General features: G+C 68.6%; 51 protein-coding genes (2 of these 51 only partly in view). 26 read left to right on the top strand and 25 right to left on the bottom strand.

Annotated elements, in window-relative coordinates; all coding sequences use genetic code 11:
- From DMH03_RS11905 to DMH03_RS11895, 3 genes are all read left to right on the top strand, one after another.
- Positions 1–638, top strand: partial view of an IclR family transcriptional regulator gene (locus tag DMH03_RS11905; RefSeq protein WP_125792897.1) — the 3' portion only. Its footprint begins 142 nt before the window's first position; the window shows 638 of its 780 coding nt (coding positions 143–780); its start codon lies off the left edge, out of view; its stop codon occupies positions 636–638.
- Between the two features lie 42 nt (positions 639–680).
- Positions 681–1,175, top strand: coding sequence for a GNAT family N-acetyltransferase (locus DMH03_RS11900; RefSeq protein WP_125792057.1), 495 nt, complete (start codon positions 681–683; stop codon positions 1,173–1,175).
- Between the two features lie 110 nt (positions 1,176–1,285).
- Positions 1,286–1,480 carry a hypothetical protein gene (locus DMH03_RS11895; RefSeq protein WP_125788486.1) on the top strand — a complete coding sequence of 65 codons (195 nt, stop codon included), beginning with the start codon at positions 1,286–1,288 and terminating at the stop codon, positions 1,478–1,480.
- Positions 1,481–1,752: 272 nt separating this feature from the next.
- Here DMH03_RS11895 and DMH03_RS11890 read toward each other — a convergent pair whose 3' ends face one another.
- The 9 genes from DMH03_RS11890 to DMH03_RS11850 all read right to left on the bottom strand — a co-directional run bounded on the left by DMH03_RS11890 (position 1,753) and on the right by DMH03_RS11850 (position 13,021).
- Positions 1,753–3,024, bottom strand: coding sequence for an aspartate aminotransferase family protein (locus tag DMH03_RS11890; protein ID WP_125792056.1), 1,272 nt, complete (start codon positions 3,022–3,024; stop codon positions 1,753–1,755).
- Between the two features lie 223 nt (positions 3,025–3,247).
- On the bottom strand, positions 3,248–3,943 hold the full coding sequence (locus DMH03_RS11885; RefSeq protein ID WP_125792055.1) for a GntR family transcriptional regulator: 696 nt from the start codon (positions 3,941–3,943) through the stop codon (positions 3,248–3,250).
- Positions 3,944–3,947: 4 nt separating this feature from the next.
- Positions 3,948–4,733 carry an SDR family NAD(P)-dependent oxidoreductase gene (locus tag DMH03_RS11880; RefSeq protein WP_199748841.1) on the bottom strand — a complete coding sequence of 262 codons (786 nt, stop codon included), beginning with the start codon at positions 4,731–4,733 and terminating at the stop codon, positions 3,948–3,950.
- Positions 4,734–4,735: 2 nt separating this feature from the next.
- Complete coding sequence (locus DMH03_RS11875) at positions 4,736–6,445, bottom strand: hydantoinase B/oxoprolinase family protein (protein ID WP_125792053.1); 1,710 nt, start codon at positions 6,443–6,445, stop codon at positions 4,736–4,738.
- Positions 6,442–8,502, bottom strand: a complete 2,061-nt coding sequence (locus tag DMH03_RS11870) for a hydantoinase/oxoprolinase family protein (RefSeq protein WP_199748840.1) — start codon at positions 8,500–8,502, stop codon at positions 6,442–6,444. Before DMH03_RS11870 ends, DMH03_RS11875 begins: the two co-directional genes overlap by 4 nt.
- Positions 8,499–10,130: a thiamine pyrophosphate-binding protein gene (locus DMH03_RS11865; RefSeq protein ID WP_125792052.1), complete on the bottom strand. Its 1,632-nt coding sequence runs from the start codon at positions 10,128–10,130 to the stop codon at positions 8,499–8,501. Before DMH03_RS11865 ends, DMH03_RS11870 begins: the two co-directional genes overlap by 4 nt.
- Before the next feature lie 120 nt (positions 10,131–10,250).
- Positions 10,251–10,874, bottom strand: a complete 624-nt coding sequence (locus DMH03_RS11860) for an MSMEG_1061 family FMN-dependent PPOX-type flavoprotein (protein WP_125792051.1) — start codon at positions 10,872–10,874, stop codon at positions 10,251–10,253.
- Entirely contained in the window at positions 10,867–12,024 is a 1,158-nt protein-coding gene (locus DMH03_RS11855) for an FAD-binding oxidoreductase (RefSeq protein ID WP_125792050.1), read from the bottom strand. Before DMH03_RS11855 ends, DMH03_RS11860 begins: the two co-directional genes overlap by 8 nt.
- Positions 12,008–13,021 (bottom strand): glutathione S-transferase family protein, encoded by a 1,014-nt coding sequence (locus DMH03_RS11850; RefSeq protein WP_125792049.1) that lies wholly within the window; start codon positions 13,019–13,021, stop codon positions 12,008–12,010. The genes DMH03_RS11855 and DMH03_RS11850 overlap by 17 nt, the downstream gene beginning before the upstream one ends.
- A 95-nt stretch (positions 13,022–13,116) precedes the next feature.
- Here DMH03_RS11850 and DMH03_RS11845 point away from each other — a divergent pair, with 95 nt between their 5' ends.
- Positions 13,117–14,493 (top strand): wax ester/triacylglycerol synthase family O-acyltransferase, encoded by a 1,377-nt coding sequence (locus tag DMH03_RS11845; RefSeq protein ID WP_125792048.1) that lies wholly within the window; start codon positions 13,117–13,119, stop codon positions 14,491–14,493.
- Between the two features lie 62 nt (positions 14,494–14,555).
- Here DMH03_RS11845 and DMH03_RS11840 read toward each other — a convergent pair whose 3' ends face one another.
- On the bottom strand, positions 14,556–15,542 hold the full coding sequence (locus DMH03_RS11840; protein WP_125792047.1) for a sorbosone dehydrogenase family protein: 987 nt from the start codon (positions 15,540–15,542) through the stop codon (positions 14,556–14,558).
- A gap of 315 nt (positions 15,543–15,857) precedes the next feature.
- On the opposite strand from DMH03_RS11840, the gene pqqA reads away from it, so the two are divergent.
- The 5 genes from pqqA (at position 15,858) to pqqB (ending at position 18,927) form a co-directional block, all read left to right on the top strand.
- Complete coding sequence (pqqA, locus tag DMH03_RS11835) at positions 15,858–15,953, top strand: pyrroloquinoline quinone precursor peptide PqqA (protein ID WP_007033797.1); 96 nt, start codon at positions 15,858–15,860, stop codon at positions 15,951–15,953.
- Positions 15,954–16,029: 76 nt separating this feature from the next.
- Complete coding sequence (pqqC, locus tag DMH03_RS11830; RefSeq protein ID WP_125792046.1) at positions 16,030–16,719, top strand: pyrroloquinoline-quinone synthase PqqC; 690 nt, start codon at positions 16,030–16,032, stop codon at positions 16,717–16,719.
- Between the two features lie 2 nt (positions 16,720–16,721).
- Entirely contained in the window at positions 16,722–16,994 is a 273-nt protein-coding gene (gene pqqD / locus DMH03_RS11825; RefSeq protein WP_125792045.1) for a pyrroloquinoline quinone biosynthesis peptide chaperone PqqD, read from the top strand.
- Positions 16,985–18,067: a pyrroloquinoline quinone biosynthesis protein PqqE gene (gene pqqE, locus DMH03_RS11820; RefSeq protein WP_125792044.1), complete on the top strand. Its 1,083-nt coding sequence runs from the start codon at positions 16,985–16,987 to the stop codon at positions 18,065–18,067. The genes pqqD and pqqE overlap by 10 nt, the downstream gene beginning before the upstream one ends.
- The gene (gene pqqB / locus DMH03_RS11815) at positions 18,064–18,927 is read left to right on the top strand and encodes a pyrroloquinoline quinone biosynthesis protein PqqB (protein ID WP_125792043.1); all 864 of its coding nucleotides are present in this window, start codon (positions 18,064–18,066) and stop codon (positions 18,925–18,927) included. The genes pqqE and pqqB overlap by 4 nt, the downstream gene beginning before the upstream one ends.
- On the opposite strand, the gene DMH03_RS11810 is transcribed toward pqqB, so the two are convergent.
- On the bottom strand, positions 18,924–19,898 hold the full coding sequence (locus tag DMH03_RS11810) for an aldo/keto reductase (protein ID WP_125792042.1): 975 nt from the start codon (positions 19,896–19,898) through the stop codon (positions 18,924–18,926). The two genes, pqqB and DMH03_RS11810, sit on opposite strands and share 4 nt — an antisense overlap.
- Before the next feature lie 107 nt (positions 19,899–20,005).
- Here DMH03_RS11810 and DMH03_RS11805 point away from each other — a divergent pair, with 107 nt between their 5' ends.
- Complete coding sequence (locus DMH03_RS11805; RefSeq protein WP_125792041.1) at positions 20,006–20,524, top strand: helix-turn-helix domain-containing protein; 519 nt, start codon at positions 20,006–20,008, stop codon at positions 20,522–20,524.
- Positions 20,521–21,741: an MFS transporter gene (locus tag DMH03_RS11800; protein WP_125792040.1), complete on the top strand. Its 1,221-nt coding sequence runs from the start codon at positions 20,521–20,523 to the stop codon at positions 21,739–21,741. The genes DMH03_RS11805 and DMH03_RS11800 overlap by 4 nt, the downstream gene beginning before the upstream one ends.
- Positions 21,742–21,785: 44 nt before the next feature.
- Here the strand turns inward: DMH03_RS11800 and DMH03_RS11795 are convergent, their stop codons facing one another.
- Together DMH03_RS11795 and DMH03_RS11790 are read right to left on the bottom strand one after the other, a co-directional pair.
- Positions 21,786–23,162, bottom strand: coding sequence for an amidase (locus tag DMH03_RS11795; RefSeq protein WP_125792039.1), 1,377 nt, complete (start codon positions 23,160–23,162; stop codon positions 21,786–21,788).
- A gap of 7 nt (positions 23,163–23,169) precedes the next feature.
- The gene (locus tag DMH03_RS11790) at positions 23,170–24,159 is read right to left on the bottom strand and encodes a D-2-hydroxyacid dehydrogenase (RefSeq protein WP_125792038.1); all 990 of its coding nucleotides are present in this window, start codon (positions 24,157–24,159) and stop codon (positions 23,170–23,172) included.
- Between the two features lie 98 nt (positions 24,160–24,257).
- Between DMH03_RS11790 and DMH03_RS11785 the strand changes: the two genes are divergently transcribed.
- From DMH03_RS11785 to DMH03_RS11775, 3 genes are read left to right on the top strand one after another with little or no spacing between them, the layout of a single operon-like run.
- Complete coding sequence (locus DMH03_RS11785) at positions 24,258–24,998, top strand: Asp/Glu/hydantoin racemase (RefSeq protein ID WP_125792037.1); 741 nt, start codon at positions 24,258–24,260, stop codon at positions 24,996–24,998.
- A gap of 44 nt (positions 24,999–25,042) precedes the next feature.
- Entirely contained in the window at positions 25,043–25,813 is a 771-nt protein-coding gene (locus DMH03_RS11780) for a maleate cis-trans isomerase (protein WP_125792036.1), read from the top strand.
- Between the two features lie 3 nt (positions 25,814–25,816).
- Positions 25,817–26,509, top strand: coding sequence for a GntR family transcriptional regulator (locus DMH03_RS11775; RefSeq protein WP_125788462.1), 693 nt, complete (start codon positions 25,817–25,819; stop codon positions 26,507–26,509).
- Between the two features lie 4 nt (positions 26,510–26,513).
- On the opposite strand, the gene DMH03_RS11770 is transcribed toward DMH03_RS11775, so the two are convergent.
- The 3 genes from DMH03_RS11770 to DMH03_RS11760 all read right to left on the bottom strand — a co-directional run bounded on the left by DMH03_RS11770 (position 26,514) and on the right by DMH03_RS11760 (position 30,138).
- Positions 26,514–26,990, bottom strand: coding sequence for a DUF4262 domain-containing protein (locus DMH03_RS11770; protein WP_125792035.1), 477 nt, complete (start codon positions 26,988–26,990; stop codon positions 26,514–26,516).
- 626 nt (positions 26,991–27,616) lie between these two features.
- The gene (locus DMH03_RS11765) at positions 27,617–28,678 is read right to left on the bottom strand and encodes a tartrate dehydrogenase (protein WP_125792034.1); all 1,062 of its coding nucleotides are present in this window, start codon (positions 28,676–28,678) and stop codon (positions 27,617–27,619) included.
- A complete protein-coding gene (locus DMH03_RS11760) occupies positions 28,675–30,138 on the bottom strand; it encodes an NAD-dependent succinate-semialdehyde dehydrogenase (protein ID WP_125792033.1) in 1,464 nt (487 codons plus the stop codon). Before DMH03_RS11760 ends, DMH03_RS11765 begins: the two co-directional genes overlap by 4 nt.
- An 88-nt stretch (positions 30,139–30,226) precedes the next feature.
- On the opposite strand from DMH03_RS11760, the gene DMH03_RS11755 reads away from it, so the two are divergent.
- Complete coding sequence (locus DMH03_RS11755; RefSeq protein ID WP_125792032.1) at positions 30,227–31,477, top strand: aspartate aminotransferase family protein; 1,251 nt, start codon at positions 30,227–30,229, stop codon at positions 31,475–31,477.
- Positions 31,477–31,974 (top strand): DUF3830 family protein, encoded by a 498-nt coding sequence (locus DMH03_RS11750; protein ID WP_125792031.1) that lies wholly within the window; start codon positions 31,477–31,479, stop codon positions 31,972–31,974. The genes DMH03_RS11755 and DMH03_RS11750 overlap by 1 nt, the downstream gene beginning before the upstream one ends.
- 62 nt (positions 31,975–32,036) lie before the next feature.
- On the opposite strand, the gene DMH03_RS11745 is transcribed toward DMH03_RS11750, so the two are convergent.
- The gene (locus DMH03_RS11745) at positions 32,037–33,020 is read right to left on the bottom strand and encodes a hypothetical protein (protein WP_125792030.1); all 984 of its coding nucleotides are present in this window, start codon (positions 33,018–33,020) and stop codon (positions 32,037–32,039) included.
- A gap of 172 nt (positions 33,021–33,192) precedes the next feature.
- On the opposite strand from DMH03_RS11745, the gene DMH03_RS11740 reads away from it, so the two are divergent.
- Positions 33,193–36,156, top strand: coding sequence for a BTAD domain-containing putative transcriptional regulator (locus DMH03_RS11740; protein ID WP_125792895.1), 2,964 nt, complete (start codon positions 33,193–33,195; stop codon positions 36,154–36,156).
- Here the strand turns inward: DMH03_RS11740 and DMH03_RS11735 are convergent.
- A complete protein-coding gene (locus DMH03_RS11735) occupies positions 36,140–36,931 on the bottom strand; it encodes a Calx-beta domain-containing protein (RefSeq protein WP_125792029.1) in 792 nt (263 codons plus the stop codon). The two genes, DMH03_RS11740 and DMH03_RS11735, sit on opposite strands and share 17 nt — an antisense overlap.
- A gap of 189 nt (positions 36,932–37,120) precedes the next feature.
- On the opposite strand from DMH03_RS11735, the gene DMH03_RS11730 reads away from it, so the two are divergent.
- The gene (locus DMH03_RS11730; RefSeq protein WP_125792028.1) at positions 37,121–38,503 is read left to right on the top strand and encodes an FAD-binding oxidoreductase; all 1,383 of its coding nucleotides are present in this window, start codon (positions 37,121–37,123) and stop codon (positions 38,501–38,503) included.
- A 12-nt stretch (positions 38,504–38,515) separates the two neighbouring features.
- Positions 38,516–40,069: an acetolactate synthase large subunit gene (locus tag DMH03_RS11725; protein WP_199748839.1), complete on the top strand. Its 1,554-nt coding sequence runs from the start codon at positions 38,516–38,518 to the stop codon at positions 40,067–40,069.
- 46 nt (positions 40,070–40,115) lie between these two features.
- Here DMH03_RS11725 and DMH03_RS11720 read toward each other — a convergent pair whose 3' ends face one another.
- The 5 genes from DMH03_RS11720 to DMH03_RS11700 all read right to left on the bottom strand — a co-directional run bounded on the left by DMH03_RS11720 (position 40,116) and on the right by DMH03_RS11700 (position 44,355).
- Positions 40,116–41,543 (bottom strand): MFS transporter, encoded by a 1,428-nt coding sequence (locus tag DMH03_RS11720; protein WP_125792026.1) that lies wholly within the window; start codon positions 41,541–41,543, stop codon positions 40,116–40,118.
- Positions 41,544–41,600: 57 nt separating this feature from the next.
- Positions 41,601–42,056, bottom strand: a complete 456-nt coding sequence (locus tag DMH03_RS11715) for a DUF3761 domain-containing protein (RefSeq protein ID WP_125792894.1) — start codon at positions 42,054–42,056, stop codon at positions 41,601–41,603.
- A 99-nt stretch (positions 42,057–42,155) separates the two neighbouring features.
- Positions 42,156–42,908 (bottom strand): SDR family NAD(P)-dependent oxidoreductase, encoded by a 753-nt coding sequence (locus tag DMH03_RS11710; RefSeq protein ID WP_125792025.1) that lies wholly within the window; start codon positions 42,906–42,908, stop codon positions 42,156–42,158.
- A 9-nt stretch (positions 42,909–42,917) separates the two neighbouring features.
- A complete protein-coding gene (locus DMH03_RS11705) occupies positions 42,918–43,811 on the bottom strand; it encodes an SRPBCC domain-containing protein (protein ID WP_125792024.1) in 894 nt (297 codons plus the stop codon).
- Complete coding sequence (locus tag DMH03_RS11700) at positions 43,798–44,355, bottom strand: helix-turn-helix domain-containing protein (protein ID WP_125792023.1); 558 nt, start codon at positions 44,353–44,355, stop codon at positions 43,798–43,800. The genes DMH03_RS11705 and DMH03_RS11700 overlap by 14 nt, the downstream gene beginning before the upstream one ends.
- An 84-nt stretch (positions 44,356–44,439) precedes the next feature.
- Here DMH03_RS11700 and DMH03_RS11695 point away from each other — a divergent pair, with 84 nt between their 5' ends.
- From DMH03_RS11695 to DMH03_RS11685, 3 genes are all read left to right on the top strand, one after another.
- Complete coding sequence (locus tag DMH03_RS11695; protein ID WP_125792022.1) at positions 44,440–45,516, top strand: sensor histidine kinase; 1,077 nt, start codon at positions 44,440–44,442, stop codon at positions 45,514–45,516.
- Complete coding sequence (locus tag DMH03_RS11690; RefSeq protein ID WP_125792021.1) at positions 45,513–46,181, top strand: response regulator transcription factor; 669 nt, start codon at positions 45,513–45,515, stop codon at positions 46,179–46,181. Before DMH03_RS11695 ends, DMH03_RS11690 begins: the two co-directional genes overlap by 4 nt.
- Before the next feature lie 109 nt (positions 46,182–46,290).
- Entirely contained in the window at positions 46,291–48,393 is a 2,103-nt protein-coding gene (locus tag DMH03_RS11685; RefSeq protein WP_125792020.1) for an MMPL family transporter, read from the top strand.
- A 68-nt stretch (positions 48,394–48,461) separates the two neighbouring features.
- Here the strand turns inward: DMH03_RS11685 and DMH03_RS11680 are convergent, their stop codons facing one another.
- Together DMH03_RS11680 and DMH03_RS11675 are read right to left on the bottom strand one after the other, a co-directional pair.
- Positions 48,462–50,633, bottom strand: coding sequence for a 3-hydroxyacyl-CoA dehydrogenase NAD-binding domain-containing protein (locus DMH03_RS11680; RefSeq protein ID WP_125792019.1), 2,172 nt, complete (start codon positions 50,631–50,633; stop codon positions 48,462–48,464).
- Between the two features lie 10 nt (positions 50,634–50,643).
- Entirely contained in the window at positions 50,644–51,855 is a 1,212-nt protein-coding gene (locus DMH03_RS11675; protein WP_125673897.1) for an acetyl-CoA C-acetyltransferase, read from the bottom strand.
- A gap of 145 nt (positions 51,856–52,000) precedes the next feature.
- Between DMH03_RS11675 and DMH03_RS11670 the strand changes: the two genes are divergently transcribed.
- From DMH03_RS11670 to DMH03_RS11655, 4 genes are all read left to right on the top strand, one after another.
- On the top strand, positions 52,001–53,185 hold the full coding sequence (locus DMH03_RS11670; protein ID WP_125792018.1) for a TetR/AcrR family transcriptional regulator: 1,185 nt from the start codon (positions 52,001–52,003) through the stop codon (positions 53,183–53,185).
- A 52-nt stretch (positions 53,186–53,237) separates the two neighbouring features.
- Positions 53,238–54,461: a low temperature requirement protein A gene (locus DMH03_RS11665; protein WP_125792017.1), complete on the top strand. Its 1,224-nt coding sequence runs from the start codon at positions 53,238–53,240 to the stop codon at positions 54,459–54,461.
- Between the two features lie 110 nt (positions 54,462–54,571).
- Entirely contained in the window at positions 54,572–55,867 is a 1,296-nt protein-coding gene (locus DMH03_RS11660; RefSeq protein WP_125792893.1) for an acyl-CoA dehydrogenase family protein, read from the top strand.
- Positions 55,868–55,885: 18 nt separating this feature from the next.
- Positions 55,886–56,831, top strand: the 5' portion of a protein-coding gene (locus DMH03_RS11655; protein ID WP_125792016.1) for an acyl-CoA dehydrogenase family protein. The gene runs 263 nt beyond the window's last position; only the first 946 of its 1,209 coding nucleotides appear in the window; its start codon is at positions 55,886–55,888; its stop codon lies beyond the right edge, outside the window.

Below are 56,831 nucleotides of genomic sequence, written 5' to 3'. Positions count from 1 at the left end.
GGATCGGCACCCCGGTCGCGACGACGTATCGCTATGTCGCACTGCTGAAGGAACTCCAGCTCCTGGAGGAGGGAAGGACGGGGCGCTATCACGTGACGAGCCAGGTGATGCCGCTCGCGCGGGCGGCGCAGCTGGCCAACGACCTCGCCCGCCTGGCCCGTCCGGCGATGGAGGAAGCCGCACGCGCGCTCGGGGAGACAGTGCTGCTGTTCCAGCATTTCGGCGATTCCGCCGTCTGCGCGGACCGGGTCGAATGCGAACGCGCGATGCGGTTCACCTTCCAGCCCGGTCATTCCGTCCCGCTCGGCACCGGCGCGTCGGGCAAGATGCTGCTGGCCATGCTGCCGGAGGGCGAACGCGAAAGACGGCTTTCGTCGATCGTCCACCGCCGCGGCCCGAGCGTGCGGGAAGAGGTCAAACGCGCGGGGGCGAACCGGTATTCGGTCAGCTGGGGCGAACTGGACGACGGCGTCTGGTCCTGTTCGGTGCCGATCCCGAACACCGGGCACCGGCCCGCGGTGCTGACCCTCGCCGCCCCGGCGACCCGGATCGGCGACGACGAGAAACGGGCCGCCATCGTCGCGCTCCAGTCGTACGCGAACAGGATCCACCGGGCCGTTTCGTCGTTCTCCCTCTAATTCGCGCGCGACCGCTCCCCGCGGCGGGGTAGAACTCGATCCGTGATCCGATTCGCCGTCCCCGAAGACCTGCCCGTGCTCCAGGACATCGAACGCGCCGCGGGCGAACCGTTCCGCGCGCTCGGCATGGCCGCGATCGCCGACGACGACCCGCCGTCGATCGCGGACCTCACAGCCTTCCAGCGCGACGGCCGGGCCTGGGTGTGGGACGACGGCGACGGCCCGGTGGCGTACCTGCTCGCCGAGGTCGTCGATGGCCACGGTCACATCGAGCAGGTGTCCGTCCATCCGGATCACGCGCGGCGGGGCCTCGGGCGGCGGTTGATCGAGCACGCCGCCGGCTGGGCCTCGCGCGAAGGTCTCGCGGGGCTGACGCTGACGACGTACGCCGAGGTGCCGTGGAACGCGCCGTACTACGCCCGGCTCGGCTTCGTGACCCTCGACGAGGAGAGCCTCACCGAGGGCCTGCGCGCCGTCCGGGCCCACGAAATCGCCCTCGGGCTGGACGCGTGGCCTCGGGTGACCATGCGGCGATGACCCGCACGGGGGGTCGGATTGGCGAGGGTCGTCGAACATGTGTTCTACTGTCGGCGCCGGCCCCGGAGGGGGAAGCTCCGCGGGCCGGCACCGGACTTCAGGAGGCACGGATGGCGGTCAAGATCACCCATCTCACCAACGGCCAGCAGGTGCGCTTCGCCAACGCGGACGGCGCCCGGCGGTACGCCGAGATCATCGGCGGCGGGGTCGACAAATGGCGATTCACCGTGGTCAGCGGGCATGAGCTCCCGGAAATGTCGGGGCGCGTGGTTAATGTGCCGGTATGGCGTATGACTTCCAGGTGACACCGAGACCGTCCGCGTCGATCATCACCGCGGACTTCGAGGGCGAAGAACTCCGCCTCCGCTGAAGCGGGCCCACGTGGGCCCGTCGCACTGGGGGTGTCATGAAGGGACCTGGTCCCGTCGGCTGTGCCCTTCATGACCGAGCGCGAGGCCCTCGTGCACGTCACGCTCCGCCGCACCCGCACTCGCTGGGTGCGGCGGACGTGACATGAAGGGGCCTTTCATAGCAAATTTTGCTATGAAAGGCCCCTTCATTGCGCTTGTGCGGCCCGCTAGACCAGCCGGTCCAGAGCGCGAGGCAGCGCCGAAGCGAGCAGGTCCAGTTCAGCCTCCCCAGCGATCAGCGGCGGCGACACCGCGATCCCCTTGGCCAGGTTGCGCACGAGGACGCCCTCCTCGCGCGCCATCCGCTGCAACCGGTTCGGCGCGCCGGCGTCGGACGCGAGGAAGTCGGCCTTCAGTTCCACCGCGCCGAGGAAACCGAGCCCGGCCCGGACCTCCGCGACCAAGGGATGCGAAGCCAGCCCGGAAAGCGCGTCGGCCAGCGGCTTCTCCAGTTCCCGGCCGCGCGGGATGAGCCCGTCACGCTCGTAGATGTCGAGCGTCGCGTTCCCCGCGGCGCAGGCGACCGGATGCCCCGCGTAGGTCGCGCCGTGCCGCAGCACCGGCGCACCCGGCGCGCCGGTGAAGAACGGCTCGGCCACCCTCGGCGCGACGATCAGCGCGCCCAGCGGGATCGTCCCGCCGGTGATGCCCTTCGCGGTCGTGATCATGTCGGGCTGCACGGCCCACCGGTCGATCCCGAACCAGGTCCCCAGCCGCCCGAACGCGGCGATCACACAGTCCGCGACGAACAGCACGTCATGCTTGCGGCAGATCCCGGCGACCGTCTCGATATAACCCTCCGGCGGCAGCAGGACCCCGCCCGCGCCGACGCCCTGCTCACAGAAGAACGCCGCGACCCGCTCCGGCCCGACGCGCAGGATCTCCGCCTCGAGCGCTTCGGCGCTGTCGTAAGGCACGTGCGAGATGTCGCCCGGCAGCGGCCCGAAGCCCGCCGCGTTGGCCGCGATGCCGCCGACGGCCGTCCCGAAACCGTGCGTGCCGTGGTAACCCTGCACGCGCCCGATGACGTGCACCTTCTCCGGGCGGCCGGTGTGCGCGAAATACGACCGGGCGATCTTGACCGCGGTGTCGATGACGTCACCACCGCCCGAGCCGAAGAACACCTTCGAGCCCGGCTCCGGCGCCAGCGCCGAGACCCGCTCGGCGAGCTTCAGCGCGGGCTCGTTGGCGTTGTAGCCGAACAGGTTGTACGAATCGAGCGTGCGCAACTGATCCCCGACGGCCTGCGCGATCTCCTCGCGTCCGTGCCCGAAGTTCGCGTACCAGAGCGACGCGGTCGCGTCGAAATACCGCTTCCCCTCGTCGTCCCAGACGTAGGAACCCTCACCGCGGGTGATGACGAGCCGGTCGCCGTCGACCGCTCCCATGTCCGCGAAGGGGTGCCACAGCGGATTGCGCGCGGACGCCGACGAAACCATGATCTTCCTCCTCGTGCTCGTGCCCCCATCCTCACCCGGAACCGGCCGGGACGCGAACACTCCATCGTGCACAGTTCGCGGCCCGGACCTGTCCGGACTGTAGCCACGCTGATCGGTCTTGTTCGAAGATGGGCATTCATGGGCGAAGTGCTAGGAACGGTCCTTTCCTTGCGAAATTTGCCAGGAAAGGACCGTTCATGGCGTCCCGGCCGCCCGCCACAGCTCACGAACCCCGCCGGTCGTAAGCGGCCAACAGCTGCTTCTCCGCGTCCCGCAGGTACTTCTCCAGCGCCGTCTCCGCGGGCCCGAATCGTCCGCGTTCCAGGTCCCGCAAGATCCGCTCGTGCCGCCGCAGGAACGGCTCGAAGAACGTGCGCGTGTTCTCCGCCAGCACGAAGAAGAGCCGCGTCTCCGCCAGCACCTGACGCATCGTCGTGCTGACCCGTTCGCTGCCCGCCAGGTCGCCCACCGCTTGGTGGAACGCGATGCTCGCGGTCCCGACGGCCTGCCAGTCGCCTTCGCCCGCCGCGGCATGCCCCTCCCGCACCGCGACCTCGATGGCCGAAAGGTCCACAGTGGGCAGTTCGGCCGCACGCCGCAGCGCACCGCATTCGGTGACCCGCCGCATCACGTAGAGATCCGAGATGTCCTGCGCGGTCAGTTCCCGCACGAACACGCCGCGGTTGAGTTCGTGTACCGCGAGCCGCTCGTGCGCCAGTAGCTGGAAGGACTCGCGCAGCGTGTTGCGTGAAACGCCCAACGCGGCGCTGATCGACGGTTCGGAAAGCCTCGACCCTGGCGGGAAGACGCCTTCGGTGATGCGCTGGCGCAGGATCTCGGCGACCCGTTCCGCTGTCCCGCTCCGTTCGAGCAAGGGTCTGTCTCGGGCCAGTGTCTCCTCGGCGGCAGGAGTGGACATGGCGCTACCTGACGCCGAGTTCGAAGTCGAGGCTGTACCGGTTGCCCGGCATGGCACCGGCGGCCTTGGCGCCGTCGATGGGGAGCGCGACCCCGTTGATGAACCGCGATTCGTCGCTGGCCAGGAAGACGACCGCCTTCGCGACCTCCCACGCCTCGCCGACCCGTGCCGCGGGCGTGCTCGCGGTCAACTGGTGTTGTTTGGCTTCGAACTCCTCCGGCGACGCGAGGGTGCCGCGCAGCATGTCCGTGTCGATCGCGCCCGGGTTGACCGTGTTCGCCCGGATCCCCTGGTGCGCGTGCGCGACCGCGATCGATTTCATCATGCCGACGAGCGCGTGTTTGGTGGCGTTGTACACCGGGTCGCCGGGGCGCCCCATCACCCCGCCGTTGGACGACGTCGTGATGATGCTGCCCGCCTTGTTCTCGATCATCCGCGGCAGCACCGCCCGCGTGCCGAGGAAGGCGGCCCGCACGTTCAGCGCGAAGATGTTGTCGAATTCCGCCAAGGTGGTGTCCGCCAGGGGTTTCCCGAGGTGGATGCCGACGTTGTTGAACAGCACGTCGACCCGGTCCGTCTCCGCGAGCACGCCGCGCACGAATTCGTCGACCTGTCCTTCGTCCGTGGCGTCCACAAGGGAGTGCCGGACGCCTTCGACGGGTTCGGCGAGTTCGCGGATGTCGCTGGAGAACACGGTCGCGCCCTCGGCGACGAACTCCTTCACGGTGGCGAGGCCGATGCCCCTCGCGCCCCCGAAGACCACCGCGACCTTGCCGGCCAGCCGACCCATGCTCATCTCTTCCCTCTCGACGAAACCGCTGTGTAGTCCTCCGGAAGCCGCACCAGCGCCCCGGGGTCTCCGTGATACGTGACTTCGACGCCGTACAGTTCGCGCGCGGCTTCCACCGACACGTATCCGTCGACGACGTCGGCGAGCACGGCCTCCGGCTCCCGCTCGAACGGGTCGCCGTAACCGCCGCCGCCGGGCAGGATCACGTCCACGACGTCGTCCGGGCGCAGGTTCACCCGGCTCTTCGACGGCAAGGGACCACGGGCGAGCTCGAACCGGCCCACCGCGCCGTGGTGCCCCGAGTCCACACCGGACGCCGGCCGCAGGACCCGGTCGACGTTCCCGTTGACACTCCACGAGATCTCACCGCGGGCGGCCATCGTGGTGCACTGGCCGAGGCCGCCGCGCCATCGCCCGGCACCACCGGAGTCCGTGCGCAGCACGCGTTCGCGCTGGATCAGCGGCGCCATCGTCTCGATGACCTCCGTCGGCGTGGACCGCAGCCCGCTCGGGAATCCGGTGGTGCTCAGACCGTCCTTTGTGGCCCGTGCGCCGATCCCGCCGGTCTGGAAGACGTTGAGCATGAACTCGCGTCCACTGGCGTCGGCGCCACGCCAGATCGTCATCCACAGCGCGTCCGCGCTGTGCGCCAAGGCGTTGCCGGGCAAGGCTTCGTGTAGTGCGGTGATCAGCAGTGACGGCAGGAAGTGCCCGATCAGATGGCGGGAGGCGACCGGCGCGGGCGGCGCGCAGTTGAGCACCGAGCCCGCCGGCGCGGTGACGTGCACCGGCCGGAACGAGCCCGCGTTGTGCGGCACCTCCGGCGAAATGGCGGCCTTGACCGCGAACGAGGCATACGCCCGGGTGTAGTTCAGGACGACGTTGATCCCGCGGCGGCTCTGCGGCGACGATCCGGCGAAATCGAGGTGGATCTCCTCACCTTCGATGGTCACCGCGACCTTGAGGACGACCTCTTCGTCGTCGAATCCGTCGGTCACCAGTTCGCTGGTGTACGTACCGTCCGGCAGTTTCGCCAGCGCGTCCCGCAGTGCCCGCTCGGAGCGGTTCATGATCTCGGCGGCGACGTCGTCCAACGAATCGAGATCGAATTCCTCCAGCAGCCGCACCAGGCTGGCGGCACCGACCTCATTCCCGGTCACCTGCGCGTACAAGTCGCCGATGGTTTCTTCCGGGGTGCGGACGTTCGCGCGGATCAGCAGTTCGAGATCCGCGTTGACCTCGCCCGCGCGGAGGAACTTCATGATCGGCAGGCGCAAGCCCTCTTCGAAGACCTCGTTGGCCTCGGCCGAGACCAGCCGCCCGCCGATGTCCGGTGCGTGACAACAGGAAGCGAACCACGCGACGAGCCGTCCCCGCAGGAAGACCGGCGTGGCGACGGTGATGTCGTTGATCTGCCCTGCCGTCTGCCACGGGTCGTTGGTGAGCAGGACGTCGCCCGGCTCCAAGGTCTCCGGCGGGTACGCGGCGACGAAGTGGTGCATCCCGGTCGCCATCGCGTTGATGTGGCCAGGGGTCCCGCCGACGGACTGGCCGATCATCTCGCCACGCGAGTCGAACACCGCGCAGGCGAGGTCGAGCGATTCCCGCACCACGGAGGAGAACGCCGTGTTGACGAGCGCGTTCTGCTGTTCGGCCAGGATCGAATGCAGCCGGTTTCCCAGCACCCCCACCAGGATCGGGTCGACGCTCATACCGTCACCACCAGGCCGGCGTCCGCGCCGACAACGCAGTTCGCGCCCGGCGGGACGACCACTGTGGACTCGCGTTCCTCCACAATGGCCGGTCCCTCGACGCGATCGCCCGGCTTGAGGCGATACCTGTCGAACACCGCTGTGTCGACAAAGCCACCCGCGGCGGGAAAGTACGCCGGGCGGCTCCCCTTGCGCGCGTCGCCTTCGGCCTCGGTACCCGCGAGTTTCAGCGTGACCTCGGGTGCCGGTCCGCGGGAAACGACACGCCAGTTGAGCACCTCGATCGCGACGTCCGGCCCGATCCGCCGGTACAACGTCCGATAGGTCTCGGTGAACGCGTCGACCAGCGAATCCGGCCAGTTCCCCCGCTCGACCGGCACGCGGATCTCGTAGCCCTGCCCGGAGTACCGCATCTCGGCGATCCGGCGGTGCGTCACCTCCGCACCGTCCACACCGGACTCCTCCAGCAGTTCCCTTCCTTCGGCCTCCATCTCGGCGAACAGCGCGTCGACCTGTTTCCAGGACAGGTCGAGTACCGCCGCACGCGCCGAACGCACGAAGTCGAAAGCCAGTGGCGCGGTGAGGAATCCCGCCGCGCTCAGCACCCCGGCCGCGCTCGGCGCGACCACCTCGGGCGCGCCGAGCGCCCGAGCCACACCGACCCCGTGCACCGGACCGGCTCCGCCGAAGGTGAACATCGGCAGCTTCGCCGGGTCCTTGCCGTCGGCGACGGCGTGGACGCGGGCGGCGTTGGCCATGTCCTCGTTGACGCTGGTGTGGATCCCCCAAGCGGCCTCCTCGACGCTGACGCCGAGTGGGTCCGCGATCTTCGAGCGGATCGCGTCACGCGCGCCTTCGGCGTCCAAAGTCATTCCGCCGCCGAGGAAATACCCCGGATCCAGGTAGCCGAGCACGAGGTCCGCATCGGTCACGGTCGGCTCGGTGCCGCCTCGTCCGTAACAGACCGGGCCGGGCTCGGACCCCGCCGAATCCGGCCCGACGGTGAGCAGGCCGAGCGCGTCGATGCGGGCGATCGAGCCGCCGCCGACGCCGATCTCGATCATGTCGATGACCGGCACCTTGACCGGCAGCCCGGATCCCGGCAGCAGCCGGTACTTCCGGTCCACTTCGAATTCGTGCGTCACCAGCGGCGCGCCGTCGGAGATCATGCACAGTTTCGCCGTCGTGCCACCCATGTCGAAGGCCAGCAGATCCCGGGTCCCCGCCGCGGATCCGATCGCGGACGCGGCCAGCGCCCCGCCGGCCGGTCCGGATTCGAGGATGCGGATCGGGTAGCGCGCGGCGGTGTCGACGGTCGCGATCCCGCCGTTGGACAGCATGATGTGCGGCGACGGCCGCACCCCGGCCTCGTGCAGGCGCCGTTCGAGATCACGGAGATAACGTTCGGTCAGATCCTGGACGTACACGTTCGCGACCGTGGTCGACGCGCGTTCGAACTCGCGGATTTCGGGGACGACCTCGCTGGACAGCGCGACCCGGAGCCGGGGCGCGACGTCCTTGAGCACCTCGGCGGCCCGCCGTTCGTGCGCGGGATTCGTGAAGGCGTGCAGGAAACAAATGGCCACCGCGTCGATCCCGCGGGCGTCGAGTTCGCGGCCGAGCCGCGCGACGTACTCCTCGTCCAGTCCTGTGTGGACCGTCCCGTCGGCGAGGATCCGCTCGGGGACGTCGAACCGCAGGTGACGCGGGACCAGCGGGGCGGGAAGCTCGATGAGCAGGTCGTACAGTTCGTACCGATGCTCGCGCCGCATCTCCAGCACGTCGCGGAAACCGGCCGTCGCCAGCAGGGCGGTGCGCGCTCCCTTGCGTTCGATCAGCGCGTTCGTGACCAGCGTTGTCCCGTGCACGAACTGCTCGACGTCGCCCGCGTGCAGCCCGGCGTCGGCGAGTGTCCTCTTGAGACCTTCCTCCACCGCGCGAGCGGGCTCGTCGTGCGTCGTCAGCACCTTGCCGACGGCGACGACACCGGTATCGTCGAGCACGCAGAGATCGGTGAACGTACCGCCGATGTCCACGCCGACGCGCAGCCCGGTCACGGGGATTCCTTGCGGTACCAGCGGGGCGAGGTGTTGAGCGGCGGCGCCATCTTCGCGCGGACGACGAGCACGTTCGGCTCGTCGGACTCGATGAACTCGGCGAGCAGCCGCCGGAACGCGCGCCCGAACCCGGACACCCGGTCCGCGTGCACGCCGAAGGACCTCGCCAGGCCGACGAAATCGGGACTGTCCCAGTCGACACCCCGGCGCGGGAGCCCGGCCCGGTCCTGGTCGTACCGAAGCATCCCGTAGCCGCCGTCGTCGACGATGATCACCGTGACCGGCAACTGCTCCTGCGCCATCGTGGCGAGATCACCGCAGGCGAACAGGAAACCGCCGTCACCACTGACGCAGATCGCGCGGCCGGTGCCCGCCGCGCCGACACCGAGCGCGGCCGGGAAGCCGTAACCGAGGGTGCCCCAGCCCATCGGATACGCGAGCTTGCGCGGCGCGCGGACACGGTGGAAGCCGCCGATCCAGTAGCCGGCCACGCACATGTCCGCGACCACGACGGCGTCGGACGGCAACACCTCGTCCAAAGTGGACAGCAGATCCGCGGCCTGTGGCTCCTCTTCCTTGATCCGCTGCCGGACGCGGGCGGAGACCTTGGCGAGCCTGCCGACGAGCGCCGCGATCCCGGGCCGTTCCTCGACCTTGAGCGCCTCGGTGAGCACCCGGGCGTCCCCGACCAGCGTGATGTCCGGCTGGTAGTTCTTGGCGGCGTCGTCCGGATCGACGTTGATCGCGATGAGCTTCTTCGGCTGCGGCATCAGCCAGTTCTGCGTCATCAGCCCGTCGAAGTCGGTGCCGATGGCGAGGACGACGTCGGCCTCGTCCCACAGCGCCCCGACTTCGGGCGCGTGTACCGGATTCGGGGCGAGACAGGGATGATCGACCGGCAGGAGCCCGCGAGCGCCGAACGTGGTGAGCACCGGCGCGGCCAGCCGTTCGGCGAGTTTCCCGATCACCTCACCCGCCTCGGCGCGCAGCGCGCCCCCTCCCGCCCAGATCAGCGGCCGGTCGGCGGTGGCAAGGAGCGCCTCGGCCTCGGTGAGGTCCGGGATCTCGGCGGGCCGGGCGTGCGACCTCGGCGGACGCCGCGCCGGCGTCCGCACCGACAGGAAGTCGGCCGGGATGCCGAGGTAGACCGGCCCGCTCTGCGGCTGGAGCGCGAGCCGGGCCGCGCGGTGGAGCGTCGCCGCGACCTGGTCGGCGCTCGAGACGGTGAACCCGGCCTTGGTGACCGGCGCGAACATCGCCTGCTGATCCGACGTCTCGTGCAGCACACCGCGAACCACGCCGGGCCGCCGCAGCGTGGAGGGGATGTCGGTCGCGATGACCAGCACCGGCGCCGCCGACGCCATGGCCTCGCCGACGGCGGCGAGCGTGTTCGCCGCGCCGGGCCCCGTGGTCACCAACGCGACGCCGAGCTTGCCGGTCGCGCGGGCGTAACCGTCCGCCGCGTACCCGGCCGTCTGCTCGTGCCGGACCCCGACGAGCCGGATGTCCGTATCGGCCAGCGCCTCCCATAACGGCAGGTTGTGCACCCCAGGGAGACCGAAGACGACTTCGGTCCCCAGAGCGGTCAGCGCGTCGGCGAGATGCTGGGCTCCGGTGGGTGCAGGCACCCCGCCGATAGTGCCAGATCGTTCAACGATCCAGCAACCATCGCACCGGGTCCAAGCGTTCCGTGAAGGCCTCCTTGAGGGACTCTGGGTCCCTCAAGGAGGCCTTCACGGACAGTGGCTTCAGTACAACCCGGCCGAGTAGGCAGCAGGGGCGTAGTAAGCCTCGAGGTCGGCCAAGCTCTCCTCCGGCCGTTCGAAGGTCTTGGCGATCGCCGCGCGGGACGGCAGCGCGCCGGGTGCCCAGCTCTCCGGCGACCAGAGCTTCGACCGCATGAACGCCTTCTGGCAGTGGTGGAAGATCTCGTCGATGTCGACCACCAGCGCCAGCTTCGGCCGGCTGCCCTTCACGATCATGTCGTCGAAGAACGGCGCTTCCCGCACGAGCCGCGCGCGGCCGTTGATCCGCAGTGTGTCGCCGCGGCCGGGGATCAGGTAGATCAGCCCGACGTGCGGGTTCGACAGCACGTTGCGGAATCCGTCGGCGCGCCGGTTGCCGGGGCGCTCCGGGATGGCGATCCGCGTGTCGTCCAGCACCAGCGTGAACCCCGCGGGGTCGCCCTTCGGCGAGACGTCGCAGGTGCCGTCGGCCGCCGACGTCGCGATCAGCACGAACGGTGACTCCGCGAGCCACTGGCGGTCCATCTCGTGCAGCTTCGGACGCGCCTTGTTCGCGGTCCGCTCCAGCGGCGGCGGCAGGATCTCGCGCAGCTCGGCCTCGGTGGTGACTTCGACGAACTCAGACAATGTTGTGCTCCCTCGTCAAGGCCCGGTCGCCGTCGAACCGGCGGACGTCGAGCCCGGTGATGTCGATGGCCGGGACCCGCCCCAGGTAGAGGTCCCGCACGAGCTCCCCCACCGCCGGGCCCATCTGGAACCCGTGTCCCGAGAAACCGGTCGCGTAGAAGAACCGCGACAGCTGGACGCTTTCCCCCACGATCTGGTTGCGGTCGGGGGTGACCTCGTACAGCCCGGCCCAGCCGCCGCGGATCCCCGCGTCGAGTACCGCGGGCACCCGGCGCGCGGCGATTTCGGCGAGTTTCGGCAGCCAGTCGCCAGGCTGGTAGCGGGTGTCGAAGCCGGGGTCGCCGTCACCGTCGCAGAAGGACATCGCCAGGCCGAGGCCCTCGCGGTGGAAGTAGAAGGCGGACGGCATCTCGATGGTCAGCGGCACGGATCCGGGCAGGTCCGCGACCGGGCCGGTGAACACGACCTGCCGCCGGAACGGCCGCACCGGGAGGTCGACGCCGGCGAGTTCACCGATCCGTCCCGACCACGCGCCCGCCGCGCAGACCACCGCGTTCGTCCGCACGAAGCCTTCGCCGGTCAGGACACCGGTGATCTCGTCGCCGTCGCGTTCGATCCCGACGACTTCGACACCGGTCCTCAGCATCGCGCCGTGCCCGCGGGCCGCCCGCGCGTAGCCCTGGACCGCGGAGTCCGGTGTCGCCTTGGCGTCGTCCGGCGACCACAGGGCCGCGATCACGCCGTCGGTGTCGATCAGCGGGGAGAACCGCCGCGCTTCGGCGGGCTCGACGAGACGGCTGCGGACACCGTAGGAGTTCTGCAGTTCGGCGCAGCGCTCGAATTCGGGCAGGTCGGCCGGGTCGGTGACCAGGTACAGGTAGCCGTCGCGGCGGAAGTCGATCTCGGTCCCGTACGTCTCGGCGAAGGAGGCGTACTCGGCCAGCCCGCGCAGCCCGATCTCGATGTTGACCCGGGTGGTGAACGACGACCGGATCCCGCCCGCGGCCTTCGCCGTCGAGCCCCCGCCGAGGCTCCCGCGTTCGAGCAGCAGCACCGAGACCCCGGCCGCGGCGAGCCGGTACGCGCAGCTGACCCCGACGATGCCGCCGCCGATCACGACGACGTCGGTGCGTTCAGGAAGTGGCTCCATCCGTGTCCCCGATCCGTTCGTCCTCGGGCGGCGGTCCCGGCGGCGTGCCGTCGCCGAACGGGCGCCCGCCCAGCTGCTCCCGGTGGTGCGGCGCCGTCCAGCCGGACAGGTCCGGTCCCAGTGGGACGATCCGCGTCGGGTTCACCTGCTCGTGCACCGCGTGGTAGTGCCGCTTGATGTGGTCGAAATCGACGGTGTCACCGAAACCCGGCGTTTGGAAGAGGTCACGGGCGTAGGCCCACAGCACCGGCATTTCGGTCAGTTTGTTCCGGTTGCATTTGAAATGCCCGTGATACACCGGATCGAAGCGGACGAGCGTGGTGAACAGCCGGATGTCCGCTTCGGTGATCGTGTCACCGACGAGGTAGCGCTGCTTTTCCAGCCGCTCGGAGAGCACGTCCAGCATGGCGAAGAGCCGGGTGTACGCGTCCTCGTACGCGGCCTGTTTGGTCGCGAAACCGGCTTGGTAAACAGCGGCGTTGACGTCCGCGTAGACGCCCACGTTGACGTCGTCGATCTCGGCACGCAGTCGCTCCGGGTAGAGGTCGGGCGCTCCGGGCCGGTGGAGACTGGTCCATTCGGTGGACAGATCCAGGGTGATCTGTGGATAGTCGTTGCTCACGAGCCGTTTGCTCGGAATGTCCACAATGGCCGGGACGCTGATGCCGCCCATGTAGTGCGGGTCGGCCGCGTGATAGGCCTCGGCCAGGTACTTGATGCCGAGTACCGGATCCCGGTCATCGGGATCGAGGGTGAACCGCCAGCTCTTCTCGTCCTGGATCGGGTCGGCGACGGCCACGCTCAGCGCGGACTCGAGGCCGAGCAGCCGCCGGACGATCAGCCCGCGGCTCGCCCAGGGACAGGCCCGGCTGACCACCAGCCGGTATCTCCCCGCCTCCACCGGCCAGCCGTCACGGCCATCGGCGGTGACACGCGCGTCGAAATGGTTGGCGGACCGACGGAACTCACCAGTCTGCGGATCGGTCGGGATCGTCATGTGAGCCACCCTAAAGCGTGAGATGGTGGTTTCGGTGTGCGTAAACTCTGGCACCCGGCGTGCTCGCACGCCGCCGCGCGGAAGGTGGTCCGACGATGCCGTTCATGCCCGTGACCGACTCGATGTTCCTTCTCGTCGAGACGCGCGAACATCCGATGCACGTCGGCGGGCTGCAACTGTTCAAGAAACCCGAGGACGCCGGGCCCGACTACCTGCGTGACATCCGCCGGAAACTGCTCGATTCCGACAACATGCGCCCGGTGTTCCGGCGCCGTCCCGCCCGGCCGGTCAGCACCGCGGGCCACCTCGCCTGGTCGACCGACACCGAACTCGAACTCGACTACCACTTCCGGCATTCGGCGCTGCCCCAGCCCGGCCGGATCCGCGAACTGCTGGAGCTGACCGGACGCTGGCACAGCACCCTCCTCGACCGGCATCGCCCCCTGTGGGAGATCCACCTGGTCGAGGGGCTGCAGGACGGCCGGTTCGCGATCTACAGCAAGATCCACCACGCGCTGATGGACGGCGTCTCGGCGCTGCGGCATCTGCAGGGCACGCTGTCGGACGACCCGTTCGACCTCGACTGCCCGCCGCCGTGGGGCTCCCGGCCCAAACCCGAAGGCGGCCGCAACGGCAAGGCGTCCCCTTCGCTGTTCCAGACCATGGGCAAGACGGTCAACCAGCTCGCCGGTATCGCGCCCGCCGCGATGAAGGTGGCGCGGGAGGCGTTCCAGGAGCACACCCTGACGCTGCCTTCGCAGGCCCCGAAGACGATGTTCAACGTCCCGATCGGCGGTGCCCGGCGGTTCGCGGCGCAGTCTTGGTCGCTGGACAGGGTACGCAAGATCGCCACGGCGGCCGGGGTGTCGCGCAACGACGTCGTCCTCGCGATGTGCTCGGGAGCGCTGCGGGACTACCTGATCGAACAGAACGCGCTCCCCGACGCGCCGCTGACCGCGATGGTCCCGGTTTCCCTGCGGCGCAAGGACAGCGGGGACGCGGCGGGGAACAACATCGGCGCGCTGCTGTGCAATATGGCCACCCACCTGAGCGATCCGGCCGCGCGGCTCGCGGCGATCAACGCTTCGATGCGGAACGGGAAGAAGCTGTTCTCGGAGCTGACCCCGTTGCAGACGCTGCTGCTGTCGGGGATCAACGTCGCCCAGCTCGGCGTGTCACCGATCCCCGGTTTCGTGAACAACACGAAACCGCCGTTCAACCTGGTGATCTCCAATGTGCCGGGGCCGCGCAAGCAGATGTACTGGAACGGCGCGTCGCTCGACGGCATCTACCCGGCGTCGGTGCTGCTCGACGGGCAGGCGCTGAACATCACGCTGACCAGCAACGGGGACAACCTGGACTTCGGCGTCACCGGCTGCCGCCGCAGCGTCCCGCATCTCCAGCGCATCCTGACCCACCTGGACACCGCGCTGGTCGAACTCGAACACGCGGTCTCCCTGCCCCGCATTTAGTCCTCTGGATGCGGTAGTTCGACGCTGAACCACCGCATCCAGAGGACGAAATGCGCCGGGGGTCAGCTGCCGTCGGAGACGTAGAGAGCGCCCGGGGTGATCGTGTACAGCTGGCCGTCCGGGCCCGCGACCGCGTCACGCGTGCGGCCGAGGTTGGTCCAGAGCTTGCCGCCGTTGCCGTTCAGGTCGAGCTTGTATGTGCCGCCCTTGAGCGAAGCCATGTACAGCGAGCCCTTGTAGGCCGCGAGCCCGCTCGGCGTCGCCGAAGACGTCGGCCAGGCCTTGACCGGGTTGGTCATCCCCGCCGTATTGCAGGGGCCTTCGCAGGTCGGCCAGCCGTAGTTCTTGCCAGCCTCGATCTTGTTCAGCTCGTCGAGCCGGTTGGCGCCGATGTCGGAGACGTACAGCTGACCGTTCGCCCAGGTCAGGCCCTGGACGTTGCGGTGGCCGTAGGAGTAGACGCGGCTGTTGAACGGATTGCCGGGCGCGGCGGCGCCGTCGGTGGTGACGCGCAGGACCTTGCCGCCGAGGGAGTTCTTGTTCTGCGCGTTGGCGCCGTTCTGGCCGTCGCCGGTGCCCGCGTACAGATAACCGTCCGGGCCGAACCTGATCCGGCCGCCGTGGTGGTACTGCGAACCACGCGGGATGCCGGTGACGATCGGCGTCGGCGCCTGGCCCAGCTTCAGCTTGGCGATCCGGTTGTCGGAACTGGTCGTGTAGTAGATGAAGACCGTCTCGTCGGTGGCGTAGTTCGGCGAGACGGCGATGCCGAGCAGGCCGGCCTCCGCGGTGACGCTCACCCCGGGGATGGTCTGGACCGTGGTGACCTTGCCCGCCTTGTCGATCTTGCTGATCGTCTTGGCGTCCTTCTGCGTGAAGAGGCCGGTGCCGTCGGGCAGGAAGTCGATCGACCACGCCTGGTTGAGGCCGCTCGCGAGTTGTCTGATCGCCTGGACGGACGGCGCTTCGGCGGCCGCCGCCGGAACGGCCGCGATCGACACGGCCGTCGCGGCGGCGAACGTGGCGGCGAGAGTACGACGTAAGGACATGGGACGCCTCCTTCAGCTACACCCCTGGAGCTCGGATGGCGGCGGTAGGCGGGTGGTCGGGGTGCACCCGTCGAGTTGGATACAAACACACCGCAGGACGAAACGGACACCACTGGACGGGCTATCGACAGTGCCCGCCGTTAACCGTTATGTGCGCCGAGCGTGACGATCGGCGCGGCTCGATCGGCCATAGGTAGGAAACTTTACAAAACACCTCCGGAAGTCGGTCCTTACGTCTGGTCAGAATCGGCGGACCGCTTCTAGGGTGACGGTGGCTCGGCCCTGTTCGATCCCATGTGGACGTTAGGAGCGAAAATGATCGAAACCATCGAGGTATGGACCACCCCCGACTTCGTCGAGTACGAAACCCCCATGGAGGTCACCGCCTACGCGGCCCGCATGGAGGACTGACTTCACATCCGGTGGTGGGGGCCGCCCCCCACCACCGCGCCGCCGTCCCGATCAGCGAGCCGTTGGAGGCAGCACGGTGTCCCCCCTGTCGTCGTCGGATTTCATCGCGGCCTTGCGCGGGCTTTCGCACCGCTATTGGGGCACCCACCCGTTCCACGAGCGGATGCACCGCGGCGACCTGTCCGAGTACGAACTGAAGATCTGGGCCGCGAACCGCTGGTACTACCAATGCGTGCTCCCGCAGAAGGACGCGGCGATCATCAGCAACTGCCCGTTGCCGGAAATACGCCGGGATTGGCTCGACCGCATCGTCTATCACGACGGGACGAAGGCAGGCGACGGCGGAATCGAGCGGTGGCTCCGCTTGTGCACCGCGGTCGGACTCGACCGCGAAGAGGTTCTCGATCAGCGGCACGTCGCCCCCGGCGTACGGTTCGCCGTCGACGCCTACGTGACTTTCGCCCGCACGAAACCTTGGCTCGAAGCGGTCGCTTCGGGCCTGACCGAAATGTTCGCCGGCCATCTCATGCAGCGGCGGGTCGCCGACATGCTGGCGAACTATTCGTGGATCGCGCGGGAAGACCTCGCCTATTTCACCAATCGCATCGACAAGGTCTCCGGCGAGGGCAAGGGAACGCTCGACATCGTCGTACGGCACGCCGTCACCCGCGAGCAGCAGGAGAAGGCGATCGCCGCGCTGTCCTTCAAGACCGACGTGCTCTGGTCCATGCTCGACGCCATCGAGCGCGCCGCGGCCAAGGAGTAGCGATGAGCACCCTCGAAATGGGCTCGGTGCCGCGGCTGCGGCGCGGGGTCCGGCTGAGTTTTGACCAGACCAGGGAAACGCACGTCCTCCTGTTCCCCGAAGGCGTACTCGTCCCGAATCCGACCGCCGCCGCCGTCCTCAAGCTCTGCGACGGTGTCGAAGACGTCGCGGCGATCGCTTCGGCGTTGCGCGAACGCTATTCCGGTGTGCGCGAGGAAGAGATCCTGGACGTCCTGTCCCGGCTGGGAGAACGGCGGATCGTCGAATGGACCTGAAGACCGCGGCGCCCCCGCTGGGCATGCTCGCCGAGCTGACCCACCGCTGCCCGCTGCACTGTCCGTACTGTTCGAATCCGGTCGAACTGATCGCCCGTGACGGCGAACTGTCCACAGAGGAATGGATCTCCGTACTCTCGCAGGCACGGGAGCTCGGGGTGCTCCAGGTGCACATGTCCGGCGGTGAGCCACTCGCCAGGCCGGACCTGCCCATCCTGGTCGAACACGCCACGAAACTGGGTTGCTACGTGAACCTGGTGACGTCCGGGCTCGGCCTGACCGAGTCCAGATTGGACGATCTCGTCGAACGCGGCATCGCGCACATCCAGCTGTCCGTCCAGGGCGCGACAGCCGAACACGCGGACGTGCTCGCCGGCGCACGGGCCCACGACCGGAAGCTGATCGCCGCCGAGCTGATCAAGAAGGCCGGGCTGCCGCTTTCGGTGAACGTCGTCCTGCATCGGCAGAACCACGATCAGCTCGCCGGGATCATCACCCTCGCCGAGGAAATGGGCGCGGACCGGCTCGAACTGGCCAACACGCAGTACTACGGCTGGGCCCTGCGCAACCGTGACGCCCTGATGCCGACCAGGCGGCAACTCGACGAGGCCGAGCCGATCGTGCGCGCGGCCACCGAACGGCTGCGCGGGCGCATGGAGATCATCTACGTCGTCGCCGACTACTACGAGCGGTACCCGAAGCCCTGCATGTACGGCTGGGGCGCACGGCAGCTGACCGTGGCACCCGACGGGAACGTGTTGCCGTGTCCCGCTTCGACGGCGATCGAGACGCTGGAATTCGACAACGTACGGGACAAACCGCTGGCGTGGATCTGGTACGAGTCCAGCTCCTTCAACGCCTATCGCGGTGAGGATTGGATGCCGGACACGTGCGGCACCTGCGAGCGGCGCGCGATCGACTTCGGCGGCTGCCGGTGCCAAGCGTTCCAGCTCACCGGCGACGCCGCGGCCACGGACCCCGTGTGCTCGCGTTCACCACAGCGCGACGTCGTCGACCTCATCCTCGCCACGCCCCCGAAAACGGACGAACTCGTGATGCGCGGGCCGCGATGAGGGTGATCCTGCTCGGCACCGCGGCGGGCGGTGGCTTCCCGCAATGGAACTGCGCCTGCGCGCTGTGCGTTTCGAACGCGCCGCCGCGGACGCAGGACTGCGTCGCGGTGAGCGCGGACGGCGAGGGCTGGTACCTGCTCAACGCGTCGCCGGACATCCGCGCGCAGATCCTCGCCACACCACCGCTGCGTGCCGGGCCCGGGCCGAGGGAGATCCCGCTGCGCGGGGTGCTGCTCACCGACGCCGAGCTCGATCATGCACTCGGCTTGCTTCTGCTGCGCGAAGCGGGCGGGCTCCCGGTGTGGGCACCGGACGCTGTCCTGCACGCGCTCTCCGAACAGTTCCCCGCGCGGTCGATCATCGACGGCTACGGCGGCTGGGACTGGCTTCCGTCGTCGGAGATCGCCATCGACGGCCTTCGGGTGAGCGCGCTTTCCGTGAGTGACAAGCGGCCGAAGTACGCGCGTTCGTCCACTGAGGACGGTCCATGGGTGGTGGCGTACCGGATCGAAGACGTCCAGACCGGCGGCGTCCTCGTGTACGCGCCTTGCCTGAAGAGCTGGCCGGACGGCTTCGACGAGTTCACGCGCGACGCCGGCCTGGTGTTGCTGGACGGAACCTTCTTCGCGCCGGACGAGATGTCGGGCGCCACCGCGGCCGAGGTCGGCGACGGCGCCCAGCTGGCGATGGGACATCTGCCGATCACCGCAAGTCTCGCGAAACTCCGGCCTGGCCCGCGTTGGGCGTACACGCATCTGAACAACACGAACCCGGTGATCGACCCCGCCTCACCGGAGCACGCCGCCGTCCTGGACGGCGGCGCCTCGCTTCCCTTGGACGGGACCGAATTCAAGCTCTAGGCGATGCCTTCCGGACTCGCGCCCGACACCGGGACGGCGTCGGCGGTGAGGCGATCGATCTCCGCGAGATCGTCCGCTGTCAGGTCGACGTCGGCCGCGGCGAGGCCGGCCTCGATGTTGGCCGCCTTGCGCGCGCCCACGATCGCGACATGCACGCCCGGCTGGGCGAGCGTCCACGCGATCGCGAGCTGACCGACCGAGATCCCCTTGCCCGCGGCGAATTCCTTGAGCCGGTCGACGACGGCGAGATTGCGCCGGAAGGTCTCCCCGGTGAACGCCGAAGACCGGGAACGCCAGTCGGTCTTCTCGAACGTCGTCTCCGGCGTGAAGGAACCGGTCAGCAGGCCACTGCCCAGCGGGCTGTACACGAGCACGCCGATGTCGTTCTCCCGCGCGTACGGCAGCGGATCGGTTTCGATGTCCCGGCGGAACAGGTGATACGGCGGCTGCAAGGTTTCCACCGGACGGGTCCGGTCGAAGGCGGCCAGCCTCGCGGCGTCGTAGTTCGAGACACCGACGTGCCGGATCTTCCCTGCGTCGACGAATTCCTGCAGGATCCCCGCGGTCTCCTCGGCCGGCGCGGCGGGATCGGGCCAGTGGATCTGGTAGAGGTCGATGTGGTCGACGTCGAGGAAACGAAGGCTGTCCTCGATCCCCTGGGTCAGCCACTCGCGCCGGGAGTCGCGCGGCCGTTCGGAACGCGGCTTGATTCCGCCCTTCGTGGCGATGACGAGGTTGTCGCGGTCGCGCTTGAGCTCTTCGCGCAACGCCTTCCCGAGCATCGCTTCGGACTTCCCGAAACCGTAGGCCTGAGCGGTGTCGAAGAAGTTGACCCCGAGTTCGCGGGCGTGGTGGATCGCGGCGATGGCCGCGTCCTCGTCGAAGGAGCCCCAGTCCCCGCCGAGCTGCCAAGTGCCGAAAGCGACCCTCGAAACTTCGAGACCGCTCCTGCCCAATGTCGTCGTACGCATACCTTCAGCAGAGCACAGACGCCGGTTCACCGCACTGGATCTCCCGGCCAACGAAACCCCCAAATAACTGTTTGACGGTCAGCGTCCCGGCAGTCGATACTCACTTCATGTCCGAGTCTCCCGGCCTCGACGGGTTGCGTGTCCTCGCCCATCCCGTACGGCTGCGCATTCTGTCGCTTTTGACCGGTGTCGCGATGAGTGCGGCCGAGGCCGCGCGCGAACTCGGTGAGACACAAGCGAATGTCAGTTACCACCTGCGACGGCTGCACGAGGCCGGACTGCTCGACGTCGCCGAGGAGGTCCGGATCCGAGGCGGGCTGGCGAAGCGCTACCGGCACGATCCGGAGTCCGGAAAGCATTTCACGTCGTCGAATCCGCGAGAGAAGCAGCTTCTCCTCGCGACAATGGCCGAAGAACTCAAGCGCCGCAGCGAATTCCGCGCCCTGGGCGAACGCGCGTCGACGACCGACGCCGAGATGTGGGTCGACCGCGAGACCTGGGAGAAGGCGCTCGAACACGCGCACGAACTGAGCAGGCTGCTGCACTCGGCCGCGCGGCCGCCCCGCACCCGGGGCACCATCCCGGTCAGCGCGACGGTGTCCCTGTTCGAAATGACGCGATCGTGACATCGCTGCGCGAACCCCTGCGCCACCACAACTTCCGCTGGCTGATCGGCGGCCGCACGTTCGGGGAGTTCGGCAACGCCGTCGCCCCGCTCGCGCTGGCGTTCGCGGTGATCGACCTGACCGGTTCGGCCGTCGACATCGGCATCGTCGTGGGCGCGCGTTCGGTGGCGAGCGTGGTCCTGCTGCTGTTCGGCGGAGTGCTGGCGGACCGCCTGCCGCGTTCGGTGATCCTGCAGGGCACCGAACTCGCCGCCACCGTGACCCAGGCCGTCATCGCGGCGAGCGTCCTTTGTGGATTCGCGTCGATCCCGCTGTTGGTCGGCCTCAGCGTGGTCAACGGCGCGGTGTCCGCGATCTCCGCTCCCGCGTCGGCGTCGCTCACCCCGTTGACGGTGCCCGCGGCACTGCTGGCACCGGCCAACGCCCTCGGCAGGCTGCTCTCGAACTCCGGCCGGATCGCCGGCGCCGGCCTCGGCGGCATCCTGGTCACCGCGGTCGGCCCCGGCTGGGCACTCGGCGGGAACGCGCTGCTGTTCCTGGGCTCCGCCCTGTCCTACCGGCGCATCCGCCTCAGCCGCCGGGAACGGATCCCCGGCAGCCGCCCGCTGGCGGAACTCGTCGAAGGCTGGCGCGAGTTCCGGTCACGGACCTGGGTGTGGGTCGTGGTCGTGCAGTTCATGGTGGTGAACGCGGTCATCGCCGGCGGGATCGCGGTACTCGGTCCCGTCGTCGCCGACAGCAGCTTCGGCCGCTCCGGCTGGGGATTCGCCCTCGCCGCGCAGACGATCGGCTCACTCGTCGGCGGGATCCTCGTGGCTCGATGGCAGCTGCGGCGCGCGCTGTTCGTCGGCGTCGCGGTGATCCTTTTCGAAGCGCCGCCGTTGATCCTCCTCGGCCAGGCGCCGTGGCTGCCGCTGCTGCTGGCCGCCATGTTCGTGTCCGGCCTGGCGATCGAGCAGTTCGTGGTCGCGTGGGACGTCTCGCTGCAGGAGAACGTGCCCGAAGAAAAGCTCGCGCGCGTCTACTCCTACGACATGCTCGGTTCCTTCATCGCCCTGCCCCTCGGCCAGATGGCGGCCGGCCCGGCCGCCCAGCACTTCGGGGTCAGCACGACACTGCTCGCGTGCGCCGCCCTGGTCGTGGCGGCCACCTGTCTCGCACTGTGCAGCCGCCAGGTGCGCGGGCTCGTCCGGAAGACCCACGCCGCCCAGCCCTGACCCGTGGAAGCGATAGCAAAGGTCCCTTACTCCCTTTCCGCAGGTCACGGCCAGGGACGGACCTCCTCGAGGAGCTTCGCGACCGCGAGGACCAGGTCGTCGGAGTGCCGCGGGCCCACGATCTGCAGGCCGACCGGGAGACCGCGAGAGGTGCGGCCCGCCGGGACGCTGATGGCGGGCTGCTGGGTCATGTTGAACGGGTAGGTGAACGGCGTCCAGTCCGGCCAGCCGCTCAGACCGCTGCCCGGCGGCACCTCGTACCCGGCCTCGAAAGCGGGAATCGGGAGGGTCGGCGTGATCAGCACGTCGTAGCGCGTGTGGAACTCGCCCATCAGGATGCCCAGCGCGGCCCGCTCGGCGTTGGCGCCGAGATAGTCACTCGCCGAGAAGGTCTTGCCGAACTCCCACACCTTCAGCAGCCCGGGATCGACCTTCGCCTCCGAACCGGCAGGGAAGGCGTCCAGCCACTTGGCCGCCCCCGTCGACCACAGGATGTCGAAGGCGGGTTTGGGGTCGGTGAAGCCGGGATCGGTCTCCTCGATGTGCAGACCCGCGTCGCCCAGCGACTGGACCGCCGACTTGACGATCGCCGCGACCTCCGGGTCGACGTCGACGAAACCGAGCGTCGGCGAGTAGGCGGCGATCAACCCGCGCACGTCCCGGCGGACGGCTTCGCGGTAGGTCGAGACAGGCGGGGCGAGCGCGGCCGGGTCGCGGTGGTCGGGCAGCGAGAGGACGTCGAGGAGCAGTGCAGTGTCGTCGACCGAACGCGCCATCGGGCCGGCGTGCGACAGCGGCCCGAACGGGCTCGCCGGGAACAGCGGGATCCGGCCGTGCGTCGGTTTGAGGCCGACGATTCCGCAGAACGAAGCCGGGATCCGGATCGAGCCGCCGCCGTCGGTGCCGACGGAGAGTTCGCCCATCCCCGCCGCGACGGCCGCGGCGCTTCCCCCGCTGGACCCGCCCGCCGTCTTCGACGGGTCGATCGGGTTGCGGGTGATCCCGGTCAGCGTGTTGTCGGTGACACCCTTCCACGCCAATTCCGGCGTCGTGGTCTTTCCCAGCAGTACCAAGCCGTTCTCACGCAGCCGCGCGGTGACCGGGCTGTCGACGTCCCACGGCTGGTTCGGGTCGATGCACCGCGAACCGCGCAGCGTCGGCCAGCCCTGGGTCAGGAACATGTCCTTGATCGAGGCCGGGACACCGTCGAGCCAGCCGATCGGATTCCCGTCCCGCCAGCGGATTTCGGACGCTTTCGCCTGTTCGAGCGCGCCATCGGCGTCGACGAGGCAGAAAGCGTTCGTCTCGCCGTCGTGTTCTTCGATGAGACGCAACGCGTTCTGAGTGGCCTCGACCGGCGACAGCTCTCCGGTGGCATACGCGGCCACGAGCTCACTCGCGGTCGTCTTGGTGTCGTTCATCCGGCCCCTAACCTTGGCGAAGCGTCTCCGACGGCACGTATCCGAGCTGCTTGTCCACGACGTTGCGCAGCGGCTCCCCCGCGCGCCAGCGACGGAAGTTGTCCGCGAACACCTCTACCAGAGTATTACGCCAGCCGACGAAGTCGCCCGACATATGCGGCGAGATCAGCACGTTCTCCATAGTCCACAAAGGACTCTCGGGCGGCAGCGGCTCGGTGTCGAAGACGTCGAGCGCCGCACCTCCGAGCGAGCCGTCCCGCAAGGCGTCGACCAGGTCCGAAGTGACGACCAGTTCGCCGCGGCCGACGTTGACGAACCGCGCGCCGGGTTTCATCGCGGCGAAGGCCTCCGCGTCGAACATGCCCTTCGTCTGCTCGGTCAGTGGCGCGACCGCGACGACGTAGTCCGCCTCGGGAAGATGGCGAGCCAGGTCCGAAGAGGCGTACACGTCTCCGAAGTCGGGATCGCCCTCACGAGGACGGCGTCCGACACCCGCCACCGACATCCCGGCCGCCCGCAACATCCGCGCGATCGACCGGCCGATCGGCCCGGTGCCGACCACGAGCACCCGGCGACCGGAGATCCGCTCACTCTCCCGGTGCTTCCACTGCCTCCGCCGCTGCAGATCCCACGAACGGACGAAATCCTTGGCGAACGCGAGGACGACCCCGAGGACGTACTCGGCTATCGCCCCGTCGAACACCCCCCGCGAGTTGGTGAGCACGACGTCGCTCTCCTGCAGCCCGGGGAAGAGCACGGGGTCGACACCCGCACTGGCGATGTGCAGCCAGCGCAGCCTGTCAGCCGCGTGCCAGGCACCCGGGACGGCGGTCGACAGGAAGTCGTAGACGAAGAACGCGTCCGCACCGGATAACGCATCGGCCAGCCCGGCCTCGTCGGTGTAACGAACCACTGCTTCGGCTTCGATAGCGCGCATGTCCGGTGGGCGCGTGTCTCCGCAGAGCACCGCCAGCACAGGGGTCTCCGAGGCGATCACGTTGACACCGTAAAAGTGGCTCGTATGATTGTCAACAATCCGAGGAACGACCCCCGGAGCACCGGACTGTGACTGCAGAAGTTTCCGGAGGCTGAGACTTGGATTTCGACTTACTGGAGTTCGAAGGCCCGTTGGCGCAACGCGGAATCGGCGTCATCGCCCCCTTCGACCTGGCCCTGGAACGCGAGCTGTGGCGCTGGGTGCCCATGGAGGTCTCCCTCCATCTGGCGCGGACGCCGTACGAGCCCGTCCCCGTCAGCATGGAGATGGCCCAGCTCGTCAGTGACAGCAGGCATCTCGCCGCCGCCACGCGAGACGTGCTCCACGTGGAGCCCGAAGTCGTCGCCTATCTGTGCACCTCCGGAAGTTTCGTCAACGGTGTGGACTACGAACGTTCTCTGACCAAGGCGATCTGCGACGCCGGCGCTCCGGACGCCGTCACCACCTCCGGAGCACTGGCCGAGGTCCTGCACCAGCTCGACCTGCACCGGGTCTCGGTGCTGACGCCCTACGACGGCGACCTGACCGGGAAGCTGCACGACTTCCTGGCCGAACTCGGCGTCCGCACCGTCTCCAGCGACCATCTCGGCCTGGGCGGCGGCATCTGGAAGGTCAGCTACCGGACCATCGCCGAACGCATCCTCGCCGCCGACCACGCCGACGCGGAAGCCATCTTCGTCAGCTGTACCAACCTCCCCACCTACGATCTGATCGAGCCGCTCGAAAGCGCGCTCGGCAAACCCGTCCTCACCGCGAACCAGCTCACGATGTGGGCCTGCCTCCGGCGGATGAACCTGCCGATCGTCGGGCCCGGCAAGTGGCTGCGGGAGGTCGACTGACCTCTTCCCCTACGATTGTCGACAATCTGCCCTCCGGAGGTCCCGTGCCCATCTCGCCGCTCACCCCACCCGAGCCGCCGTCCGAGACGACCACGATCGGGTTCATCTACCCCGATCACGCGGCCGAAGACGACTACCCGCTCGCGGAACAGCTCCTCGGCGGGGACATGGCCGGGATCAAGCTGCCGGTCGAGCACATCTACGGAACCGATCTGCACGCCGTGCCGGAGCTGCTGGACCTCGGCAGCGAAAGCCGGCTCGCCGACGGCGCCGCGCTGCTGGCCAAACACGAACCGGACGCAGTGGTCTGGGCGTGCACCAGCGGCAGCTTCGTCTACGGCTGGGAAGGCGCCCGCGACCAGGCCGACCGGCTGGCCGCCGTCGCCGGTGTCCCGGCGTCGAGCACGTCCTTCGCCTTCGTCCACGCCGCTCAGGCCCTCGGCGTCCGGCGGGTCGCGGTCGCCGCCAGCTACCCGGACGACGTCGCCCGGCTGTTCGTCGAGTTCCTCGGCGCCGGCGGGGTCGAAGTGGTCTCGATGGGCAGCGCGGACATCGACACCGCCGCCGAGGTCGGCGAACTCAGCCCGGAAGCCGTCGTCGAGCTCGTCGTGAGCCGCGACCACCCGGCCGCTGACGCGCTGCTCGTCCCCGACACCGCCATGCGCACGCTCGGCGAGATCAACACGCTCGAGACCCGGCTCGGCAAGCCGGTGCTGACCGCCAACCAGGTCACGGTCTGGGAGGGCCTGCGGCTCGCCGGGAAGTCGCCACTCGTCCGCACACTGGGCGCGCTGTTCGGGAGAAGGGGCAACTGAACCATGTCCTTGCCGGAAATCGAGCCGGTCAGCCGGGAGTCGACCGCCGGGATCATCGCGCGCCAGTTGCGGGACGCGATCATGACCGGCGCTCTCCCTCCCGGCACCCAGCTCGGCGAAACGGATCTGGCCTCCCGGTTCCAGGTTTCGCGGGGACCGCTGCGAGAGGCGATGCAGCACCTCGTTTCCGAAGGGCTCCTGCGCAGCGAGCGGCACCGCGGCCTGTTCGTGATCGACCTCGAACCCGGCGACGTCTACGACATCTACTCGGCGCGCTCGGCCATCGAGCGTGCCGCGATGCTGCGGGCGCTGCGCGGTGACCGGGAACGGGTCGCCACCGAACTCGAACAGGCCGTGAGCGCCATGGCCGCCGCCGCGGACGACGACGATCCGACCGCGCTCTCCTGGGCCGACCTCCGGTTCCACGAAGCGCTGATCGCCGCCTCCGGCAGCAAGCGGCTCGTCCGGATGGCCCGGACCCTGCTGATCGAGACCCGGATGTGCCTCACCGCGCTGCAGGCGACCTATCAGCAGGTCGAAGAACGGGTCACCGAGCACACCAAGATCATCGAGGCCCTCCGGGCAGGCGACGAAGAGACCGCGCTGTCGCTGCTGGAAGCCCATATGGAGGACGCCGTCCAGCGATTGGCCCCGGGAACCAGCCTGCGAGTGGGCGAAGCTCCCGCGGTGCCTTAAGGATTCAGCCACGGCCCCGCGCCCCCAGCACCGGCTGCCCGCCCGTCCCGCCGCGGAACTCCCTGTCCCACGGCCAATTGCCGTGCTCGTCCTCGTAGACCAATTGCAGGGCACGGAATTCCTCGCCGTACATGAGCACGGCGGTGATCAGGTGCGCCGACGGCGAACTGAGCGGAACGACCTCGAATGACGGCCATCCCACCGCGGCGGGCAGCACCTCACCCGCTTCCGGCGGCCCCGACCGGACCACCTGCTTGGCGAAATAGTTCAGCAACTGCCCCGATCTTCGCTCTCTCAGTCCGGTGACGACGAGCTCCGGGAGCCCTGCGTCGGTGAGCCCGACCGTGTACGCGAAACCGGGTTGGGCGCTTCCGCGCTCGACCGTCTGCACCATCCAGCCGTACTTCCGGATCAGCGGACGGACCTCCTCGATGAGGTAGTCGCGGCGGCTCTTCCCGGGGTTGTCGCAATGCCAGCACATCGGCACTCCTCCAGTCGTCGAATCCGATGATCGACACAGTGCACCGGGGCACCGACAAAAACTCGCGGCCCAGGGTGGCGCCCATGCGATGAACGGTCCTTTCGTGGCGGGTTTCGCGCCGAATTCCCTTTCAGCACACCATTTTCGCCTTTTCCGAGAAAATCTGCCGAGGCCGTTCCACGGGACCGGCGCCCCCGGTGTGGCATTGAGGACGATCGGTGTCCCCAATGCCACATTGGGCGCACTCAGCGGTCCCCGAATGCCACCGCCTTACTCCGCAAGGTGAATCTGGCGTATTCCTGGATCCGGTCCAGGGTCGCGAAAGCCACTTTGGGGACCTCTGAGGTCTCGAAAGTGGCTTTCGCGACACGGCAGCCAGGCCAGGTTCCCAATGCCGCATTGGAGACGCTCAGTGCCCCCGACGCGACATTGGGGACACTGGACCGCGGCGGCACCGATCCCGCACCACTCGAAACGCCACGACAGCCACACGCCCCTTAAGTACATGAAGGCCCCTTCCTTGCGCCTAACGCAAGGAAGGGGCCTTCATGTACTTAAGGGGCGCCCGAAGTCATGAATGGACCATTCATGACTACCGGGACTTGACACGCCCCCATGCGGATGGTTCAAGATAGAGCGGCGACCACCGCGGACCCGAGTTCGGCGGTGGTGGACTTCCCGCCGAGGTCAGGGGTCTGCACGGTCCCCTCCTCGAGAACCTTTTCCACCGCTGCGCGAACATCCTGTGCCGCAAGGGTTTCCCCGAGATGGTCGAGCAGCATCGCCCCCGCCAGGATCTGCGCCACCGGATTCGCGATGCCCTGCCCGGCGATGTCGGGAGCGCTGCCATGGACCGCCTCGAACATGGAAGGGAACTCACCGGTTGGATTGATGTTGCCCGAAGGCGCCATTCCGAGCCCACCCGTCACGGCCGCCGCCAGGTCGCTCAGGATGTCGCCGAAGAGATTGGAAGCGACCACGACGTCGAGCCGGTCCGGCGCCTGCACCACCCGCGCGGCGAGCGCGTCGACATGGCACTGTTCGGCGTGCACGTCCGGATACTCCGAAGAGATTTCGGCGAAGATCTCGTCCCAGAACGGCATCGAGTGAATGAGCCCGTTGGACTTGGTCGCCGAGCAGACCCGGCCCGTCCGCGTCTTCGCCAGCTCGAAGGCGTAGCGGATGATCCGCTCCACCCCGACCCGCGTGAACACGGATTCCTGTAAGACGAACTCGTTCGCAAGGCCACGGTTATGCCTGCCGCCGATCTCCGAGTACTCGCCCTCGGAGTTCTCCCGGACGATCACCATCTCCAGCTCTTCGGCACCGCGGCCCGCCAGTGCCGACGTCGTCCCCGGCAGCAGGCGGACCGGCCGGAGATTGACGTACTGGCTGAACGCCCGCCGCACCGGAATGAGGAGACCCCACAACGACACATGGTCCGGAACGCCGGGAAAGCCGACGGCGCCGAGAAAGATCCCATCGAAAGCGGAAAGCTGCTCGATACCGTCGCCGGGCATCATCGAGCCGGTCTTGGTGTACCGCTCACAACTCCAGTCGAACTCTTTCCAGGACAAGGAGAAACCATGCGATGCCGCCGCGCGGTCGAGGACCTTGCGGGCCTCGACCGTCACATCGACACCGATCCCGTCGCCGGGAATGCTCGCGATCCGGTAAGAGGAAGTCACAGGGCCACCGCGATGTACTTGGTCTCGAGGAACTCCTCGATGCCGACGGTGCCACCTTCACGACCGAGCCCGGACTGCTTGATCCCGCCGAAAGGCGCCGCCGGGTTCGAGACCAACCCTTGGTTGAGGCCGATCATGCCGGCTTCCAACCGTTCCGAAACCCGAAGCGCCCGCTTGAGATCGGAGGTGTACACATAGGACACGAGACCGAACTCGGTGTCGTTCGCCGCCGCGATGGCCTCGTCCTCGCTGTCGAACGGGGTGATCGGGGCGACCGGCCCGAAGATCTCCTCCGAAGCGAGCCTGGCGTCCTTGGGCACGTCGATGAGCACCGTGGCCTGATAGAAGTTGCCTGGACCGTCCACAGTAGACCCACCGGTGAGGACGCGCGCTCCCCGATCGGTGGCGTCGGAGACCAGGCTGCTGACCTTCTCGACGGCGGCTTCGTCGATGAGGGGGCCGACGACGACACCTTCCTCGGTGCCGCGCCCCATCGGCAGGGCCTCCATGCGCTCGGTGAGACGCCGGGAGAACTCGCCGACGATGCCCCGCTGGACATAGAAGCGGTTCGCGGCCGTGCAGGCCTCGCCGATGTTGCGCATCTTGGCGGTCATCGCGCCTTCGATCGCCGCGTCGAGGTCGGCGTCTTCGAAGACGAGGAAGGGGGCGTTGCCGCCGAGTTCCATCGAGGTGCGGAGCACCTTGTCCGCGCACTGTTCCAGCAGCTTCCGGCCGACGCCGGTCGAGCCGGTGAAGGACAGCTTCCGGGCACGGCCGTCCCGGATCAGCGGCTCCATCACGCCGCCGGAGTCCGACGTCGTGAGCACGTTCAGCACACCTTCCGGCAATCCCGCTTCGGCGAGGATCGCCGCGAGGGCCAACATCGAAAGGGGGGTCTGAGCAGCGGGTTTGATGATCATCGTGCAACCGGCCGCGACGGCGGGACCGATCTTGCGGGTGCCCATCGCCATGGGGAAGTTCCACGGCGTGATCAGGAGGCACGGCCCGACGGGCTGCTTCGTCACCAGGAAGCGACCCGACCCGTTGGGCGCGACGGCGTAGCCGCCGTCGATCCGGACGGCCTCTTCCGCGAACCAGCGGAAGAACTCGGCCGCGTAAGTGATCTCGCCCTTCGATTCCACGAGCGGCTTGCCCATCTCGAGCGTCATCAGCAGCGCGAGTTCGTCGGCGCGCTTGATCAGCAGTTCGTAGGCGCGGCGCAGGATCTCCCCGCGTTCACGCGGGGCGACGTTCGCCCAGTCGGCCTGTGCGGCGACGGCCGCGTCGAGTGCGCTGACACCGTCCGCCGGTGACGCGTCGGCCACCTCGCACAGGGCTTCGCCTGTCGAAGGGTCGAGGACGGGGAAGGTCTTCCCGTCCGTGGCGGGCACCCACTTGCCGCCGATGAACAGTTCCTTGCCGACCGCCTTGACTACGCCGGCCTCACTGATCGAGCTCATCCCAACGCTCCTCCATGTTGTCCCGAAAGCCATGCTATGGATATTGTCAACAATCGACAACAGCTCAGCCGACCTAGGAGCGCAGCCCATGGCCCAGCTATCACCGCTGCTCAAGCAGGCAACGCCGGTCGTGGTCGACCACGGTGAAGGGGTGTACCTCTACGACACCGATGGCAAACGTCACCTGGATTTCACCGCCGGTATCGGCGTGACCAGCACCGGCCACTGTCATCCGCACGTGGTGAGCGCGGCGCGGGAGCAGATCGGCAAACTCATCCACGGGCAGTACACGACGGTCATGCACAAGCCGATGCTCGAACTGACCGAGAAGCTGGGCGCTGTCCTTCCGGAAGGCCTGAACTCCCTCTTCTACGCGAACTCCGGCAGCGAGGCGGTCGAGGCGGCGCTCCGGCTGTCGCGGCAGGCGACCAAGCGGCCCAACGTCATCGTCTTCCAAGGCGGGTTCCACGGCCGGACCGTCGCGGCGGCGACGATGACGACGTCGGGCACCCGGTTCAGCGCCGGTATCTCGCCGCTCATGTCCGGGGTGCACGTCGCGCCGTTCCCGTACGCCTTCCACTACGGCTGGGACGAGGAGACGGCGACGAAGTTCGCCCTGCGCGAGCTCGACTACCTGTTCGCGACGGTCTGCTCGCCGAACGAGACGGCCGCGTTCTTCATCGAGCCGGTGCTCGGCGAGGGCGGCTACGTGCCGGCGAACCGCGAGTTCCTCGCCGGGCTGCGCGAACGCGCCGACAAGCACGGGATCCTGCTGGTGATGGACGAGATCCAGACCGGCTTCGGCCGGACAGGCAGGTTCTGGGGGCACGAGCACTTCGGGGTGAGCCCGGACATCGTGCTCATCGCGAAGGGGCTCGCGAGCGGCTTCCCGATCTCGGGCATGGCCGCGTCGGAGGAGCTGATGGCGAAGGCGCTTCCCGGGTCGCAGGGCGGCACCTACGGCGGTAACGCGGTGGCCTGCGCGGCGGCGATCGCCACGCTGGAGGTGATCCAGCAGGAAGGGCTCGTCGAGAACGCCGCCGAACGAGGGCGCCAGCTCCTGGAAGGCGTCCGGGTGATCGCGGACAAGTCGCCGTCGATCGGCGACGTCCGCGGGCTGGGGCTGCTGGTCGGTTCCGAGTTCACCACGCCGGACGGCGAGCCGGACACCGCGAAGGCGCAGGCGGCCCAGAAGGCCGCGTCCGCCAACGGGTTGCTGCTGCTGACGTGCGGGGCGTACATGAACGTCGTGCGGATGGTGCCGCCGCTGATCGTCGACTCCGAGCAGGTCGACGAGGCGCTGCGGATCTGGGGCGACGTCGTGGCGGGGGTCGCGTGATGGCCCGCTACATCACGATCACGCTCGACAAGCGCGGAGTGTCTTGCCGGGCCCGGTTGCTCGACGCCGAAGCCCCGCGGACCTGCCGGGCGGTGTGGGAAGCGTTGCCCCAAAGCGGTTCGGCCTACCACGCGAAGTACGCGCGCAACGAGGTCTACACCCTCGTTCCGCCTTTCGCCGAACCGAAGCCGGGTCGCGAAAACCCCACGGTGACCCCGATTCCGGGTGATGTCGTGTACTTCGGGTTCGAGGCGTGGGAAATCGGCAACCCGGCGTACGGCTACGACGAGGACAGCGAGGCCCACAGTGACCAGGGCGCGACGGATCTCGCGATCTTCTACGGCCGCAACAACCTGCTGATCAACGGCGACGCGGGCTGGGTGCCCGGGAACGTGTTCGCGACGATCGAAGAGGGACTCGCCGAAATGGCGGAAGCCGCTCAGGACCTCTGGCTGCGAGGTGTCGAGGGCGAGACTCTTTCGTTCGCACGCGCGTAAAAGCCTGTGGGCGGTGAGGGTTCCCCACCCTCACCGCCCACAGGCCGGCACCCCTCCCTGGCTTACTGGACGCCGGTGATCCGGTACTCGACGCCGCCGACTTCGTTGCCGCGCTGGTCGACCTGGGTCACGTGGACGGTGTACTTCCCGCCGAGAGCCTCGGCGCCCGCGGTGAAGCTCAACTGGGCGGGCACCTGCTCACCCGACTTGAACGTCAGCCCGCCGATCCGGGCTTTCTGCGGGTTCACGATGGCCAGTTCGGTCTCGCCGACCCGTTCGATGCCCTCGCCCTTCGCGCCGCCTGCCCGCCAGCGTGCGGCGAGGTCGGGACCCAGGTCGATGGTGATCCGTCCCGGACCGGTGAACGGCTTGCCCGGCTGCGTGAAGACGATGTCGCCGACCGCCGTCGGTTCACGACCGTCCCAGCCGAACACGATCGGCCGGAACTGCGGCACCTTGATCTTCGCGGGCACCGCGTTCACGTTGTGCCAAGCGATGTTGTTGTTGTTCCGCGTATTCGCGGACGTGCTCAGGCCTTCCGTCGGCAGGTCGGTCGGCGAAAGCCACCGGGCCAGCAGGCAGAAGTGCGAGCCGATCGGGACCTGCCACGGGATGACGACCGTCTTGGTGCCGAACGGCACGGCCACGTTGGTCTTCGACCCGATGTAGGTCCACTGGTTCGGCCACTGCGCCACGGTGCCCTGCTTGGTGTACCAGACCTGCAAGTTCCCGTTTTCGAGGTCGTCCCCGTACGGGCCGGGGCGGTTCGCGGTGACATGGATGTAGGCGGTGCTCCCCTGGACGATGGGGTCGTCGGTGGCGCACAAGACCGTCGCCGAGAAGCACACCCGGACGTCGGGACTGGAGTAGAGCGAGCCGCTCGAGGGCTCGAAGCCCACATCGGACGTGTTGTCCCGGATGAAGACGTCGCTACGAGCCTCCGGCGCGGCCTGCACCGCCGGTGCGACACCCGCGAACAGTGTCGCGGCGGCCAAGACGGCCGAGGCGAGCAGCGTTCGGCGGCGTCGCGGATTCCTGCTGATCATGTACCCCTCCTTGGGCGAAAGGTCGACCCGTTGACCGTCGGTCAGACCGGTTGTGGCGGGGTTGTCGAGATCGTGTGCCCTAATTGGCCGATTTCGGTGGGTCTTCGCCCGGATACGCTCACCGAGGTCACTTGCCGGAGGGAGCAGGGTGCCCGGGCCAGGGGAACTGCGGGTGCTGGGCCCGGTCGAAGCGATCGGCCCCACCGGGCGGGCGGAGTTGCACGGCGCCCGCCAGCGAGCCGTGCTCGGCGTTCTCGCCCTGCACGCGGGTTCGGTCGTCCCGTTCCCCCGGCTGGTCGACGTGCTCTGGGGTGAGGATCCGCCCCGCACGGCGGTGAAGACCCTGCACAGCCATGTCGCCCGGATCCGGCAGGCGCTGGATGACTGCGGATTCCCGCCGGTCCTGCTGACGCGCAAGCCCGGGTATGTCCTGACGGTCGCACCGTCCTCTGTCGACGCTCTTCGCTTCGAAGAGGAACTTCGTGCCGCCAAGCGGAGCAATCCCCGCCAAGCGGTGGCGGCGTTACGTGAGGCGTTGCGGCTCTGGCGGGGCGAAGCCTTCGCAGATGCCGAACTCGACGGCTGGGGCCAACGCGAAGTCGAACGGCTTCAGGAACTGCGGCTGTCCGCCTGGGAAGAACTCTGGGACGCCGAACTCAGGCTCGGCGAACACGAAGAAGTCCTCCGGGAGCTTCCGCGGCTTCGGGCCGAGCAGCCGTACCGCGAACGGCTCGCCGCGTTGCACATGCTCGCCCTGCATCGCTGCGGAAGGCATGCCGAGGCGTTGGAGACGTTCCGGGCCGTGCGCCGCGGGCTGGCCGACGAGTTCGGCGTCGATCCAGGCCCCGAACTGGTCGAGCTGCATACGTCGATCTTGCGGCGCGCGCCCGAACTCGACGCGCCGGCGCGGGGCACCGCGCCCGCGCAACTTCCCGCCCGAGTCGGGCATTTCACCGGACGGCAGCGGGAACTCGCTTCGCTCGACAAGCTCCTCGACGAACCCGAGCCACCGGTCGTGGTCATCTCCGGTGCGGCCGGGATGGGTAAATCCGCGCTGGCCGTGCAGTGGGCGCACCTCATCGCGGACCGCTTCCCCGACGGTCAGCTCTTCCTCGACCTCGCCGGGCACGACCCGAACGAAGCACTCTCACCGGGTGACGCGCTCGCGCATTTGTCGCGCGGGCTCGGCCTCCCCGACGATCGGCTGCCCGACGCGACGGCCGAACGCGCGGCGCTCTACCGCTCTTTGCTGCACGGCAGGCGTTGCGTGATCGTCGCCGACAACGCGGGTGGCGTCGACCAGATCCTCCCGCTCGTCCCCGGCACGGCGAAGGCGATGCTGATCGTGACGAGCAGGCAGACCCTGGCAGCGCTCGGCAGCAGGCACGCCGTCCACGTATTCGCCCTCGACGCGCTTGCCGACCCGGAGTCGATGACCCTGCTCACCCGGGTGCTGGGCGCCGAACGGGTCGCCCGTGAACCCGCGCAGGCCGCGCGGCTGGCCAGGCTCTGCGACGGGATGCCGCTGGCGCTGCGGATCGCCGCCGCGCGCCTGACCGGTGAACCGGGCCGTCCGATCGCGGAACTCACCGCCGAACTGACCGGCGCCGGCCGACTGGAAACCCTTGCGGTACAAGGAGATTCCCGGACGGTCAAAACCGTTCTCGCGAGCGCCTATCTGCCGTTGGACCGGGCGCCGGCTCGGCTGTTCCGGCTGTCCGGGCTGATCCCGGGGGCGTCGTTCAGCTCGGCTCTCGGCAGCGCGTTGTGCGGGGTGCCCGTCGAAGCGGGCCGGGCCGCGGCCGCCGAACTGTCCGCGGCGCATCTGATCACCCCGGCGGGCCCGGATCGCTTTCGCCTCCACGACCTGATCCGCGAATTCGCCGTCGGGTGCGCCCGCGCCGACGAAACGACGTCGAGCCGCGCCGAGGCCGCGGACCGGCTGATCGATTGGTACCTGTACGTGGCCGCCGAGGCGAACCGGGTCATCGACCCGAACCGCGATCTGGTCACTCCGGCGCTGCGCCACCCGCCGCCCGAGCGGCCGTTCCCGGAGGAAAGGCGTTCGGCGCTGGCGTTCCTGAGTGCCGAACGCGCGAATCTGCTGCCCGTGGTGCGGTTCGCACGCGAACACGGCCGCAACACCGCCGCCTGGCAGCTCACCTATCTGCTCACCAGCTTCTACGACACCACGGGTGGCTGGAACGAGCGGATCGGGCTCTGCCGCGAGGGGGCCGCGGCGGCGGCCGAACTCGAAGATCCCTTGGCGGAGGCGGAAATGCTGCGCGCGCTGGGTGCGGCCTACTTCATGACCCGGAGGCTGACGGACGCGCTCGAAACCAACGCTCGCGCGTTGAAGGCCGCCCGCGCGGCCGGTGATCTCGAAGGCGAAGGGCATATCTACAACAACACCGCGAACGCCTACGCCGCGCTGCGCCGGTTCGACGAGGCGATCACCGCGTACCGGCTCGCGGTCCAGCGGTGCACCTCGGCGGGAAACCGGCTTGGGCGCGCACTGTCCCAGCGCAACCTCGGCCACGCCTACATCCGCCGAGGCCAGCCGATGGAGGGCCTCAGCCCGCTGACGGACGCGCTGGAGACGTTCCGCGCACTCGGCAACGCGCGGCTGGAGGCCGCCACCCTCGACACGCTCGGCGAGGCCTACGAAGAACTCGGCGATCACGACGTCGCGCTGGACCATCTCGGCAAGGCGCTGGCCGCGTCCAGGGCGATCGGCGACCGGTGGCAGGAGTGGGAATCATTGCTGCACGCCGGCCAGGTCCACCTCGCCCGCCGGGATTACCGGGCCGCGCGGGACGACTTCGACCAGGCGCTGCTGATCAGCCGGGACGTCGGGAACCGGCACAGTGAGGCGGCCGCGCTCGACCGGCTCGGCCGCGCCCACCTGGGGCTCGGTGATCTGGTGGCCGCGCGGGAACACCTCGAGCGCGGTGTCGCCGTCCGGGCGAGCGTCCCGGATCCGTACGAGGAGGCGCACTTGCACCGCGACCTCGGCGACCTGGAGGCGCGTTGTGGTGACACGGCCGCCGCGGCCGCCCACTGGGCTCGAGCGATCGAGCTGTACCGGCGGGCGAACGCGACGGCCGATGCCGACCTCGTCACCGGGCGGAACTGATCACCACGGTCGAGGTCCCGTACACGAGCTTGCCCTGCGACGGCTCGAAGAATTCGACCCGCGCCTTCCCCGTTTGACCGGACAAGACCGTGAACTCGGCGTATCCCCTGGTCTCACCGGGCCAGAAGGTGACGACACCGTCCTTCACCGGCACGTGAGCGGACCCTTCGGTGCGGTAGCGGATCGTGAGCGGCCCCGCGAGCCACGGGCGGGACAGCACGAGCGGCACCTTGCAGCTGGTGCCCTGCGCGAAGTTGGGCGGGATCGACCAGCAGATCTCGCCTTCCTGAGTGGTGACGAGCGGTGGAGCCTTGGTGGCGTCGTCGTCGGCGATCCAGGCGACGCCGACGCTGTGCCCGATCCGCAGCCCCTTCTCACCGGACAGGCGCAGGGAGAACATCTCGTCGTTCTCCACGAGGGAGTCGGCACGGACCCTGACCGCGACGGTGCGCGTGTCCGCCGTCCCGGACCAGGTCAGCGTGCCCGCACTCGGCAGGTAGTCGACGCTCTCCTTCGCGATGAACGCCGGGTCGACCGGCGAGCCGTTGCCCTCGATCGTCCGGTATTCGACCGAGCCCTGCGGCGCGCAGCCGCCGGCGGCGAGCGAAACGGTGAAAAGAAGAGTGGTGTATCCGGCGCTGGTTCCCTCGGCCTGGCTGACCCCGCTGACGTTGACCACGGGAGCCGTGCAGCCCGTTTCCCCGCCTTCGGCCACCGGAGCCGCGAGCCCGAACGTGACCGCGAGCGCCGCCCCCAGCGTCGCGATCCGTCTCATCTTCGTTCCCATCGAGCTTCCACCCCTTCCGGCGGGCCGTCGCGGCCCGCTGCGACATCAGTAGCCGAGTGAGGTTGTCGTGAGGTTGTGACCACCGGAGAGCAAACATGAAAATGATTCATGGCCATCCCCGCCCACGACGTACTACGCTTCGGTAACCAGGCAAAGAAGCGTGAGGAAGGGCAGTCCATGGGCGATGTTGCGGCACGGTTCGCCGAAATCGTCGGGGACGCGAACTTGCTGTCAGGCGAGGCGATCCCCGAGGACTACGCACACGACGAGGCTTTGACCACCTCCGCGCAGATACCCGCCTACCTGGCGAAACCGGGAAGCGCCGAAGAGGTCGCGGAGCTGCTCAAGGCGGCGACCGAACACGGCGTGCCCGTCACCGCGCGAGGGTCGGGCACCGGACTTTCGGGTGGTGCTCGGCCACGCGAAGACAGCCTGGTGATCTCCTTCGAGCGAATGAACGCGGTGCTGGAGATCGACACCGAAAACCATGTCGCCGTCGTCCAGCCCGGCGTCACCTTGTCCGAATTGGACGAAAAGACCACGGAAGCCGGACTCGGCTACACCGTCTATCCCGGGGAACTGAGCGCGAGCGTCGGCGGCAACGTCGGGACGAACGCGGGCGGTATGCGCGCGGTCAAGTACGGCGTCACGCGGCACAACGTCGTGGGCCTGCAGGCCGTGCTGCCCACCGGCGAGATCATCCGGACCGGCGGCAAGACCTCGAAGGTGTCGACGGGGTACGACCTGACGCAGCTGATCATCGGATCCGAAGGCACCCTCGCGATCGCGACCGAGGTCATCGTGAAGCTGTACCCGCGCCTGCCACACGGCGCCACGGTGTTCGCCCCGTTCGAGAGCTTCGACGAGGTGATGACCGTCGTCCCGAAGATCATCGCCAGCGGGCTCGCGCCGCACATCCTCGAGTACATCGACAACCTCACGCTCGCGGCGATCAGCTACAACGAGAAGCTCAGCCTCGGTGTCCCGGACGCCATCCGTGACAAGGCGCAGGCGTATCTGGTGGTGGCGCTGGAAAATCGCGACAACGACAGGCTGCACGCCGACATCGAGGAACTCGGTGGGCTGCTGGGTGATGTCGGCGCGATGGACGTGTACGTGCTCGAAGGCGCTTCGGCGCGCAAGCTCATCGAGGCGCGTGAGAAGGCGTTCTGGACGGCCAAGGCGGCCGGCGCCGACGACGTCATCGACGTGGTGGTCCCGCGGTCCGCCATGCCCGAGTTCCTGCGCAAGGCCAGGGAAATGGCGTTGTCGCGCGAGGCGGGCGCACTCGGTTGCGGGCACGCCGGCGACGGCAACGTCCACCTCGCCATCTTCTGCAAGGACCCGGACAAGCGGAAGCAGCTGCTGACCGACATCTTCGCGCTCGGGATGGAACTCGGCGGCGCGATCTCCGGCGAGCACGGCCTCGGGAGGGCCAAGTCGGGGTACTTCCTCGACCTGGAAGACCCGGCGAAGATCGCGCTGATGCGCCGGATCAAAGAGAGCTTCGACCCGGCCGGGATCCTCAACCCCGGCGTTCTTTTCGCTGAGAGGGCTTGAAAAGTGAGTGAGATGAACGGCGCCCAGTCCCTGATCCGCACGCTCGTCGACAGCGGTGTCGATGTGTGCTTCTCGAATCCGGGCACCTCGGAGATGCACTTCGTGGCCGCACTCGACACCGTGCCCGAGATGCGCGGCGTGCTCGGCCTGTTCGAAGGCGTCGTCACCGGTGCCGCGGACGGGTACGCACGGATCGCCGACAAGCCGGCGGCCACGCTGCTGCACCTCGGCCCCGGCCTCGGCAACGGGCTGGCGAACCTGCACAACGCGCGCCGCGCGCACACCCCGATCGTCAACGTGATCGGCGATCACGCGACCTATCACAAGCAGTACGACGCCCCGCTCGAATCGGATATCGAAGGCGTCGCCGGTTCGCTCGAAGGCTGGGTCCGCCGTTCCGAGCACACGAAGGACGTCGGCGCCGACACCGTCGCGGCGGTCGCCGCGGCCCAGGACGCCCCCGGGCAGATCGCGACGCTGATCCTCCCCGCCGACGCGTCCTGGGGTGAGGGCGGCGAGACCTGCGCGCCCATCCCGCCGCGGATCCCGCAGGCCGTCGACGCGACGACGGTGAAGAACATCGCCGAAGTGCTGGCCAGCGGTGAACCGGTGGCGCTGCTCGTCGGCGGCAGCGGCTGCCGTGAGGCCGGCTTGCTCGCGACCAGCCGGATCGCCGCCGCGACCGGGGTGAAGGCGTTCGTCGAGACCTTCCCCGCCCGGCTCGAGCGTGGCGAGGGCCTGCCGACGATCGAGCGGCTGGGTTACCTCGCCGAGCAGGTCGCGTACCAGCTCGACGGGATCAAGCACGTGATCGTCGCCGGGACGAAGGCGCCCGTGTCGTTCTTCGCCTACCCCGGCAAGGCGAGCAATCTGGTTCCCGAAGGCGCGCAGGTCCATGTGCTGGCCGAAGTCGGGCAGGACGTGCCGCGTGCCCTGAACGACGTCGCGGCCCTGGTCGCCGCCGAGACGGAGCCCGTGCTGCAGGAGGCCGCCCGGCCCGCGCTGCCGTCCGGGACGTTGACCCCGCAGAACTGGGTCGACGTGATCGGCGCGCTGCTGCCGGAGCGCGCGATCATCGCGGACGAGGCGAACACCTCCGGTCTGCTGCTGCCGGCCGCGACCGCGGGCGCGCCGCGGCACGACGTGCTGACCCTGACCGGCGGCGCGATCGGCTACGGCATGCCGGTGGCGACCGGGGCGGCCGTCGCCGCGCCGGACCGGCCGGTGATCAACCTGCAGTCCGACGGCAGCGCGCTGTACACGATTTCGGCGCTGTGGACGCAGGCGCGGGAGAACCTCAACGTCACCACGGTCCTGCTGAACAACCGTGCGTACGCGATCCTCCGGCTGGAGTTGCAGCGGGTCGGCGCGGACGCCAACGGGCCCAAGGCGAACGAGCTGCTCGACCTTTCCCGGCCCGACATGGACTTCGTCAAGATCGCCGAAGGCATGGGCGTCCCGGCGACCCGGGCGACGACCGCGGAAGAGCTGGCCGAGCAGTTCCAGCGCGCGCTCGCCGAGCCGGGACCGCATCTGATCGACGCGATCGTCCCGACGCTGTTCTAAGCGCGGCACGCTCCGTGCGGCGTGTCTCCGCGTCGCACGGAGGGAGCTAGCGGACCGAGGCGACCAGCGGTTCTGGCCGACGTTGCTTCGGGACGAAAGCGGTCAAGATGAGGCCCAGGAGCGCCGCCCCGGCGGCGACCACGAAGCTCAGCCGGAAACCCGCCGCGGACGGAACGGAAACCCCGCCGACGGTGATCGCCAGCGACGCGAGCATGGTCGCCATCACCGCACTGGACGTCGATGTGCCGACGGAGCGCATCAGCGAGTTCAACCCGTTCGCGGACGCGGTTTCGGTGACCGGGACCGAACCCATGATCAGCGCGGGCATGGCCGCGTACGCGATGCCGACGCCGCCACCGATGATGATCGACGCCGTGATCAGCTCGAAAGCGTTGTCCATCAACACGGTCGCGAAGATGTATCCGGCCGCGATGGTGGTGGCACCGACCATCAGCGTCGTACGCGGGCCGTAGCGCTCGATGAGCCGGGCCGAAACCGGCGACAGCATGAACATGACCAGCCCGTTCGGCGCCAGACAGAGCCCGGCCTGGACCATCGTCAAGCCGAGCCCATAGCCGGTGGAGGCGGGCGCCTGCAGCAGCTGCGGGAACGACAACGCCATCGAGTACAGCGCGAACCCGATCATGATCGACGCGAGGTTGGTGAACAGCACCGGCCGCCGCGCGGAGACCCGCAGGTCCACGAGCGGATCGCGGCGCCGCAACTGGTAGGCACCCCAGACCAGCAGGATCGCCACCGCCGTCCCGGCGAAGCCGAGCGTGCGGCCGCTGCCCCAGCCCCATTCGCCGCCCTTGACGATCGGCAGCAGCAGGCAGACCAGCCCGACCGTCAGTCCCAGGGCTCCGAGGTAGTCGAACGGCGCTGGTGTCTTCACCGGCGACTCCGGCACCACGAACAGGATCAGCAGGCCGCAGACGAGCCCGAGCCCGGCCGACGCCCAGAAGAGGACGTGCCAGTCGGCATTCTGCGCGACCAGCGCCGAGACCGGGAGACCGATGGCGCCGCCGACCCCGAGCGTCGAACTCATCACCGAGATCGCGGCGCCGACCCGTTCCGGCGCGAGTTCGTCGCGCATGATGCTGATCCCCAATGGGATCGCGCCCATCGCGCAGCCCTGCAGCCCGCGGCCGACGACCATCAGCGCGAGTGAGCTGGTCAGCGCGGACACCACCGAACCGGCGACCAAGAAACCCAGGCTGATCAGCAGCAATTTGCGCTTGCCGTAGAGGTCGCCGAGCCTGCCGCTCACCGGCATCACCACGGCTCCGGCGATCAGGGTCGCCGTCACCACCCACGACGCGTCGGACGGGGTCGTGTCGAGCAGCCGGGGAAACGCCGGAATGAGCGGGACGACGAGCGTCTGCATGAACGAGGCCACCAGACCGCAGGTGGCGAGCACGACGACGAAGATCCGGGGCGAAGGTGCCCGTCCGACCGGTTTCACCATGCGCATCCCATGATCCGACCTTACACAGCACCACCCTTCTCAGTGAACGGTTGACCGACGGGATCACAACCAGGTGCGGACCCCACCGTGTCCGGAACAGGTACCGCGACGATTCTGGCTGTAGCTATAGGAACCGTCCTTGCAGATGGCCGTCGCGCCGTCTGCCGCGCCCGGTCCGGTCGCCGGCCGGTGGACACAGACACCGTCGGTGTTGCGGTAGTGGTCGCTCCCGCATTCCGCCAGATTCGGCGCTTTTGCCGTCGGCGTCGTTTTCAGACGGGTTTTCGTCGGGGCCGGCTCGACCTGCTTCGGCACGTCGACCGCGGCCGTGGTCGGCGGCACGAGCTGCTGAGGTGTCGGAGTCGGCGTGGCCGTGCTCGTGGGCGGCGCCCAGCTACTGCTCGGCGTCGATGTTGTGGACGTTGCCGACGCCGGGCCGCTCTGCGGCGTGACCCGCCCGGTGGGCACGGTCTCCACACCGCAGCCCCCGGCGACCAGAAGCCCGATCGCCAGCGCCATGCCCAGCTTCGTCGCTCTCTTCGGCACAACGGCCTCCCCGGCACTTGGGTGTAGTGCCGCATAGTCGGGAGAGCGTTCGCCGTCGTTACAGAGAGAACGTCAGTCGACCATCGCGCCGCAACTGATGTTCAGTGCCGTCGCCGTCATGCTGCGCGCGTGATCCGACGCGGCGAAGGCGGCCACACGGGCGACGTCATCGAGCGATGCCGTCCGCCTGAGCATCGTGGCTTCTTCCATGTCGCGGATGGCGTCGTCGAGTCCGGCGCCCGCCGGTATCGTCTCCGGGATCCCGCCGGTGCGCAGGGTGACGACACGGATGCCGCTCGGTCCGAGTTCGCACGCCAGCCCTCGCCGCAACGCCTCCATCGCGCTGAACGCGACCTGCAGCCCGCCGAGGTGGTACCCCGGCAACGGATCACCGTCGCCGCCGAACATCAGGATCACCCCGGACCCCTGCCCGATCATGTGCCGGGCGGCCGCCCGCGCGGTCAGGAAGTTCGTCCGTACCGCCGTCCGGACCGGGCTTTCGAGGTCCTCCAACGACATCTCGACCAGCGGAGTGCCCTGAACGTCGTTGTGCGTGACCACGTTCATCGAGATGTCGACACTGCCCGCCGACGAAGCCACCGAAGCGGCGTGCTCGTCGATGGCCGTTTCGTCGAGTGCGTCGAACTCCGCGGTCTCGGCTTTTCCGCCCGCCGCGCGGATTTCGTCGGCCAGGACGTCGAGTTTCTTCAGTGTGCGGCCGGTGAGATGGACGGTCGCGCCCTCCCTGGCGAAGCCGCGGGCCACCGCGCTTCCGATTCCGCCGGCCGCCCCGTAGACGATCGCGTTCCTGCCTTCGAGCAACATCGGATCCTCCTATTTCCCGTCCAGTGTGATGAGTCCTTCGGGTGTTCCCTCCAGGTGGACGTCGACCCAAATCGGTAGCCACGAGTCGACCTCGTGGAACCTGCGCAGTTCCGCCAAACCGCTGAGCCAGCCCATCCACATGCCGTACGGCGGTTTCCCTTCGGAGAATCCACTTTGGACGAAGGTCAGCTTCGTGCCGCCGCCGGATTCTTCGAGTTCCCAGGAGGCGACGATGCCGTCCTCGTACGCGAGCGACATCTTGGAATCGGGCACCAGATCGACGATCTTCGCCGGATCCGGGTCGTTCTCCAGCGAACCCATCGCCCAGCGGCCGCCGACGTGGGTCTCCGCCTCGATGCGGGCACCGAACCAGCGCGTGAACACGGCGGGGTCGGCGATCGAGGAGTAGACCTCGCCTCGCGGCGCGTCGATCCGCACTTCTTCGTTCATCAGCGGGGAAGTGAGGTCGCAGCGGGCGGTGAGCGGCCGTCCTTCGACGTGGTCGACGAGGTTCGCGACGGACAACGCCCAGAACGTGTACATCATGCCGAGCGACGAGTCGGGGACGGCCAGCATCTCGGCATAGCCCGGCAAACCGGTCTGACTGAACGACAGGGAGGTCGCGTCCCCGTCTTCGGTCAGCGCGATCTCGACGACGGTCTCCGTCTCGCCGAGGGTCCAGGCGAACCGCAGGACCTTGCCGTCGGCCAGCAGGAGTCGCTGACGCGGACGATCTCCCTCCGGCGTGTAGCGACCCCAGAATTCGTACCGGGACGGCAGATCGACTTCCGCGTACTCGGAAAGCCAGGTGCGCAGCGCCCCGGGATCGACCAGCGCGTGCCAGACCTCGTCGATCGGCGCGCGCACCCGCACCTGGAATCTCGTCGGCTCAGTCACGGACATTTCCCTTCGGGTAACAGGCCACGGCGAGCTTGAAGGCGTCGCCTTCCGCTCCGCCGTAGCGGGTGAACAGATCCTGCAAAGTCGTCTTCAGTTCGTCGAGGAACTCCTGGCGCCGCTCCGGCTCCACCCGGATCTCGCCGGAGACGCCGATCGACGGCAGTTCCTGCGCCGTCCTGTCGAGCGCGGCGACGTCCGACTGGACCTCCTCCATGAGGTCCACCAGGTAGCCGAGACTCAGCTCGTCCCGCGCCGCCCGCGGGCCGATCCGGCCGACCAGCCCGGGCGACAGCCAGTACGAACGCGCGCTCGCCTGGTACACGCCTTCACTGACGGCGCGCACCTTCCGCTCCGACACCTGCTTCACCAGACCGGCTTCCACCAGTCGTTTCACGTGGTAGTAGACGCGCTGCGGGGTCTGGTCCAGCACCGCCGCCACCTCGGTGCAGGACCGCGGCTCCGCCAGCTGCCGCAGGACGTCCACCCGCTGCGGTTTCAGCAACGCCTCCGCCTGCTCGAGCCGCTCGAGGTACTCCACATCCTTCACGGCCGCACATCCTTGATCACAAAAATGAGTTTGAACGTAAAAATCATTTTTGTCAAACGCGCCGGATCGCGCTACTCTCGTCGTGTGGCGATCCTGCGGCGGTACTCGGCGGACATCGCGATCACCGTCGCGGTGCTCGCGGGTTCCGCCATGGCCTTCTTCGGCGACAACGCCGAGGCGCCGCGCAACGCCGCCCTCGGCTGGGTCTGCGCGGTGCTCGCCTGTGCCGCACTGTTCCTGCGCCGCCGGTATCCGCTCCCCGTCGCGATCTTCACCGCGGTCTGCTGCGCGATCTACTACCCGAACACCGATCCCGACGGGTTCGTGCTGCTCGCCTTCGCCTTCGCGCTGTACAACAACGCCTCCACCGGGCGGATCCGCAGCGCGGCGGTCGTCGCGGCGGCTTCGATGGGCGGCGTCGCGATCGGCGAGTCACGGGCCGGCGCCTCACGGCAAGTGGACGACTTCGCGTTCCTGCTGATGGCGGGCTGGTTCATCGCGCTGGTCGCGGTCGGAGCGGTGACGTATTACCGCCGCGAAGCCGAGCGCACCAAGGAAGCCGAGGCACAACGAAGGGCCGCCGACGAGCGGCTCCGGATCGCCCGCGAACTGCACGACGTCCTCGGCCACAATCTCGCACTCATCAACGTCCAAGCGGGTGCGGCACTGCACGGCAAGGATCCGGCGAAATCCGAGGAGGCGCTGGCCACGATCAAACAGACCAGCAAGGAGGCGTTGCGCGAACTCCGCGCCACCCTGGGCATGCTGCGGCAGGCGGACACACCGAGCCTGGCCAGGGTCGCCGAATTGGCGGAAGCCGCGGGCGCGCACGGGCTGACCGTCCGGACCGAGATCGACGGCACGGCGACGGAGCTGCCGCCCGACGTCGAACACGCCGCCTTCCGCGTCGTCCAGGAGGCGCTGACCAACGTCGCGCGCCACGCCGCCGCGAACACCGTCGTGGTGCGGATCGGCTACACGCCCCATGATGTGTCCGTGCAGATCGACGATGACGGCCGGGGAGGCGCGGCGAAACCCGGCAACGGGATCCGCGGGATGACCGAACGGGCCGAGGCACTCGGCGGTGAGCTCACCGCCGCCGCGCGCGAAGACGGCGGATTCCGGGTGCGTGCCCGGCTTCCCTTGCGGGTGAGGAAATGATCCGGGTTCTGCTCGTCGACGACCAGCGGCTGGTCCGCGCCGGGTTCAAATCCATTTTGGACGGTGAACCCGACATCACCGTGGTCGCCGAAGCGGCCGACGGGCGTGAGTCCCTCGAAGCGGCGCGCGAACACAAACCCGACGTCGTCCTGATGGACATCCGGATGCCGGTGATGGACGGACTCACCGCGACCCGGCATCTACTCGAAGATCCGGTGCTGACCGGGACCAGGGTCGTCATCCTCACCACCTTCGACCTCGACGAAGACGTCTACGGCGCGCTGCGCGCCGGTGCCAGCGGGTTCCTGGTCAAGGACACCGAACCGGAGGAACTGATCCGCGGTGTCCGCGTGGTCGCCGGGGGCGACGCGCTGCTCGCGCCGTCGATCACCCGCCGCCTGATCTCCGAATTCGCCGGCCGGGTCGCCAGGCCCGGCCCCTCGCCCACCCTGAACCGGCTCACCGAAAGGGAACGCGAAGTGATGAGCCTTGTCGCGGCCGGCCTGTCCAACGACGAGATCGCGAAGGAACTCGTGCTCAGCCCGGCGACGGCGAAGACGCACGTCAGCCGGATCATGACCAAAGTGGACGTCCGTGATCGCGCGCAACTCGTCGTGCTCGCCTACGAATCGGGCATGGTCACCCCTCGCTGGTTGACCCCGTGACCACAACCCCGGTAGTACGGGAGGAGCCTTAGGGGTACCCAGAAGTTGTGGCCCGAGTGCCCGCCGGAGCCCGACGCCATCCAGGCCGGGAAAGCCGATGCTTTCCGCCATGGACACCATCACTCTTTCCCGGAGACAGCCGCCTGGGGGCGCGCTCTCGAAGCTGGCGGGCTGGTCTCAGCGCAACCGCTGGCTGGCCGTTTCGCTCTGGCTGCTCACCCTCATCGGTGTCACGCTGGGCTCACAGCTGGCGGGCAGCGCCTACCACGACGACCATTCCTTGCCGGGCACCGAATCCCAGCAGATCATGGACCTGTTCAAAGCACAGGCTCCCGCGCAGACCGGTGCGACGGCGGAAATCGTCTTCAAGAGCGAGACCGGACTCGCGACCGCACGCGGACCGATCGACGGGATGCTCGCCGAGGTCCGTGGCCAGCCGCATGTGAAGTCGGTGACGAGTCCCTTCGACACCCCGTCGGCCATCTCCCGTGAGGGCACGATCGGTTACGCGGCGATCGCTTTCGACCTCGAGTCGAATGATCTGCCGTACAACGACATCGTGCGCGTAGTCGACACCGCGAAGAAGGCGGAGGCGGCCGGGCTCCAGGTCGAACTCGGTGGCGAGCCGATCAAACGGACCAGTGAAAGCGGCGGTCCGTCGGAGGGCGTCGGGTTGCTGGCCGCGCTGGTGGTCCTCGTCTTCCTGTTCCGGTCGATCCTCGCCGCCGGGCTCCCGGTGATCGCGGCGATCTTCGCCGTCGGCAGCACACTCGGCGTGATCGTGCTCGTCAGCAGGTTCGTCGACATCGCGAGCTACACGGCGCCGCTGATGATGCTGGTCGGGTTCGGGGTGGGCGTTGACTACGCGCTGCTCATCTTTTCCCGGTACCGCAGCGAAATCCTGGGCGGTCTCGACCGGGAACAGGCGGCGCGACGGGCGCTCGACACCGCGGGCCGATCGGTGCTGTTCGCCGGTGGCACGGTGATCATCGCGCTGCTCGGCCTGCTCGCGCTGGGCCTCGGTTCGCTGCGCGGGGTCGCCCTCGCGGTGGCGCTGACCGTGCTCGTGACGATGCTCGCGTCGATCACCCTGCTGCCCGCGCTGCTCTCCCTTTTCGGCCGCCGTCTGGAAAAGGGCATCCGCAAGCACGCCGGGAAACGGGAACACGGCAAAGCCTGGGGCCGGCTCGGGGACGCGGTACAACGACGGCCGATGGTGCCGCTCGCGATCGGCCTGCTCGTTCTCGTCGGGCTTTCCTTGCCCGCGCTCGGCATGCGCCTCGGGTTCGCCGACGCCGGGACGGATCCGGAGACCTCGACCACCAGGCAGGCCTACGACCTGATGTCGGAGGGTTTCGGCCCGGGGTTCAGTGAGCCGCTGGTCGTGGTCACCGAAAACGGTGATGGCGTCGCGCTGCAACGGAAACTCGAAGCCACGCCCGGAATCGCCGAGGTGACGCCGCCGATGGGCCAGGGCGTCACGACGGTCCTCGCCTTCCCGACCTCTTCGCCCCAGGACGAGGCGACCGCCGATCTGGTGGAACGGTTGCGGACGGAGGTGTTGCCGGGGCTGCCGGGCAAGTACCTGGTCGGCGGGAGTGTCGCGGCGGCGGTGGACTTCGCGGACGCCGTCGGCGACCGGTTACCCCTGTTCGTGCTGGTGGTCGTCGGTTTGTCGGCGCTGCTGCTGATGGTCGTGTTCCGCTCGATCCTCATCCCGCTCAAGGCGGCCCTGCTGAACCTGCTGAGCATCGGCGCCGCGCTCGGCGTGATGACGGCGGTGTTCGGCGATGGCCTGTTCGGGGCGCAGCCGGGACCGATCGAGGCGTTCGTGCCGGTGCTGATCTTCGCCATCGTGTTCGGGCTTTCCATGGACTACGAGGTGTTCCTGGTGTCCCGGATGCACGAGGAATGGCGACGCACCGGCGACGCTCGTCATGCCGTCCGTCAGGGGCTCGCCTCCACCGGCGGGGTGATCACGGCCGCGGCGGTGATCATGATCCTGGTGTTCGGGGCGTTCCTGCTCAACCCCGCCCGGATGCTGGCGCAGTTCGGTCTCGGGCTGGCGGTGGCGGTGCTGGTGGACGCGTTCGTGATCCGCTGTCTCGTGGTGCCCGCGGTGATGCGGCTGCTCGGGAAACGCGCCTGGTGGCTGCCGCGATGGCTGGACCGGCGGTTACCGCACGTGGCGCTGGAACCGTCGTCCCGCTAGCCCCCGGACGACATGAAAGGCCCCTTCATTGCAAAATTTGCAATGAAGGGGCCTTTCATGTCACGCGCTTATTCGTAGATCTCGCCCTTCGCGGCCTTCGCGACCAGCGACTCCGGCGGGGTGAAGTGGTCGCCGTAGCGCTCCGCCAGCTCACGGGCGCGGTCGACGAAGCCCTGCAGGCCACCCTCGTACTGGTTGATGTACTGGATGACACCACCGGTCCACGCCGGGAAGCCGATGCCGAAGATCGAGCCGATGTTGGCGTCGGCGACGGTGGTGAGCACGCCCTCGTCGAAGCACTTCACGGTCTCGAGCGCCTCGGCGAACAGCATGCGCTCCTTGAGGTCCTCGAACGGAACCTCGGCGCTGCCCGACTTGAAGGCGTCGCGCAGGCCCGGCCAGAGACCGGTCCGCTTGCCGGCTTCGTCGTAGTCGTAGAAGCCCGAACCGGTGGAACGGCCCTTGCGGTCGAATTCCTCCACCATCCGGTCGATGACACCTTCGGACGCGTGCGCGTTCCAGGTGCCGCCGGCGGCCTCGATCGCTTCGCGGGTCTCCTTGCGGATCTTGCGCGGCAGCGTCAGGGTCAGCTCGTCCATCAGCTGCAGCGGCGGGGCCGGGTAACCGGCCTGGGCACCGGCCTGCTCGATCGACGCGGGCTCGACACCCTCGCCCAGCGCGGCGACGGCCTCGTTGAGGAACGTGCCGATGACGCGCGAGGTGAAGAAGCCGCGGCTGTCGTTGACGACGATCGGGGTCTTCTTGATCTGCAGCGTGTAGTCGAAGACCTTCGCCAGCGTGGCGGGCGAGGTCTTCTCACCGCAGATGATCTCGACCAGCGGCATCTTGTCCACCGGCGAGAAGAAGTGGATCCCGATGAAGTCCTCGCTCCGCTGCACGCCCTCGGCGAGCGCGGTGATCGGCAGGGTCGAGGTGTTGGAGCCGAGTACGGCGTCCGGGTTGACGAAGCCCTCGATCTCCTGGAACACCTTGTGCTTCAGCTCGACGCTCTCGAAGACGGCCTCGATCACGAAGTCGACGCCGGCGAAGTCCTCCGCCTTGTCGGTCGGCTTGATCTTGGCGAGCAGCGCGTCGGACTTCTCCTGCGTGGTCTTGCCGCGGGAGAGAGCCTTCTCCTCCAGCTTGACCGCGTAGCCCTTGCCCTTTTCGGCGCCTTCGAGCGTGACGTCCTTGAGCACGACGTCGATGCCGGCCTTCGCCGAGACGTACGCGATCGCGGCGCCCATCATGCCCGCGCCGACGACGCCGACCTTCTTGGCGGTGTACTTCTCGAAGCCGTCCGGACGCGAGCCGCCGGAGTTGATGCTCTGCAGGTCGAAGAAGAACGCCTTCGTCATGTTCTTCGAGACCTGGCCGGTGGCGAGGCTGATGAAGTAGCGGGTCTCGACGGTGATCGCGGTGTCGAAGTCGACCTGCGAACCCTCGATGGCCGCGGCCAGGATCGCCCGCGGGGCGGGCATGTTCGCGCCCTTGATCTGCTTGCGCAGGTTCGCCGGGAACGCGGGCAGGTTCGCCGCGAAGCTCGGGTTCGACGGGGTGCCGCCCGGGATCTTGTAGCCCTTGACGTCCCACGGCTGCACGCCGCCTTCGGGGTTCGCCTTGATCCACGCCTTCGCGGCCGGGACCAGTTCGTCGACCGTGCCGACGAGCTCGTGCACGAGGCCGAGTTCCTTCGCCTTGGCCGGGCGGTGCCGCTGGCCCTGCAGCAGCACGTTCAGCAGCGCGCTCTGGATGCCGAGCAGGCGCACGGTGCGGACCACGCCACCGCCGCCGGGGAGCAGGCCGAGGGTGACCTCGGGGAGACCGATCTGGCTTCCCTTGACGTCGGCCGCGATGCGGTAGTGCGTCGCGAGGGCGAGTTCGAGACCGCCGCCGAGCGCGGCGCCGTTGATGGCGGCCACGACCGGCTTGCCCAGCTGCTCGAGCCGTCGCATCTGGCCCTTCATCAGGCCGCTGCTCTCGGTGATCTCGGCCGCGTTCTCCGGCTTGGCCTGGATCAGGTCGTTGAGGTCGCCGCCGGCGAAGAAGGTCTTCTTGGCCGAGGTGAGGACGACACCGGTGATGCTGTCCTTCTCCGCCTCCAGGCGGTCCACGACGACGCCGAGCGACTCGCGGAAGTCGGCGTTCATCGTGTTGGCGGACTGCTTCGGGTCGTCAAGGGTGAGCACGACGATGCCGTCGGCGTCCTGCTCCCAGCGGATGGTCTTCGCTTCAGTCATTGTCTCTTCCTCAGACCCGCTCGATGATGGTCGCGACGCCCATGCCGCCGCCGATGCACAGGGTGACCAGGGCGCGGCGCGCCTGACGACGCTCCAGCTCGTCGACGACGGTGCCGACCAGCATCGCGCCGGTGGCGCCCAGCGGGTGCCCCATCGCGATGGCGCCGCCGTTGACGTTGACCTTCTCCTCGTCGAGGTGCAGGTCCTTGATCCACTTGAGGACGACCGAGGCGAAGGCCTCGTTCAGCTCCCACAGGTCGATGTCGTCCGGGGTGAGGCCGGCGATCTTGAGGACCTTCTCGGTGGCCGGGGTCGGGCCGGTGAGCATGATCGTGGGCTCGGAGCCGACGGTCGCGGTGGCCACGATGCGGGCACGCGGGGTCAGGCCGAAGTCCTTGCCGATCTGCTCGTTGCCGACCAGCACCACCGCGGCGCCGTCGACGATGCCGGAAGAGTTACCACCGGTGTGGACGTGGTTGATCTTCTCGACCGAGTGGTACTTCTGGAGCGCGACGGCGTCGAAGCCGCCCAGCTCACCGATGCCGGCGAAGGCGGGCTTGAGCTTGCCGAGGCCCTCGACGGTGCTGCCGGGACGACGGTGCTCGTCGTGGTCGAGGATCGTGACGCCGTTGATGTCCTTCACCGGGACGACGGACTTCGCGAAGTAGCCGCCGGACCAGGCCGCTTCGGCCCTTTCCTGCGAGCGGACGGCCCACGCGTCGACGTCCTCGCGGGAGAAGCCCTCGATGGTCGCGATCAGGTCGGCGCCGGTGCCCTGCGGGACGATGTAGTTGTCGTACGCGGTGGCCGGGTCCATGAACAGCGCGCCGCCGTCGGAGCCCATCGGCACGCGCGACATCGACTCGACACCGCCGGCGATGATCAGCTGGTCCCAGCCGGAGCGCACCTTCTGCGCGGCGGTGTTGGTGGCTTCGAGGCCGGAGGCGCAGAAGCGGTTCAGCTGTACGCCGGCGACCGTCTCGGGAAGGCCCGCGTTCAAGGCGGCGGTGCGCGCGATCACGGCGCCCTGCTCGCCGACCGGGGACACGACGCCGAGGACGATGTCGTCGATCACCGCGGGGTCGAGGTTCGGGTGCCGGACCTTCAGTTCTTCGATGAGGCCGACCACGAGATCGACCGGCTTGGTGCCGTGGAGGGCACCCCCCTTGTTTTTGCCGCGAGGCGTACGGATCGCCTCGTAGATGTAGGCCTCGCTACTCACAGAAAAACTCCTCCGCGTACGGCGCTGTAACAGGATGAAACGTACCGGCCAGTAGCCATGCTAATGCCGATTAACATAAACCGCGATAACCCCATGGTGTCAATGGGTTGCGATGCACGCAACCGACGCTATGGTGAGTTCACCTATGGATCACCCGACCGAGCGTTCAGCCCGACCGCGCGACCGCAAGGCCCAGCTGGCAGGCCTCGCCGCGGAACTGTTTCGCGCCCGCGGGTTCCACGGTGTCGGCATCAACGACATCGCCGCCGCGGCCGGCATCACCGGGCCCGCGCTGTACCGGCATTTCGCGGACAAGCAGGCGGTGCTGTCCTACGTCGTGCTGTCCGGTATCGACGACATGGAGACGGCCACCCTCGAGACGCTCGCCGACCTCGACACACCGGTCCCCGCCCAGGTCAACGCCCTGTTGGGGACTCTCGCCGCGCAAGCCGTGGAGCGGCGCGAGGTCGCCGCGCTGTGGCGCTGGGAGGGCAGGCATCTGCCCCGCGAAGGGCGCCAGGAGATCCGCCGCCGGTCGGGCGCGGTGCTCGCGGCGTGGTCCAAGGCGCTGCTCGCGCTGCGGCCGGAACTGACCGCCGACGACGCCGAGCTGCTGTGCTGGGCGGGGCTGAGCGTCTTCGGCAGCGTCTCCGTACATCACACGTCCGTGGCGAAGAAACGCTTCGCGCAGATCCTGGTGCAGCTGGCGGAGTCGGTGCTGCATGTCACACTGCCCGAGCCCGAGAACCGGCCGGAAGAGACGCCGTCGATGACGCTCGGCGAGCGGTCCCGCCGCGAGCAGATCCTCGCGGCCGCGACCGAGCTGTTCGGGCAACGCGGCTTCCGCGCGGTGAGCATGGAGGAGATCGGCGCGGCGGCCGGGATCGCCGGACCCAGCGTGTACCGGCATTTCCCCAGCAAGGCCGCGTTGATGGTGGCGATCGGGCATCGCGCGGCCGACAGGCTGGCGCTCGCCGCGGAACGCGCGTTGCGGACCGACGACGAACGCGACGCGCTGCGGAGGCTCGCGGCGTCCTATGTGCACACCTTGCTGCACACCCCCGAGCTGCTGGTGTCGTTCTCCGGCAGCCCCATGGAGCTGCCGGAACGCGACAAGGCGGACCTCATCCGCGTCCAACGGGACTACGTCGCGCGCTGGATCGCGCTGGTGTCGGAAGTCCGCCCGGAACTGAGCCTGCGCGAAGTGAAGATCACCGTGCACGCGGCGCTGACCATCGCGAACGACCTCGCGCGCACCCGCCGCGTCAACGGCCGCCCGAACATCGAAGCCGAGCTGACGACGCTGATGCACGCCGTTCTCGGCGTCTGAAAGCCAGCTCTGGGCAAACTCGCGTGTGCCGCAAAGGGGTGACGGGCACGATGTGCGCGTGCCCACGAAACGCGGCCTGCATCTGGTGACCCGGGAAGAAGACCACAAGGTCACCACGCTGGAACTCTTCTTCGATCTGGTCTTCGTCTACGCCATCACCCAGACCACGCAGCTGATGGCCGATCACCTCACCCCGCTCGGCATCGGGCAAGGGGTGGCGATGATCGCCGTGCTGTGGTGGTGCTGGTGCGCCTATGCCTGGCTGGCCAACACCCTGCACGTCGACCGGGGCATCGCCCAGCTGGCGATGTTCGCCGCGATGGGGACGATGTTCCTGGTCTCGCTGACCATTCCGGAGGCGTTCACCGACCTGCCCGGCGGGCTGTACGCGCCGCTGATGTTCGTCGGCTGCTATTTCGTCGTGCGGCTGCTGCACCTGATCGCCTACCTCGGCGCCGGGCGGAACGACGCGGAGCTGCGCAAGACCGTCCTGAAGATGTTCGCCGGCTTGCTGCCGAGCGTCGCTCTGCTGACCGTCGCCGCTTTCTTCTCCGGCTGGGTACAGCTCGGGATCTGGGCGGTCGCGATGCTGGCCGACTACGTCAACGTCTTCCGGACCCGCTCGTCGGACTGGCGGCTGCATCAGCCCGGCCATTTCGCCGAGCGGTTCGGGCTGATCGTGATCATCGCGCTCGGCGAGTCGATCGTGGCGATCGGCATCGGGATCAGCTCGTATCCGATGTCCTGGCCGATCACGCTGGCCGCGGTCTTCGGGCTCTCGCTGGCTTCGGCGATGTGGTGGATGTACTTCGCCGTCGTCGCGCACGTCTCCGAACGCAACCTGAAGCGCGCGGAGGGCGTGGAGCGGGTGCGGATCGGGACGGATACCTACACGTTCCTGCACCTCCCGCTCATCGCCGGGATCGTGCTCGTGGCGCTCGGCCTGAAGAAATCGCTGCTGTACGTGGCCGACACCGAACACCACAGCCTCTCCGACGGCCTGCACGGAACGCCGATCTGGGCGCTCACCGGCGGGCTCGCGCTCTACCTGATCGCGTTGAGCGGGCTGCGGCGCCGGAACCTGGGCGCCTGGAATGTGCGGCGGCTGGTTCTGGCGGTGGTCCTGCTGGCGGCGACGCCGTTGCTGGAACTGGTGCCGGCGGTGGCGCTGGTCGGCATCGTGGCGCTGGCGGCGGTGGGGCTCGTGTCCTTCGAGCGACGCAAAGTCGTGAGTGTTTTGGGCAATGAGAACGACCCGAATCACTCACCAGCGTGACGTTCGCCTCCCCCGTGGTAGCGCATCCGCCCGAGGGGAGTTAACCTACTCACGAGTAGGTAAGCGAGGCAGGGAGACTCACCGTGGGTGCGCCTAGGAAACGAGACGCGATGGGCCTTGGCCTGTCCGCGCTCACCCGGCTGGCCGGGAGCAAGGTCATTGAACGGGCCGGACTTCGGAAGCCCGTGCAGAACCTGGTCAGTGCCGGGACGCGCAACGGCTTCCGGGTCGCGGGCGCGGCGGGACGGACCTTCAAATCCGCCCAAAAGCTCGGCAAGCCCGCGCGGCTCGCGCCTGCCGAGGACACCGGGCTGTTCGACCTCACCCCGAGTGAGGATCAGCAGCTCATCGTCGAAACCGTGACGGAGTTCGCGGCCGAGCAGCTGCGGCCCGCCGCGTCCGACGCCGACGCGAAGCTCCATGCGCCCGAGGGCCTGTTGAGCCGTGCCGCCGAACTCGGCATCACGCTCGTCGGCATCCCCGAGGAGCTGGGCGGCGTCGGCACCGAACGGTCGGTCGTCACGAACGCGCTGGTCGCCGAGGCCCTCGCGCACGGCGACCTCGGCCTCGCGGTGGCGGTGCTCGCGCCGTCCGCGGTCAGCACCGCGCTGGTGTCCTACGGCGACGAGCAGCAGCAGGCGGACTACCTGCCTGCGTTCGTCGGCGAGAACGTCCCGGCCGCGGCGCTCGCGCTGCAGGAGCGCACCGCGCTGTTCGACCCGTTCAAGCCTGCCACCAAGGCCCGTCGCACGCCGAAGGGCTATCAGCTCGACGGCGTGAAGTCGCTGGTGCCGAGGGCGGCGGACGCCGAGCTGTTCATCGTCTCGGCCGACCTCGAAGGCCGGGGTCCCGCGCTGTTCCTCGTGGAGTCGTCCAACTCGGGCGTCACCATCGAATCCGAACCGGCGATGGGCCTGCGCGGCGCGGCGACCGGGAAGCTGCACCTGGAGAAGGTCGCGTTGCCCGCCGGAGCACTGCTCGGCGGCGGCAAGGCCGAGGTCTTCACCGAGGTCGTCCGGCTGTCGCGGCTCGGCTGGGCCGCGCTGGCCGCCGGAACCGCGAAGGCCGTCCTCGACTACGTGGTGCCTTACGTCAACGAGCGCAAGGCGTTCGGCGAACCGGTGAGCCACCGGCAGGCCGTCGCGTTCTCGGTCGCCGACATCGCCATCGAGCTGGAAGGACTGCGGCTGGTCACGCTCCGCGCCGCTTCCCGCGCCGAACAGGGCAAGCCGTACGCCCGCGAAGTCGCGCTGGCCCGGAAGCTGGCCGTCGACAAGGGAATGCAGATCGGCAGCGCCGGCGTGCAGCTGCTCGGCGGGCACGGCTTCGTCAAGGAACACCCGGTCGAACGCTGGTACCGCGATCTCCGTGCGATCGGCGTGATGGAAGGCGCCGTCCTTCTCTAGGACTTTCGAAAGGCAATCATGATCAACCTTGAGGTTCCGAAGAAGGCCGGCACCCTGATCAACCAGGCGTACCAGGCCGCGGCCGAGGTGTTCCGGCCGATCTCGCGCAAGTACGACCGCGCCGAGCACACCTACCCTGCCGAACTCGACATGTTCGCCGCGCTGCTGGACGGGCTGAACTCCTCCGGCGAGGGCGGCGCGGGCGCGGCGGGCGTCCGCCGGTCCGAGAAGAACGAGAAACCGGGCAACCGCAACGGTTCCAACCTCAACATCGTGCTCGGCACGATCGAGATGTGCTGGGGTGACGTCGGACTGCTGCTGTCGATGCCGCGTCAGGGGCTCGGCAACGCCGCCATCGGCTCGGTCGCCACCGACGAACAGCTCAAGAAGTTCTCCGGGCTGTGGGCCGCGATGGCGATCACCGAACCGGACTGCGGCTCGGACTCGGCCGCGATCACCGCCACCGCGCGCCTCGACGGCGACGAGTACGTGATCAACGGCGAGAAGATCTTCGTGACCGCCGGCGAGCGCGCCGACGCCGTCGTCGTCTGGGCCACTCTGGACAAGACGAAGGGCCGCGCGGCGATCAAGTCGTTCGTCGTCGAGAAGGGCACGCCGGGCTTCGAGGTGGTGCGCGTCGAGCACAAACTCGGCATCCGCGCCTCCGACACCGCCGTGCTGCGTTTCGAGAACGTCCGCGTGCCCAAGGAGAATCTCCTCGGCACACCGGAGATCGACACCGCCAAGGGTTTCGCCGGGGTCATGCAGACCTTCGACAACACCCGTCCGCTGGTCGCCGCCATGGCCATCGGCGTCGCCCGCGCGGCGCTGGAGGAGACCCGGAAGATCCTCACCGACGCGGGCGTGGTCATCGACTACGACAAGCCCGTCCACAGCCAGCACGCCGCGGCCGCGGCGTTCCTTCAGCTGGAGGCGGACTACGAATCGGCGTATCTGCTGACGA

It is taken from the genome of Amycolatopsis sp. WAC 01376 (assembly GCF_003947415.1).
In the GTDB taxonomy this organism is placed as follows: domain Bacteria; phylum Actinomycetota; class Actinomycetes; order Mycobacteriales; family Pseudonocardiaceae; genus Amycolatopsis.
Note: the sequence above shows the minus strand (reverse complement) of the source record. Positions and strands in the feature narration are given on the sequence as shown.

Excerpts from the sequence above, each read along its gene's own strand:
- DMH03_RS11895 (WP_125788486.1), top strand. The coding sequence starts at position 1,286 with ATGGCGGTCAAGATCACCCATCTCACCAACGGCCAGCAGGTGCGCTTC.
- DMH03_RS11890 (WP_125792056.1), bottom strand. The coding sequence starts at position 3,024 with ATGGTTTCGTCGGCGTCCGCGCGCAATCCGCTGTGGCACCCCTTCGCG.
- DMH03_RS11885 (WP_125792055.1), bottom strand. The coding sequence starts at position 3,943 with ATGTCCACTCCTGCCGCCGAGGAGACACTGGCCCGAGACAGACCCTTG.
- DMH03_RS11880 (WP_199748841.1), bottom strand. The coding sequence starts at position 4,733 with ATGGGTCGGCTGGCCGGCAAGGTCGCGGTGGTCTTCGGGGGCGCGAGG.
- DMH03_RS11875 (WP_125792053.1), bottom strand. The coding sequence starts at position 6,445 with ATGAGCGTCGACCCGATCCTGGTGGGGGTGCTGGGAAACCGGCTGCAT.
- DMH03_RS11855 (WP_125792050.1), bottom strand. The coding sequence starts at position 12,024 with ATGGAGCCACTTCCTGAACGCACCGACGTCGTCGTGATCGGCGGCGGC.
- DMH03_RS11850 (WP_125792049.1), bottom strand. The coding sequence starts at position 13,021 with ATGACGATCCCGACCGATCCGCAGACTGGTGAGTTCCGTCGGTCCGCC.
- DMH03_RS11845 (WP_125792048.1), top strand. The coding sequence starts at position 13,117 with ATGCCGTTCATGCCCGTGACCGACTCGATGTTCCTTCTCGTCGAGACG.
- DMH03_RS11840 (WP_125792047.1), bottom strand. The coding sequence starts at position 15,542 with ATGTCCTTACGTCGTACTCTCGCCGCCACGTTCGCCGCCGCGACGGCC.
- pqqA (WP_007033797.1), top strand. The coding sequence starts at position 15,858 with ATGATCGAAACCATCGAGGTATGGACCACCCCCGACTTCGTCGAGTAC.
- pqqD (WP_125792045.1), top strand. The coding sequence starts at position 16,722 with ATGAGCACCCTCGAAATGGGCTCGGTGCCGCGGCTGCGGCGCGGGGTC.
- pqqE (WP_125792044.1), top strand. The coding sequence starts at position 16,985 with ATGGACCTGAAGACCGCGGCGCCCCCGCTGGGCATGCTCGCCGAGCTG.
- pqqB (WP_125792043.1), top strand. The coding sequence starts at position 18,064 with ATGAGGGTGATCCTGCTCGGCACCGCGGCGGGCGGTGGCTTCCCGCAA.
- DMH03_RS11810 (WP_125792042.1), bottom strand. The coding sequence starts at position 19,898 with ATGCGTACGACGACATTGGGCAGGAGCGGTCTCGAAGTTTCGAGGGTC.
- DMH03_RS11805 (WP_125792041.1), top strand. The coding sequence starts at position 20,006 with ATGTCCGAGTCTCCCGGCCTCGACGGGTTGCGTGTCCTCGCCCATCCC.
- DMH03_RS11795 (WP_125792039.1), bottom strand. The coding sequence starts at position 23,162 with ATGAACGACACCAAGACGACCGCGAGTGAGCTCGTGGCCGCGTATGCC.
- DMH03_RS11775 (WP_125788462.1), top strand. The coding sequence starts at position 25,817 with ATGTCCTTGCCGGAAATCGAGCCGGTCAGCCGGGAGTCGACCGCCGGG.
- DMH03_RS11770 (WP_125792035.1), bottom strand. The coding sequence starts at position 26,990 with ATGTGCTGGCATTGCGACAACCCCGGGAAGAGCCGCCGCGACTACCTC.
- DMH03_RS11760 (WP_125792033.1), bottom strand. The coding sequence starts at position 30,138 with ATGAGCTCGATCAGTGAGGCCGGCGTAGTCAAGGCGGTCGGCAAGGAA.
- DMH03_RS11755 (WP_125792032.1), top strand. The coding sequence starts at position 30,227 with ATGGCCCAGCTATCACCGCTGCTCAAGCAGGCAACGCCGGTCGTGGTC.
- DMH03_RS11750 (WP_125792031.1), top strand. The coding sequence starts at position 31,477 with ATGGCCCGCTACATCACGATCACGCTCGACAAGCGCGGAGTGTCTTGC.
- DMH03_RS11745 (WP_125792030.1), bottom strand. The coding sequence starts at position 33,020 with ATGATCAGCAGGAATCCGCGACGCCGCCGAACGCTGCTCGCCTCGGCC.
- DMH03_RS11735 (WP_125792029.1), bottom strand. The coding sequence starts at position 36,931 with ATGAGACGGATCGCGACGCTGGGGGCGGCGCTCGCGGTCACGTTCGGG.
- DMH03_RS11730 (WP_125792028.1), top strand. The coding sequence starts at position 37,121 with ATGGGCGATGTTGCGGCACGGTTCGCCGAAATCGTCGGGGACGCGAAC.
- DMH03_RS11725 (WP_199748839.1), top strand. The coding sequence starts at position 38,516 with ATGAACGGCGCCCAGTCCCTGATCCGCACGCTCGTCGACAGCGGTGTC.
- DMH03_RS11720 (WP_125792026.1), bottom strand. The coding sequence starts at position 41,543 with ATGCGCATGGTGAAACCGGTCGGACGGGCACCTTCGCCCCGGATCTTC.
- DMH03_RS11715 (WP_125792894.1), bottom strand. The coding sequence starts at position 42,056 with ATGGCGCTGGCGATCGGGCTTCTGGTCGCCGGGGGCTGCGGTGTGGAG.
- DMH03_RS11710 (WP_125792025.1), bottom strand. The coding sequence starts at position 42,908 with ATGTTGCTCGAAGGCAGGAACGCGATCGTCTACGGGGCGGCCGGCGGA.
- DMH03_RS11705 (WP_125792024.1), bottom strand. The coding sequence starts at position 43,811 with ATGTCCGTGACTGAGCCGACGAGATTCCAGGTGCGGGTGCGCGCGCCG.
- DMH03_RS11690 (WP_125792021.1), top strand. The coding sequence starts at position 45,513 with ATGATCCGGGTTCTGCTCGTCGACGACCAGCGGCTGGTCCGCGCCGGG.
- DMH03_RS11685 (WP_125792020.1), top strand. The coding sequence starts at position 46,291 with ATGGACACCATCACTCTTTCCCGGAGACAGCCGCCTGGGGGCGCGCTC.
- DMH03_RS11680 (WP_125792019.1), bottom strand. The coding sequence starts at position 50,633 with ATGACTGAAGCGAAGACCATCCGCTGGGAGCAGGACGCCGACGGCATC.
- DMH03_RS11670 (WP_125792018.1), top strand. The coding sequence starts at position 52,001 with ATGGATCACCCGACCGAGCGTTCAGCCCGACCGCGCGACCGCAAGGCC.
- DMH03_RS11660 (WP_125792893.1), top strand. The coding sequence starts at position 54,572 with ATGGGCCTTGGCCTGTCCGCGCTCACCCGGCTGGCCGGGAGCAAGGTC.